We start from the raw sequence: 48,469 nt of genomic DNA, 5'->3' as shown, positions 1-48,469 counted from the left end.
GGTCCCCGAGTCCGTACTGCTCGGTCCCCGGTCCCCGGTGGGTTCGGTCCCCGACTCGGCACCCCTCGGTCCCCGGTGCGGTTGAGGGGCCTGGGCAGGCACTTCAACAGCAGTGTGGCTGGTCCCTGCGAAGTCTTCGAGTCCTCCGTGCAGTCCCGGCTCGGCGGCGTCGGTCCCCGTTTCGGTCCCTACTATGGGGTTACCGGTCCCCGCGTCACGGTCCCCCGTGCTGGGGACCGGTCCCATCTCCTCGTACGGTCCCCGGTCCCCAGTGGACTCGCTGTGAGTGTGGGGACCGTTGCTGGGGACCGCACTGCTCTGGGCCGCGGCGGTGGCTGTGCGGGTGTGGTGCGGGGACCAGGGGGAGGGCAGCCGGACCGTGGCGAGGGCGAGTGCGTGCCGACGGGCAGCGAGCTGGTCGAGCAGCTCGGCACGCTGGGCAGGGTCCGTTCCGACCGAGGCCCGGCCGATCGCTTTCGAGAGCCGCCGCGTGAGGCGCCGGCCGCGTCGGCTCTGCTGTTGCTCGGGGGTGCGCTCGGCGAGGCGGGCGGCAAGAGCGACCGCGCGCGCGGTGGCCCGGTCCCGGGTGATCTGCGCGGCGTCGCGGTCTCGGGCGGCGATGCCGAGGCGGGACAGCAGTCGCTCGCGCAGCTCCCGCCCCAGCACGGCGATCAACCCGTGGGAGGCGGCACCCGGGGTACGCAGACGCACTTCGATTCCCATGGCCTGGTGCCACAACATCGCCGCAAGGACCGGGCCGACGAAGGCGCGGACAGTGCCGCCGACGGGGCCGCTCTCCGCGTAGGCGGGGATTACCTGGACCCCGGTGATCAACCAGACCAGAGTCCCGGGCAGGCCGGGGGCACCCTGGGTGGCCATGTTCTGCCGCGCCATCAGCGCGGTCGCGAACAGCGCCAGCTCGGCAGCGGCGAACATGCCGGCGCGCTCGGCAGTGCCGGCAATGTCGAGGTAGTTGGCCGCGAAACGCCACGAAGTGTCAGCGCTGTAGACGGTGCAGCCGAAGGCCGCGACCGCAGCGGCCTTGACTGCCACGTTGCCGAGACGTTTCTGCGGACGCCTTCGCTGCCGCCGGATCACCCAGCCAGTGAAGGCTAGGACAACGGCGCAGACCGGGCCGCCGATGACGAGCAGAAGGGGCAGGTCCGGGACGGCACCGAGGGACAGAACGGTGAAGTGGGTCATGCTGCCTTTCCGAGAGGGCCCCGCGCGGAGGTCTGCGTCGCCGGACGGGGCATCGGCTGCCGCGTGCTGGACTTCGTGGTCGCGGGTCGGCTGCTTGCCGAGGCCGTCCGCTTCCGCTTCTTCTTCTCGCGCTTCGGCACGCCGTCGTGGCGGTCGCGGTCGAAGACCTTGTTGGCGGCCTGCCGCAGCAGGTCCCGGGCGTGCTTGTGGCTGATCTGCAGGGCGGTGGCGAGCCGGTCGGGCCGCCAGCCTCGGACGTAGGCGTGGTCGATGACGACCGTGCGCTCCGCTTCGGTCAGGTGCACGTCGCGGCCGTTGAAGAAGGCGATTACGCGGCTGTAGTCGAGGCGCTGGGGCAACCCGTCGTGCCAAGGGCGCCGCTCGGCCTCCGTCAGTCCGCCCCAGACACCCTCCTTGAGAACGTTCTCCAAGGCGTAGTTCAGGCAGTCACGGCGGACCGGGCACCAGCCGCACAGCTCCTTCGCTTCGGCGATGGCCTCGTGGTCCCGGGGCAGCGGGAAGAACACGGCGTCGGCGTCCTCGGGGTCCATGCCGTAGCACGCACCGCGGGCGTGCCAGCTGGTGTCACCGATGCTGCGCAGGCCAGTGGCCGGCGCGTTGTAGGTAGTGATGTGGCGCAAGGTCGGTCTCCGATGGGCTGCCGCGTCGGCGGGTACGGGGTCCGGTAGCGGACGGACGCGGCGTCGGGTGCCGCTTGCGGCGCAGGGGCGGGCGCCGCAGGCGGGGGCGGGACGGTGGTGTTGCGGTGATGCACCGGAGTGGGCACGCCGACCGGGCTGGCCGGTCAGGTCATTGCCGGGTGCTGGGCCTGTTCGGTCTCCTGGGACTGCCGGGCGGCGGCGAGTTCGCGGCGGCAGTGGTGAGGATTGGGGAGCAGGGCATTGCCGCGTGCGGCGCCGTCGGGGCCGACGCGTCGACGGCGGCACGGTTCGTCGACCTGAGCTTGACACCAGTCGCAGCGCACCGAGAGAGCGTCCGGCTGCCCTTGGGCGATGGCTGCCTCGCGTGCTGCTCGAGCGGGCCGGTAGGGCGCGAGGGCTGCGCGGGCAGCGGGCGGTATGCAGGAGCCGATCTCCCGCAGCCGGGCCTCCAGCTTCGGGTCGACTCCGTCGCGACCGCTGGTGATCGCCCGGGCCTGTGCGGGCTGGGCGGTGCCTGCTGCGACGGCGCGGCGGGTTTCGGCCAGCTCGGCGGCCCAGGCGGCCTGGTCGTCAGGATCGACGGATGGCGTGGGATCGGAGTGCCGGGCCAGGCGGTCGCGCCGGTAGCTCTCCCAGGGACGGACCAGGTCCGCGGGCAGGATCTGGTACGGCGAGGTGCGGATGTGCTGGCGGGCGGCGACGCGCACGTCCCAGCCGTGCGGGGTGGCCATCGGCACGTCGCCGAGCAGCTCGTGCCACTGGGCGAGCTGGTCGCGCGCTTCGCCTTCGTCGGTGCGGATCGTGCGGGGGTCGAGTCGGCCGATGTAGGCCAGCAGGGCGGCGATTTCGCGGCGGTCCACGGTCAGCCCTCCGTTCCGGTCGGCTCGTCGAGGGCGGCCAGCAGGGCGGCGGTGTGGGCCTCCGTCCGCGTCATCCCTCCTGATGCGGCGGTGTTCCTGCCGGGCACCGCGCGGGGGTTCGGGCGGCTGGGGGCGTGCTCCCGAGCGACCCAGGAGCGCCAGTCGGCAGCCCAGGCTTCCGCCGGCCTCGGCGTGTGGCCCGCCCGGTGGGCACGCCACTTGGCGTCGGCGGCTCGCAGGCCCTGCTCGCCTAGGCGGTCGAGGTGTCCCTGCTGGCGGGCCCAGGTGTGGGTGGCTGGGTCGGGCTCCCACTCGCTGGCCGGGATGACGGCGGCACCACTACTGCTGTACCTCCGGTTCAAATCAGGTTCACTACGGTTCTGTGTGCCGGTGGCCGGTACATCGCTGTGCCGGTGGCCGGTACGGCGTTGTGCCGGTTTCCGTCTCGACCTGCCGGTTCCCGGTACTGCCGGTTTCCGGACCCTCGCGGGGGATTCCGGCACCTCACGCGGGCGGATTCCGTACCGCCGCAGAGCCGAGAGCCGGAGCGTCGAGCAGGCTTCGAGCTCGTCCGACCTCTGCTCCCTCGCGGCTTGAGCCACGGCTTTCGCGGCCAGGGGCAGGCGGTAGACCGTGCTCCGCTGAGGACCGACCAGATCATCGAGCTGCTCCAGCTCACCGTCGCCGAGCAACCGGTCGAGGGCGTCGCGCACCGTGCTCTTGGACGCATTCGCTCGGTCCGCCAGGCTGGCGAGGGAGGCCCAGGCGATGCACTGCTCATCGGCCACCCGGTCGGCGATGGACAGCAGGACGAGGCGGGCGGCTCCCCGGCTGGAACTGTGCCTCCACACCCACTCGCGGGCGTCAATACTCATCGGCTGCTCCCGCCGTCCGGACGGGAGCGGGGCCTCACCCAGGCGGAGATGATCTCCGCGCAGGCAAGGCAATTGAGCCCTTGGCGCAAGGCAACAGGCATGCGACAATCCCCTTTGCAGTGTTGCCACGCTGCGGCACCTGGTGGAAGGGAGCAGCGTGGTGATGGTGGGCAATCTCCGCCCTTGCCGGGGCGGGTTTCGCCGTTGAGCGTTCGGCGTCCGGGAGTTCGCACCTCTCGGGCGCCGTCGCTGTGCGTGGACCTGTGCTGGTCGGTTGGCTGGTGCCGGATGTACTCCTCACGTTCGTGATGCGGGGCCGGCGCCCGCGGGGACAAAACATACGCACGGGGGTTCGTCAAGATCCAGAGTTGGTTCTTAACCCCTGCACTGGTTGCAGATTGTTGCCAGCAAGTCACGCCCCGCTACGGTGTTCACATCTGTGGACGCGACAGTGGGATCGTATGAGGAGACCTCCGGTGGCTGTCAACTATTGCGGACAGCCACCCAGGATTCCGTCGTGTATCGTTCACAGCAGTTGACGAGCGAGGTGCACTGCAGGCGAAGGGAGGCCAGCTGATGACCGACGAGGCGCAGGATCAGCGCGGACCCCTCGCCGAGAGAGTCGATCGCTTGTTCAGGGTCGTCCACCCCGAAGGGCGTGGCCCGTACTCCCTGCGCGAGGTAGCGCGAGGCATCGCCGACATGGGAGGCCCGCCAGTATCCCCGAGCTTCCTCCAGCAGCTACGCGTGGGGCAGCGCGATAATCCGGGATTCAAGTACCTCAAGGCCATCGCCGATTTCTTCGGCGTCCCCGCTTCCTATTTCTTCGGCGACGAGGACGAGGTGCGCCGCGTTGACGCGGAGCTGTCCCTGCTGGAGAAGATGAAGGACAACCAGGTGCGCTCGGTAGCCCTGCGGGCCAGCGGCCTCTCCCCGGAGACGCTGCGGACAGTCGAAGCCTTCATCGAGCGGGCCCGGGAGCTCGAAGGGCTGAACAAGGGCGACGAGGCCCAGTAGGGCGCGTGACGCGAGTCACGAGATTCCCGCCACCCCTTCACTAATCGGGACACTCGGCGCGCAACCGGCGCTCGATGCGGCAATAGCGTCAGCATTCTGCTTTTCTGTCGCAACCGAGAGTGGCGATCATGGCCGGTAGCGCCGGGCCTGTAAATTGATCAAGGAGCACGGTCACCTATTGTTCTCTGCGCGGTGCACGTAACAGCGCACCCGACGAACAACAGGTGATGCATGACCCGGGAGGGAATCAGTGCGTCTGCGCCGACGGCTTCCGAGTCCCCTTTCCCGGCGCTGGCGTCAGGGCGATGCCCCTGATCCGCTGGCCGGAATCGAGGTACCGTCCCCTTTCGACGTGAAGGTATTCTGCGCCGCTGTCGCAGAGAGCCGTGGGCGCCCACTCCTTGTGGAAGCGGTCGAGGGGGTGAACGGGGCGGATGAGGAGCTATGCGGCCTGTGGGTCGCACTCGACCACGCAGATTGCATCTTCTACGAGGCTTCGACATCGCCCTTGCATCGAGATCACATCGTCCTGCATGAGATCAGCCACATGCTGCTCGGGCACACGAGTTCAGGTGGTGCCGAACCGGGAGTCAACCTCGGAGGGCTGTTCACCAGCATCGACCCGCGAACCGTGCGCAGTGTTCTGGGGCGCGCAAATTTCAGCACTCCTCAGGAGCGGGAAGCAGAGGAACTCGCCAATCGGATTGCAGGCTTGGCCAAGCTGAAGCCGAGCACTACGAACCGTTCACCCGAACTCACCTACCTCGACGCGGCCCTGCGCGGTGAGGGAGCCTGATATGGCCGTGGAAGCGACAGCGGCAGGTTTGCTTTGGGCCACAACCCTTTGGCGTGCCAGGAGTGTTTGGGTGAAGGGAGCCAACCGGAGTTTGTGGTGGGCCTTCTTCGGGTTGACCGTGACGATGACACTTCGGCTGCCTGCCGGACGAGCACTCGATCATCTGACCGGAATCACTGATCTTTCATACCTGTTGAAGCATCTCTTCGGAGGGGTGCTGTCCTCAGCCGCCCTGCTGTCATTTCTGCGGAAGGCGGCTGGAGGACACGCTGCGAGCTGTCGGCCTCGGTGGCAGCGCCTAGCCGTTCCCACCCTCACGGCCGCCATCATGACCTCGCTGTTTTTCGCCGAGCTTCAACCATACGAGACCCGAGCGATTTTCCAGGACCCAGGGGCGCGAGCAGCCCTCCTCGCCTACACGATTGTGTTCCTGGGCTACCTCAGTGCTTCACTCGTCGTCGGCGTACGAGTGTGCTGGCGCTGGGGAAGAGACTCCGACGACCGACCTCTCGTCTGGGGACTCCGCATCATCGGCATCGGCCTGAGCATCGGCGTCGCCTACGCCCTGACTCGAATCACCACACTCATCGCACACATGACGGGCGATGGGATATTCCCCGGTGACCTCGACGACTACCTGAGCACATACCTACTCATGGCCGCGCTTCTCCTCAACGTCATCGGCAGCAGCGTGCCAGCCCTCAGCAAGGTACGCATTTGGCGAGCCCAACGCCGAGCGCTTCTTCGCCTCCATGACTTGTGGCGCGACCTCACCGAGGCCACCCCTTCAGTCCGTCTCCATCCCTTGCGCAGTCTGTTCGCAGAGCGGATCGATCCACGCGACGTGCGTGGCCGCCTATACCGCCGAACTATTGAAATCCGCGACGCAACCCTCGCTTTGTGCGACTACGCACCACTGAGCGTTCGAGAGCAGGCAAGGCACCACGTCGAAGCGAAGGGACTCTTCGGCGCCCAGGCCGCTGTCGCCACCGAAGCGTGCTGGCTAACTGCCGCCCGGCGCTCCAAGCTGCGCGGTGATCCGCCCTGCGCAAACACCGATACCCGACTTGCAGGCGGCGGGAGGGATCTGCGCAGCGAAATCTCAGCACTGACGCAGCTCTCTGACGCCTACCGGTCAGAACTTGCACGATCGTTCGCGGCTGTCCGCGACCTGACAGAAACACGGACATGAGCACTCACACCCCGCCCCCGACTCCCAGCTACGCCGAGGCATCCCCCCGCGTGAAGGCGGCCAAGGCGATCACCGACGTACTTTCTCCGGCATACCTCGTCATAGGGCTACTTCTCCTGATCGGCTGGCACAGCACCCACAGCATCGCCGGACTCGGCTGGGGCCTATTCGCTGCGACCTTCTGCGGCATCATTCCGTTGGCGATCGTGCATCTCGGGGTACGCAGAGGAAAGCTCACGGACAAGCACGTCCGCGTGCGGAAGCAGCGGATCGCCCCGCTGGCCTTCACCCTCGTCCTGGTGCTCACCGGCATCGCGCTCCTTCACGTGCTCGGAGCTCCACAGGACGTCTTCGCTTTGGTCATTGCCATGCTCGCCGGCCTGGCGAGCAGCCTGCTAGTGACGGTGTGGTGGCAGATCTCCGTTCACAATGCCGTTGTCGGAGGCACCGTGATGATCCTGCTTCTGGTCTACGGTCCCATTGCCCTTTCGACAGCAGCTCTCGTCGTGGCAGTCGGCTGGTCCCGCCGAGTCCTGAAGGCGCACACGATGGCCCAGCTCGTCTGTGGGACAGCGCTCGGAGCTATCTCCGCCCTCACATTCGTGGCCCTGAGATGACAGAGCGCCCCCGTGAGTACGCGTCTTCGGCGGGCAGGAGGGCAGGGTGGCGTCGTGCTCCGGCTGGCCCCATGCCTGGTCACCAAGCGCCGAGATTCGGCGGCCGGGCCGATGGCCCTCGGCAAGGGTCTCGACATCTGTCTGGCCGGAGCGAGAAGCGAGGCGAGGTTGCCGACGCGGTGGCAGATGGAGTCAACGACGCGGGCAGAGGTGGCCAAGGGGTGATCACGTGGGGTTCGCGGCCGAGGGGTGCTTCTCGGGCAGCAGCTTGGCGCTGACTGGCGGGACGCCGTGTGCGGCTCCTCGGGAGGCGACCGTAAAGGCGCTGCCGACGAGCGTAGGTGGCAGCCGCAATCGCACCGTTGCCGAAAGTCGTGAACGAAGCCAGGTGAGACTATGCGCTGGCCTGGCTGGTGGGTGGGGCTGTGCGGCGCAAGGTGTCAGCGAGAGCGGCAATGCGTCGTAGGGACGTGAGGTCGGGGGCGGGTGGTGTGGTGTAGGCGAGCTGGTCGATGGCGTGGCGGATGGAGGTCTCCAGCGGGGAGTCGTGGAGGACTTCGTCGTGGAGGGACTGGCCGTCGCGTACGGCAGTGAGGCGGTGGTCGTTGCGGTCCAGTTGCCAGCCGTCGGGGGCGGTGACGGGGTCGAGGTGCAGGGCGAAGTGGGTAGTGCCGGCGTGGACGGCGATGTACCGGTGGCGGTCATCGGCGGGCCGGATGTTGTGGCGCCAGGGGGGTCGGGGTTCGGGTACGCGGCCGAGGAGGATGCTGGGGCCGAGGATGGAGGAGGCCAGTTCCAGGTGGAGCGGTGCGCCGGGGTGCTGGTGGAGGGTGGTGCGTTCGGTGAGCGCTGCGACGAACAGCCTCGGGTCGTAGGTGGCCCACAGCTGGCTGGTGGCGGGGTCGCCGGCGAGGTAGGTGTCGATCACGGGGGCAGGGAGGATGCCAGCGAGGACGGCGAGCATGTGCAGCCACTCGTAGCCCAGGACGCCGTAGTCGCGGTCGATGAACCTGCCGGTGTCGATGTCGCCGCGGCGGTCCTTGGTGAAGGTGATGGTGATCTGGCTGATCGGGGCGTCGGGCTCGATGCGGCCGATGAGGTCGGTGAACGCGGGCAGGGCGCGGGAGTGCCGGTACTGGTCGTTGACGATGACCCGGGCCTGGGGGTGCTGGGCGAGAAGGTCGGTGAAGGCGTCGATCTCGTGGCCGCGGCAGGCGGGCTTTTCCAGCAGGATGCGGGCCGCGGGCTGGTGGGCCAGAATCGCGCGCAGTACGGGGAGATGGTCGGCGGTCGGCGTGCAGACGGACCACAGATCGACCTTGTCGGCCACGTCCCTGGGGAGCTCGCTGACCTGCGAGGTGAAGGTGCGGTGGGCGGAGGAGAGGTCCTGGTGCTTGGGGTCGATGATCGTCAGGTCGGCGCCGAGAGCTTCGAGGATCGTGGTGTGGAGGCGGCCGGCGACGCCGTAACCGACGACGCAGGCGTGGGCCACGGGCCGCCCGCGCACTGCGGCTGCGGCCGGTGGGCCGAGTCGGTGGCGGGCGCTGTGCGGGGCAAGGTGGAGGTCGTAGTACGCCTCGAACAGGCCGGCCGCGTCGATGGCCTGGTCGGCCGGGGCGGTGTGCAGGCCGGGCGGGATGCTGTCGTGGTGCGCGCACAGGTGTCCGGCGGCGATGAGGGTGCCGGCACGGTAGGCGTCGTAGCCCTGGTTCGGTATTGAGTCGGCCTCGAACAGGTTCAGGCTCCGGCCGTCGCCGAGCAGGGTGACGTGGCGGTTGTCGTCGAGGCGGAGGCGAAGGCCAATGCCGGGGATCTCTTCGCGGGTCTCGGCGTGTTCGGCCAAGAGGGAGAAGTCGCGGGTGGCGAACGGTGCCAGCAGGGTGCCGTCGGCCAGGTGTGCGAAGTCGTCCTCGGTCAGCGCGGTCTCGCCGGTGGTGCCGATCACCAGGAACGGGTCGGTGGCGCGCAGGGCCTCGCCTGCGGTCGGGTAGGTGGTGTGGCCGGCTTCGGCGGCGTCTATCAGGGTGAGCAGGTTCGTGTCGACCACGCTCAGGCGGCAGCCAAGGGTGCGCAGGGCGGGGGCAAGCCGTGAGCCGAGGGTGCCGTAGCCGAGGAGGAGTACCGGGCGGCCGATGATCTTGCGGTCGGGCAGGATGGTGCGCAGGCGGCGCAGGCAGGAGTCGGCGATCTCGCGGTAGCCGAGCCGGGCTTTGACCTGGGAGCGGGCCATGTTCAGCACGGGGATGCTTAAGGGCCCGGCGGCGGCGATGCGTTTGATGCCGGAGACGGTCAGCTCCAGCGCGGCATCGGCCCGCCGCTGCGCTTTGGCGTGGCCGTAGCCGCGGGCGATCAGGCCACCGTCGTCGACTATGAGGACGCGGCGGCCGCCGGTGTAGGCGGCGTCGAGGAACGCCTCGATGGCCGTCTCGGCGTCGGCTAAGGCAGCGGTGTGAGAGCCGGGGGCATTGATCGCGGTGTTGTCCAGCACTCCGATGCGGTAGCCGCGGGCGGCGAAGGTGGCGCGTACCCGGTCACGGTTGTAGGTGCGGTCGCCCTTGTCAAGGGTGTAGATCCACTCGGGGGGAATCCCTGCGCGTTCCATGGCGAGGACGAAGCCGACGCTGTGTTCGAGGAAGTGGTCCCGGAAGATCAGCGCCCACCCGTCGAAGGCGGTGGTGGGGGTGCTGTAGCGGTGCAGGAGGGGCATGGAGTCGCGGATGGCATCGAGTTCGCCACGGGTGTACGGGAGGGCTGCGGCGGCCAGGCGCTCGTGCAGCTCCCCCGCGATCTGGGCGATGGGGCCGGTGCCGGGGCCGATGAGGATCTCCACGGTCGGCGGTGGCTGGTCGAGGAAGCCCAGGGAGCGGGGCGGCTGGGGCGGCAGCGGCTTCCACCGCACCGTCACCGCAGCGCTGTCACGGGCGGGATCCGTCAGCCGGATCGCACGGTCTCCGGGGTGGTCGGCGGTCAGCTGGTGCGCTGTGGCCAGGCCGTGGGTGATGGTGTGGATCTGGTGATCGGTGAGCGGTCCGCGCAGGACCGTCCAGGGTGCGTGGCCGGGCTCGGAGGATGGGCTGGTCATACGTCGCCTCCCTGCGGGCGGACAACCAGCCCCGCGTGGCGGGGCTGGAGGACGGGTTACCGGCTGGGCGGGTTGCTGGTGTGGGCGGCCTGGGCCAGCGCGGCCTCGGCCTCGGCCAGGCGGTCAAAAAGCGCGGTGGCCGCGTGGTGGCGCAGCAGCCAGAACTGGTCGAGGTCGTCCTGGTCGAGGCCGGGCTCCAGATAGTGCTCCTTGACTCCGTAGAGGCTGGCGGTGAGCTGGATGAGCGCGACGCGGGCGCAGGCGGTGATGTCGGCGGCGGGCAGGTGCTCGTTGGCTTCGCGGTAGGCGGTCACGAGGGTGAGGCCGGAGGCGATCCAGTCCGGACCGTGGACGATGGAGCGGGGGTCGAAGGCGATACGGCCCAGCTCCCAGACGGCCAGGTAGGGCTCGGCGGGGCCGAAGTCGACCACCGCGGTGATGTCGTCGCCGTCGAAGAGGATGTTCTTCGGGGAGTAGTCGCCGTGGAGGACCTGGGTGTGCAGGGGTGGGAGCCCGGCGAGCAGGCCGGGCAGGCGCCCAAGCTGGGTGCGGCGCTCGGCGAGGGTGGCGGCGGCCTGCCGGTCGAAGGCGTTATGCTCCGCGCGCCCGTTGATGATGTCCAGCAGCTGTCCGATCGTGGCCTCGCGCTTGGCCAGGTCCGGGTTGAGCCACTTGCTGGCTTTGGGTGAGGGGTGGGAACTGGCCCGATGGTCGGCGAACGCGGCGTGGATGCGGCCGAGCATGCGGCCGGCGGCGGCCTGCTGAGCGGGTGTGAGCCCGCTGTCAATGGTGTGGCCGGGCATCCACCGCCACACCGACAGCGCAGTGCCGGCGTGGCGTGTGATGGTCTCGCCGTCGCTGTTGGTGATCACAGCGGCGACGGGCACGCCGTGCTGGCCGGCCAGCTTCGTCTGGGCGATCACGTCGTCCTCGGCGGCCAGGTCTGCAGTGGGCTGGTAGTGCTTGACGAACACGACCCGGCCGTCCGTGGATTCGGCGCGGTAGTTGATGGCGACCTGGCCGTCGAGCCGGGTCAGCCGGGCCCCGGGGAGGCCGTAGGCGTCGGCGAGGATTTCGGTGATCTGCGCGGTGGCCGGGGGCTCGGTGGTGCTTGTGGCGGTCGTCGGCATGGCCCGCTGCTCCTTCTCGGTCATCACGGCTGGTGAGCGGCCCACTACCCTAGCGGGGTGTGGAGTGGTGTGGGCCCGGCGACCTCTGGTGGAGGATGCGGTCCCACCAGGCGCGAGCCGCCCGGTACCGGTGCAGGCAGGCGGCCGGGGAGCGGTCGGTGCCGGTCCACTCCACGGCGACCTCGATCCGCTTCCCGGCGGCGATCCGTGCCGCTACTTGGGCGGTGACACGGTGGTGCTTGTTCAGGCCGGTGCCGTCGTCCGACAGGTGCAGCACCTCCGCCTCGTCCAGCAGCGGTGCGAGCACCCCGTCACCGCCGTGCCGGGCGGAGGCGGTGGTGAGCTGGGCGGTGTCGGCCAGCAGCCGCAGCCGGGGAGTTCCGGCCAGCAGCGCGGCGAGCGCGGTATGGGCGGCGGGCTGGAGCCAGGCGGGGTGGTGCGGCTCAACCAGCAGGCCCACCGGCGGGTCGGGCAGGGGCTGGTCGTGCAGCGCGTGGAGGTAGGTGCCGGCCGGCTCGGTGCGGGCCAGCAACCGCACCCAGCTTGCTCCGAGCACGGTGGCGGCCTCGGCGAGCCGGTCAAGCTCGGCGCGAGCCGCAACGCGCGCCCTCGGCGGTCCGGCGAGAAGGTCGGCGAGGTCAATGTCGGCGGTGACTCCGGTGATGGGCACGCCGACGTCGTCGGCCTGCCGCCGCAAGCCGGTCAGCAGGGCTGGGGCGCGGCGGGCGAGATCGAAGCCGCGCGGGCCGCCGCGCAGATGGAGCAGCGGGATCTGCTCGCGGGCGGCCCACGCCAGCAGGCCGGGAACGTCCAGGCCCCGCACGGAGATGCTGTACAGGCCCACCGTGGTCATGGTGCCTGCCAGTCGAAAAGGATGACCGGCTCGGCCGGCCGGGCGGGCGTGCCCAGGAACCGGTAGGCGCGCGGGGCGAGACGACCGGGCACGGTGCGGCACCAGGACTCCACCAGCTGGGAGTCGAGGTGGTCGGCCAGCCACGCAGCTGCGGTGGTGTAGGCAGCCTGGTACGCGCCCGCCTCGGCCGGGGCGAGCTCGTGCATCCCCGTCACCGTCCAGCCGCCCCGGTGCGCGGCCAGCGCCGCAACACCGGACGTCAGCGGCGGAGTGCCCAGCAGGCCCAGGACCCCGCCGGGAGCGAGCAGACAAGCGGCACGCTCCGGTGTGCCAGCCGCGTCGATGACCAGCCCGGCGTCACCCGCCACACCAGCGTCTGGGGGCAGGAAGGTGGCTCCGGGCACGGCCAGGATCGGCGGACGCGGACGGGAGGTGGCCACCCGGATCGTGGTGGCGCCGCGCCGCGCCAGTTCAAGCGCCACGCCCAGTGCGACCGGCCCGGAGCCGACCACCACCGCACGGTCAAGCTCGGCCCCGGCCCCGAGCCGGTCCAGGCCCAAGAGGGCGATCTGCTGGAACCGGGCCACCGCCGCCGTCGCCACCGGGACGCCGGGCGGCGCGGTGACCGCGCCGGTGATGCCGGGAGGGAAGGCGGCGCCGTGCGGCACCGGCGCCAGCACCCAACCCGCCCGATCGTGCTGCCGGCCGAGGGTCATGTACCCGGCCTCGCGCGGTGCCCCAGTCCGGCTGGCGGCCAGGTGTCGCCTCTCCGTCCCCGGGGACAGCACGCTCCAGCGCCCCGCGACCCAGCCATCTGATGCCGGGCCCGGCGCGGGGGGCAGGAGCCACGCCTGGCCGCCTTCCAGCCTGATCCGCGCGCCCGCGTGCGGACGGCGCACCCCGGTGTCTGACTGATGGGACATCAGCACTCCCCCTGTGCGGGCTGGTGGCCGGCTGCCAGGCGTGCAGCCCCGGCCGCGATGCGCTCCGGGCTCCCCCACGCGGCGTACAGCGGCAGGAGGCCGGCCAGCGTGCGGACGAAGGCGAGGCGACGGAGATAGCCCGCGTGGTCCTCGACCTCGCGCAGCGCCTGGCCGCCTGGCGTCTCCAGCATCCGGTCCAGCAGATGGCCGCTGGCCCGCAGCCAGGTGTTGGCGGCCGTGTGCCGGTCGACCGGCTCCAGGGCGGTTTCTGCAGCGAACCGGCCGCCATCGATGTCGACGACCAGCCCGGCCGCCACCGAGGCTGGCTGGCCCGGGGCGACGACGGACAGGCCCGGCCGGTTGCCCACCTCCACGGTGACAGAGCCCTCCAGAGGCAGGCCGAGCTCGGGGAACCACCGTGCTGTCGCGCGGCGGCGGACCACCATCGCGCTGGTGCCGCCCAGCACCGCCGCCCGGCCGGGGCCGGAGCAGTCCAGCAGGGCGACATCGCCCGCCAGCACCCGCCAGCCACGCCCGGCCAAGGCGAGCGCGACCAGCGTCTTGCCCGCGCCGTGCCCACCCAGGAGCACCACCGCCCCGCCCCCGCCCGGCGGCTGAGCGCAGACCGCGTGCGCGCACAGCGTGCCGTGCGCCAGGTGCAGCCGGTGCAGGTACGCACCCAGCCACCGCCGCGCATCCGCCATCCCCGCCCCGCCGGGCACCGCCACCGGCCGCACTTCCGCCCGGGCCGCCACCGGAACACCGCCGGGGGCGACACCGGGAAGGTACGGCGCGACCCTCGGCCACCACGCCCCCACCAGGGCCGCCGGGCCATCCACCACCAACCCCCGCCCCGCGCTGTGCAGCTCCACCACACACCGTTCCTCACCGCCCATCAGCCGCGCTCCACCACCGCGGCCGGCCCCGGAGCCGGGACGAGGCGGGTGAGGAACGCGGCGTTTGCGCCCGGGGCGTGCCCGAGGACAACCGGGTAACCCGGCACCGCGGCGAGCCGGGCAGCCACCTCGGCACGGGCTTGCGCCGAGCCCGCCCCGCGCCCGCCGGTCAGACCGAAGATGTCGGGGTAGGAGTCCTCCGTGGCGCCCATCATGAAGTCCGCCTCCGACACCCCCACCGCGGCCACGTCGCGCGTGCCGTCAAGGCCGGGCCGTGCCCCGGGGCGGATGGCGGGGAAGACCATCACCGTCACTCGCCCGCAGGCGGCGCCGGACAGGCCGAACCAGCCGGTGAATTCTTCCGGGCGGATGTGCGCCTTCACCTCCCGCCCCTCGTCGAACAGGGCCGTGGTGTGGCCGGCCAGGATCGCGGCGGTCACCCGCGCGTCCTGCGACGGGTGCGCAGCCGCCCCGCCCGCCAGGTGCTCGCGCGCCACCTCGGTCCAGCCCAGCGCGCCCAGCAGGCCCAGTCCTATCGCGGCGCCCGAGGGCCACGGCGCCAGCTCCACCCCGCCCTCGCGCGCGGGCCGGGCGAACACCCGGTCGTTGCCCAATAACCCAGCCCCTGCGGCGGCGAGGGTGAAGGCGAGGGTGGACTTGCCCGCTCCCCGCCCGCCCAGCGCCAGCACCGCCCCTCCGCCCGGCCAGACCGCGGCCGAGGCATGCAGCAGCACCCACCCATCGGCCACGAGCTGCGCACGAACCAGCTCCCGCGCCACCCGGACCGCAGAGCGAGCGAGCACATGCGGCCGCTCGCCATGGACGTCCATCCGGTCGGTGGGGGCGGTGTAGCGGTAGCCGACCCTGTCGGCAGGCGTCACCGCGATCACCGTGCCCTCCCGGCCCGCGGCGTAGCGCGTCGCAGCCCGGGGATAGCCGACCTCCTGCCACCGGGCGGCTTCCACCTCGGCGGCCAGCTCGTCGAATCCGGACGCCATCGCGGTCACCACCGGACCACCCATCAAATCGTCGGCGCGGCTCGTCTGCCACCACGGCCCGACGTAGCGGGCGATCCAGTCGATCACGCCGCGGTGCGGTGACCTGACGGTCACCCCCACCGCGCCAGCAGCCGTCTGGAGCTTCAGCACGTACACGATGCGCGTCCCCCTTCCCTGCGTGTGGTTCCGTGGCTCGTCGCACGCCCGGCCACAGGCGCTTGTGCTGGAGTTCTCCTCCAAACGGCCTCGCGGCGGAAAGATTTCACTGCCCTTCCTGACGGTTCTTCCTCGGGCCCGCCGCCAGCCACCACCGCGCTGGTCGGCGCCGCACGAGCCTGGTCGTGGACGGCTGAGCCGAGCAATCCGATCTCGACGAGGTGCCCGGCTCCACAGACCCGTGCAGCCACCGCGCCGACCCGGTCCCGGCCACCGGACGCGTGACGCCCGCTCACCGGCACGCACCCGGCCCGGCGGCTCGGGCGTAGCGCTGGAGAATGTCCGCGCTTCTCGCCAGCAGGGTGAGCATCGCCCTCGGATCGCCGCCCGGCGTGGTGGCCAGCTGCCTGGCGTGCCGCACGGTGCTCGCCGCGGTGGTGCGCTGGAGCCCGTCCTCGAGCCTGTCGGCGTAGCGCTGGGCGTCGTCGGTGAAGGCGCGGATGTAGCCGACCAGACGGCAGCGCAGCTCGGCGGCAGCCGGAGCCTGGGCCTGGTGCGGGCTGCGTGCCCAGGCGAGGGCGAGTTCGACGTCGCGAGCGACGCTGGCGTGTGTGGGGGTTGCGTTAGTGGCCGTCATGGCGGTCCCTCATGAGTGGTGGCCGCAGGTCCTCGGCGGGTGTAGGGGAGGTGAACAGCCGGGGCTCGCGGCGTCTTCGCGGGGTGGAGCCGAAGGGCTCTCTCACGGTGGCGTGTGGCAGAGTGCATCGGCAAGTGCATCGGCAGAAATTCAGCGCTTGCACCGGAATTGGCACATGCCGCATCATGCATTCGCGTTGCCGCTGTGGGCAGTTGAGCCGCCAGTGCCGCGCACATCGCCGCGAGCGCCGATCAGAAACACCGAGGAGGCCAGCACATGGCCAGATCCAGGCCGACAGCGCGCCGCATCGAGCTGGGCGCGCATCTGCGGCATCTGCGCACCGAATCTGGGCTCACGATCGAGGACGCCGCCCGAGGCATGCCGTTCTCCGAGACCAAGCTCCAGCGAGTGGAGAAGGGCCTGATGTCCTTCCGCCAGGCCGGCGAACTGCGCAAGCTGCTGGCCCGCTACGGCGTCACCGACGACGAAGCCGTGGAATCCCTGCTGGAGATCCAGCGGGAGGCCGCAAGCCAGGACTGGTGGACCGAGTACAAGGACGTCATGCCCTCGGGCATGCAGCGCTTCGTCGGCATCGAGTCCACCGCCACCTCCATCCGCGCCTGGCACCCCTCCCTCATACTCGGCCTGCTGCAGACCGAGGCGTACGCCCGCGCCGTCCACGAGGTCGCCAAGCCCGTGGAAGAGACCACCAGCGAGTTCGTTGACAAGCACGTCGCCCTGCGCATGAAGCGCAAAGATGCGCTGCTGAGCGGCGACGGGGTGCCGCGGCTGTGGGCGATCCTCGGCGAGGGCGCGCTGCGCTGGGTCCTGGGCGGCCCGGAGGTGATGCGCGACCAGTACGACGAGGTGATGAAGCTGGCCGCGCTGGACCACGTTACGGTGCAGATCCTGCCGCACCGCTCCACGGGCTTCCGCGCCTCCCACGACTTCATGCTCCTGGACCTGGGGGAGGGACTGCCGCCGACGGTCCAGACAGACACCGCGTGGGGCGCCGTCTCGGTCACGGACAAGCCGCGCGAGGTCGGGCGGTTCACCCGGTCCTTCGATGCCCTGCGTGCCTCGGCACTGCCGCCGGAGGACACGCGGGGGTTCCTGCACCAACTATCGCGAGAGATCATGACATGACCGCTCATGCCCACTACCTCACCGCGTCCGACCTTGCCCCCGCCCACGCCTGGTTCAAGGCAAAGGCCAGCGGCAGCGGCAACGCCTGCATCATGGTCGCCGACCTGACCCGCACCGCACACCACGGCATCGGCCTGCACGACTCGAAGAACCCGGCCGGCCCCGCCATGATCGTCCCAGCCGACGCGTTCGCCCACTTCATCGACGGCGTCCGCGACGGACATCTCGGCGGCTGACCCTCCTCGGTGGAACTATCGAGCCCGCCCTCCGGCCACGAGGGCGGGCTCTTCCAGGCTTTCCCGCTCGCTAGGCGCTGGAGCCGTCCGGGTAGACGTTGAGGAACGGCGGCCAGGGCAACCCCGGTTCCTCGGTGCTGAGCTGATAGCCGTAGGCGGTCAGGATGCCCGCCACCGCATAGGTGAGCACCGTCGAAGCCCGCAACAGCTGGGCGGCCTCAGGGGTGTCGTCCGAGCCCGACGGCTCACGGGGAAGATTCCACCCCAACTGAAGATGCGCCCCGTCCGCTCGCGAGGACGAGATCAGGGCCAACGTGACACCGTAAGGACGCGGCGGGTCGTCGTCGGTGAGCAGATACACGGGGATGCCGGTACCGGTCAGCGTCCGCCAGACCCGCGCGGCAAAGGCGGCGAGCGGATCGCCGTCAAGGTGCCGCAACTGGGGCGGCATCAGCAAGACCGGGGCATCGTCACTGGAGCCTGGAGAACCATCGCGCTGAGTCATGTGCCCTTACCTCCCCGGCCCCCGCTCCACTCAAGCGGGACGGACAGCTCCTTGTGGCACACCTATGCTGCCGCCCCTCCGCCCTTCTGTTCTACGTCCGCCTCCACCTCGCCCGGCTGTTCCCCGCGGCGACCGTGCGCGACTTCCACCCCGGCGAGTACTACAACGCCGAACCCGACAGCCTCATCGTCCTCAGCATCCCCGACCGCAACACCGCCTACGCCGCGTTCGACCCCCACCTGCCCTACCGCTTCACCCCGCCCCGGAACCGGCCACCACCTCCCCCGGCCCCGGAAAGGCCCGCCTGGCCCGCTGTGGTCCCCGGAGGGCGAACTGCTAACCGACACTCCCGACCTGACCGCCGCCGAACCCTGCTCCTGCTCACCCGCGACTGGCGCGGGCGACTTCACCACCCGGCTGGACAACTCCGCCCGCTACGCGGACACGTAACCGGGCCTCATACGCTCCGGGCGCCGGGCGGAGAGTGTGACGTCCCCGACCGACGCTGGGGAATGGCAGGCTGGATGCAGGTGCACACAATCGACAGGGCAAACGTTGAGCCCGTCATCGGCGCGCTGCGCGACGGCGCGAGAGACTCCAAGCCTGATGCTGCAGCCCTTACGCGGGAAAGGCGAACACACAGCCATGACTGATCTGCGCATGCTCACCGGCGACCGGCCGACCGGGAAGCTGCACCTGGGCCACTACGTCGGGAGCATCGCCAACCGAGTCAAGCTCCAGCACCAGTACGAGACCTTCCTGATCATCGCCGATCTCCACATGCTGACGACGAAGAACTCCCGCGAGGACATCGCGAAGGTCTCGGCGAACGCCCGCGACATGGTGCTGGACTCCCTGGCCGCCGGCATCGACCCCAGCCGTGCGACCTTCTACCTCCAATCCGCGATCCCCGAGGTCGGCGACCTCAACACGCTCTTCCAGAACCTCGTCACCGTGCCGCGCCTGGAGCGCATCCCCAGCCTGAAAGACATGGCGCGGGACGCCAAGAAGGAGGAGATGCCCTACGGCCTCCTCGGCTACCCCGTTCTCCAGGCCGCCGATATCCTGTGCGTGAAGGCGCACGTCGTACCGGTCGGGAAGGACAACCACGCCCACGTGGAAATCACCCGCGAGATCGCCCGCCGCTTCAACTACCTCTACGGCGAGGTCTTCCCCGTCCCGGAGCTCGTCGAGAGCGACGTCCCAACGCTGGTCGGCACCGATGGCCAGGGCAAGATGAGCAAGTCGGTCGGCAACGTCATCTACCTCTCCGACAGCGCCGAAGAGGTCCGCAAGAAGGTGGCTGGCATGTACACCGACCCCAAGCGCGTCCGCGCCGATGTCCCCGGCACGGTAGAGGGCAACCCCGTCTTCGCCTACCACGACGCATTCAACGACAACCCCGCCGAGATCGCCGACCTCAAGGAGCGGTACCGCGCGGGGAAGGTCGGAGACGTCGAGGTCAAAACCAAGCTCGCCGACGCCATCAACCGCTTCATGGACCCGATGCGGGAACGCCGCGCCATGTTCGAGGAACAGAGCGGCCTCGTCGACGAGATCATCGTCGACGGCACCGAACGCACCCGCCGGGAAGTCCAGCAGGTGGTCTTCGAAGTCCGCAAGGCCATGGGCCTGACCGCCTCCTACAACCAACTGCGCCGCAAGGCTGAACGAGCCCGCAAGGCCCGGGAGATTGCCCAGTCCTGACCCGCCACCTAGGGAGCGGCCCCGGGGATCTCCGCCGCGGTGCAGCGGGTGGAGACAGCGCTGGCCACTGCCACCGCTCAGCCGAGGTAGGGGTAGGTCCCGGTGAGATAGTCACCAATCTGCTGGCGCATGCTGGGGTGGATGTCGTACTGGTCGAGGTCGGCAGGGCGGACGTAGCGGACCCCGTCGGCTTCGTCATTGATGGCGGGTTGGCCGCCGATGGGGCGGCCGATGTAAGTGTTCTCGTACTGCTGGCGGATCTCGCCGTCGCTGTAGGCGACGATGTGGTTCGGGTTGGTGTACACGCCGAGGAAGCCGGTGATCTCGGCGAGGACGCCGGTCTCCTCCTGGCATTCGCGGATGGCGCACTGAGCGGCGGTCTCGCCGATGTCCTGGGCTCCGCCGGGCAGGGCCCACTGGCCGGTGTCGCGGCGACGCTGGAGGAGGATGGCGCCGGACTCATCCACGACGAGAAGATTGCTGGCAGGGATGAGGGTGTTGGCCTTGGGAGCGTCGGGGTCGTTGTAGTACTCAGTGCGGCCCATGTGCGGCGGTCCCCTCCTGGTCCGGCGTCCAGGGTCGCGCGGTGCCCCAGACAGATTCGAAGCTTTGAGCGTAGGTGGCGAACCACCCACTGTCGCCTGCCCGTTTGAGCTCGAACAGAGGGTTGGCACTGGCTGGCTGACCCCAGACAGGTGGGTTGACCAGCATGATGTCGTCGTAGCGGAAGAGCGAGCTGTAGAGGGTCCTGTCGTGCAGCCTCACTTCGCAGCCGGGCTCGGCATTGCTGCCCTGTGGACGGGCGGCACGCGGTTCGACGTTACCGAGGGGGAGACAGGTCACAGAGCTGTGCCTTTCAGAACGGTGGGGCGGATGAGGGTACGGCGGCTGCCGCCGAGGAGGGCCCGGTGTCCCGGACGGCAGATCGGGTTGTTCGCCGAGCGGAGGTGGAGCAGGCAGCGGCCTCAGCCCTCCGTGGGCAGGGCGGCGCCGGGAACGATCGGCCAGTCGACAGTGATACGCGTGTGCTTGTTGTCGAACACGTGCGGATCGTCGGTCGCAGGCATCGGGTCACCGTTGACCAGGGGATGGATGGTGATCCGCGGGCAGAGAGCGGCGCGGTGGTTGCGCTGCCAGTGCTGGACCTGGTCGGCCATCTCCTTCGCGGCCACTTGGCCGCGGGGCCCGTATCCGTGGACGACGAACTCGTACAGGCCGTTGCCGTCGTCTCCGTCGCTGATGCGCTCGGTGGCTAGCCGGGCGAGGGAGGTGCCGCGGACGATCGCGGCGCCGGGCCAGTGCTTGGGCGGCGGGTTCAGGACCCCGTTGTTGCCGTCGGGGTCGACTGAGAGGCGGCAGAAACCGGGCAGGGCGCCGGCCAGGTAGAGGGTGAGGGCGTCGAAGGGTTCCTGGCCACCGATCGTGATGTGGGTGTGCGCCACGGTCGGCTCGCGCGTGAGGGCGGGGGCGAGTTGATCGACCGGCAGCGGGTTGCCGTCTTCCCAGGACAGGTGGACGCCGGTGCCGGGGACGGTGCGACGGTTCGTGTGCCAGGCGCCGTCGCCCTGCATTGCGACGAAGCCGCAGACGATGAGCGGCTCGTCGCTGTGCAGTGCCCCGTCGCGCTTGGTGAAGCCGATGGCCCAGTGGTACCCATGCAGGCGCAGCGGTGCGACGAGACGGCCGCCCTCGGCCAGGGCGTGGATCCAGGGCAGGTCCCAGGTGTCGACGGTGACCACGATGGCGTTGAATCCGCCGTCCGGGACCACATCGATGGGCAGGTGTTCGGCGTCCGCGGTCGTGACGCGGACGTGGTCGTATCCGGTCTGGGTCAGGAAGCGGGTGGCCCGGTCGGTGACGGCCGGGTCGATGTCGAGGGTGGTGACGTGGCCGGTGGGGTCGGCGAGTTCTGCGATGAGGGCGGCGTTGTAGCCGCCGGATCCGATCTCCAGCACCTGGTGGCCGGGCTGGATGCGGGCGGCTTCCAGCATCTCAGCCTGCAGCCATGGCGCGGAGATGGAGCTGGTGACGGTGCCGTCGTCGCTGTAGCGGGTGATGACGATGTCGTTGGCGTACGCAGCTTGGAGAGGTACTTCGGGGGCGAAGGCGTGCCGGGGCACGGTGCGCAGGGCGTGGTCGATCGCAGGGGTGCGGATGTGTCCCCTGGCGGCGAGGTGGTCGGCCAACTGCTGGCGCAGCGCGGTGGCCACGTCGAGGTCCGTGGTGGGGGGCGTGGTCACAGCGGGCCTTTCGGTCGAGTGGGTCATACCTGGTCCGAGACGGTCGGCGTTGCAGGGTTCGGGATGGTCCCGGTCGGGGCGTACTGGGCGGCTTGAGCGTCGAACATTGCCGCGTACCGGCCGCGTGCGGCAATGAGTTCGTCGTGCGTGCCTTCCTCGGCGAGGCGCCCGTTGTTGAGGACGTAGATGTGGTCGGCGTGGCGGACGCCGGACATGCGGTGGGTGACCAGGACGACTGCCCGGTTCGGAGAGGCGAGGCGGCGGATGCGGTCGAAAGCTTCGATCTCGGCCTCGGGATCGAGCGCGGAGGTGGGCTCGTCAACGATGAGGACACTGTCTGCCTGCGCGGTTGCGCTTCGCCAGTGGGTGCGGGCCAGGCCCACCTTCTGCCATTCGCCGCCGGAGAGCTCAATTGCGCCGCGGAACATGCGGGCCAGCAGGCTGCGCAGGCCGGCGGGGAGCTTGGCGATGACAGGGGCGGCGCCTGCGTAGTCGACCGACGGTTGCAGGTCTCGTGGTGTGGCGGCATGGGCGGGGCGGCCGAGGCGGATGTTCATCGCGGCCGTCACGGGCCAGCGTTGAAAATCCTGGGTGAGCAGGGAGACGCGCTCGAAGACCTGCGAGCGGTCGAGGTTGGTGATGTCCGCCTGGCCCCAGCGCAGGGTGCCGGCTTGGGGCAGCAGCAGGCCCGAGAGGATCTTCATCAGCGTGCTCTTGCCAGAACCGTTCTCACCGACCACGGCGGTGACCGACCCCATCGGCAAGGTAAGCGACACCTGCTCCAGGGCAGCCGCGTCACGGTCGGGGTATCGGTAGGTGACGCCATCGAGGGCGATCTCCTTGATTCGCTCAGGCACCGGGGCGCCGCCTGCGGGGATGGTCCGCTGGGCGGCCTGGGCCAGGCACCGGCCGTGGTCGCGGACGTAGAGGGACTCCTCGTGCAACTGGTTGATGTTCATCACCAGCGCGCCCAGGCTCGCTGATCCTGTGCGCACCGCGATCACGGCGGTGCCGGCGATGGCGAGGTTCATCTGCCCGGTCGTGATCAGCCAGAACATGGCCCCGTACGTCGCGGCCATTGCCAAGCCGGACAGCGCAGAGGCGACCCACTCGGTCAACGCCTTGCTGGAGGCGAGGCGCTCCTGTTCGGCCTCGGCGCTCTCGGCCATGCGCTGGTAGCGGCTGAGGAGGAAGGTGCCGACGGCGTGGAGCCGGACCTCCTGGGCGGCGGTGCGCTCGGTGAGCAGATTGCCGATGAGGCGGCTGGCCCGCACGTGCTCGATCCAGCTCATCACCGATACGTACCGTTCCTGGGCCACACGCATGGCGCCCCAACCGCGCGGGGCGGCGATGAGAATCAGCATGGGCAGCAGGATGGGGTGCAACACGGCGAGGACGCCGGCGGTGGCGATCAGGGAGATGAGGCCGTTGAGGGCGGCGACGCAGGCGCCGATCATGCGGCGGGCTGAGCCGGGTCCGTGCTGGGCGACGTCGACGAGCCGTCGAAAGTCGGGGTCGTCGATGGCTTCCAGCTCGACGCTGGCGGCGGCGGCCAGGTACTGGGTGGTGGCGATCCGTTCGACCTTCGGTTCCAGGCGTCCCGCGCGGGAGGTGGACCAGGCAGAGAGGGCGGAGTTGGCGACGCCGATGGCGGCGACGGCTAGCAGGCCGGGTAACAGAGCGTGCAGTCGCTCGGCGGCACTTCCTGTTCCGGCGAGCAGGGCGTGCATGACGGCGTTGATGGCGAGCAGGCCGATGGCCGCGGCGATGCCCTGGCCGATCTCGCTGACTGCCACGGCGAGCAGCGCGCGCCGGTCGGCCTGCCACGCCATGCGCAGCGTGGTGCCGACGAGCGCGGGCATGGAGCGCAGCGCCGACATCATGGTCAGGTCCAGGCCCGCGTGCTCGTGGTGGGAGAAACCCAGGTCGTAGCGCAGCGGTCCGCCGAACAGCTCTTGTTCGGCGTCGGAGACTCGAGGCTCGGCCATCTTCACCGGTCCGAGGAACCTCTTCACCGGGCGCCTCCCGAGGTGGGCGAGTTCAGTGTGCGCTCCGCCCTGGAGGAGAGAGGGAAATGGGGGCGGATGGAGTCCGTCATGCCAGTGACCTCGCATCCGGTCGTGCCCCGTCGGTCACGTGCGCGGCGCGGTCGGCAGCGGTGAGGAGCGAGGTGTCCGAGGAGGCGGCGGTGTTTTCGAACGCAGGATGAACGAGCGCAGGGCGGCGTACGGGATGCACGATGGCTCCTCGGGCGGTATGCGGACTGGTGATCGGGTAACGGGGGGCGTCTTGTCGCCGTCACGGGTGTGCGCGGGCGAAATTTAGAACTCGATAGCGAATATCGGGCTTTCTCCTTGTGTGGCCGGGTGCGGAGTGCTGTGACGCTGCGTTCGATCACTCATGTGGGTTGCGGTACCTCCTTCGGGGGATTGCCGGGCACCGAGTTGGCGTCCTGCAGCAGTTTCCTCAGCTCGGTCTCGGCGAGGGCGACGGCCTCGGACAGCGGCCCCAGGTGGTCGGCGGGCAGGACGTCGGCGCCGAGTCCCGCTGCCGTGATTACCGCGTTCAGGGCGTCTTCATGGTCGGCGCTCAGGGCGGCGCGCGTGGCGGGATGGAGCAGGGCCTCACGCGCGGCGTAGGCATCAAGCCGGGCCACGTCGGCGACGGCGTCCACCAGCGGCCCCGCGTCCGGTCCCGTGGGGTCCAGCTCCAAGGCGGCAAGGCCAGTCCGGGTCTGGAACACGGCGGTCGACGGCTCGGGATGGGCTAGCAGCTCGGTGGCCTCGTTCAGGGTGCGGTCGAGGTCAGGCCGCGGGACGGGTGTGTCTGCGGGATGGCAGTGAGCGCGCAGGAGCAGGCCGACGGCGGTCTCCCAGGGCTCGGTTGGCTGGGTGGCGTGGATCACGTCGCGGGCCTGCTCGTCGAGCCCTTGTTCCATCAGGGACATGATCTTGATCTGGCGGCCGTCGAGGAGCCGGTTGCCGATGCCGCGGTGCTTCGCCATGGCCTCGGCTGCGTCGGTCCACCGGCCGACCCGTGCGAGGGCGCGGGCACCGTCCACGAGAAGGGCCACCCACAGCTCCTGGCACACCTGGCGGTGATCGTCATCGGTGCCGGTGAGGGCGGACAGGTCCACGGTGCGGCCGTCGATCTCGGCCTTGCCCCGCTGCCGGGCGGCGTGGTGGAGGCGGGTGAGAACGTCGTAGGCGGCCTCGCCCTGGCCGTCGCGGGTCAGCAGCCGGGAGAGGTTGACCAGCGGCATCAGCGACATGACGGCGATCGTCGCGTTCAGGCGTCCTGCTTCGGCGAAGACCTGATGCTGGCGCCAGCACAGGTCGGCTGCCAGGTCGGGCAGCCCGACGTCGGAGGCGATCAGTGCTGCGTAGTTGAGGACACCGCTGGCGCGGGCCACCAGGTCGTGGCGGCTCGCACCAGCGGGCGCGACGGTCAGCCCGGTGAGGTGGGTGATGCGCTCGTCCAGCGGTAACGCAGGCGCCTTGGGGCGGCGGACCAGCGGGATACGGCTGGCTATCGCGGGGATCATCGGGTCAGCCCTTGCGCGGCCAGTCGACGACGAGACGGCTGTAGGTCTTGTCGATGACGAAGCGCGGCTCGGCGGTTGTCAGCTTGTCACGAGCGTCGCCGACGGCCATGCGGAAGGTGGGCTCCGGTGCGGTGTTGCCCCAGCCTTCGTCCCAGGAGCGGATCTCTGTGGCAACCTGGTCGGCGAGTTCGGCGGCGCGGGAGCCGTGGCCGATGACGCCGATCTCCCAGTACCGGCCCTTGTCGTCCTCGCCTTCGCGGATGGTCAGGTAGGCCAGGCTGTCGCTGTCGAGGGCGGCCATGGAGCCCCATCCGAAGTGCGGGGTGAAGCCGGGGCGCTGGCCGGGCAGGCGCGACAGGCCGTTGGGCAGCACCGACGCGAGGTACAGGTACAGCCACTCCCAGGGGTCGCCCTGGCGGAACTTTACGCCGGTGTAGACCTTGGCCTGCTTCTGGTCCAGGACGGTGCGGATCGCGTCGCGGTCGACCTCCTGCTCGCTGAAGGTCTCCAGGCGGACGTTGCCCTCACCGTCCATGGGCACCAGGGTGTAGATGTCGTCGCAGACGCCCTTGCGCAGTGGCACGAACGTCGCCATCTCGCAGGAGACGGTCTTCCAGGTGGCGCCGTCGCGCTCGAACGCGAAGCTGCGTGAGATGCTCCCGCGAATCCGCATCGGAAGGACCAGTCGGCCGTCGGGGGCGAGTTGGTCGAGGAGCTTGACCGGGACGTCGCCCGCGCCGACGGTGAACTGGATGCGGTCGTACGGAGCGTGCTCGGGAAGGCCGGCGGCGCCGTCGCCCAGCACGACGGTCACGTTGGCAGCCCCGTCCTGGTCGAGGTTCGTCTGGGCTCCGGCGACGAGATCGTGGTCGACGTCCAGGGTCCACACGTGTCCGTTGGGGCCGACGACCTTGCCCACCAGCCGGGCGTTGTAGCCGGTGGCGGCCCCGGCCTCCAGAACCTTGTGGCCGGGCTGCGCGCCGAGCTGTTCGAGCTGGGTGGCGACGATGGAGGGCGCGGAGATGCAGGAGATCATCTCGCCGTGCTCGTCGTGCTTGATGGGCACCGCGTCCTCCTTATACGCCAACTCGATGGCGACGCCGGGCAGGAACTGGTGGCGGTCGGTGGTCCGGAAGGCATCGATGGCGGCGGGGGTGTGCAGGTGGCCGCTGTCCACGAGGCGGTCGGCCAGGGCCTCACGCATGTCGGCGGGGTCGGTGACGGGTGTCACGGTGGTCTCCATTCGAGCGAGGTTAGGGTTCACAGAAGTGGACCGGCGGGTAGACACGTGGGCGTCTTCCCATGTGGCAAAGGCGACTTGACGGGCAAGCCATCCGGTGGCTGCCTGCTCGGTGACAGGCACCCCGGCGCGGTTGAACGCGAAGATCGCATGATGGGCGAGGACGGCGCGCAAGCCGCGTATCAGTCGCCCATCAGCGGCAAGCCGGCGCAGGCGACGGCCGGCGTCCTCGAAGACGGCGACGCGCTCGGCCCAGCCGGGTTCCGCGTCCGGCCGTCGGGCTGCGTCCGCGTTCATCAGACGCCGCATCGCCGAGACCGAGCGGTCGAGCGCGGGCCCGGTGGGCGGAGCAACGGGGGGCCGCAGGGCGGCAAACTGGGACCAGACGTCTCCGGCCTCGAACGGATCTAGGCCCGCTTTGCGAATCATGGCGGACAGCAGCATCACGGCGCGCTCGCGGGTCCCAGGAGCTCCGGTCTCGGGCAGGGCGCTGCGACTGTCGGCGCAGAACACCTCGTGGGCCACGTCCATGCCCTCGGGCCCGCCGAAGGCTTCCGTCTCCGGCTCGTAGGCGCCACCGACCCAGCCGGTGGCCTGCTGCTCGGCGACGAGGCGGTCCAGCAAGGCAGCCGACGGACGCTCGGTGCGCAGGCGCAGCCCCGAGTCCTTGCGCAGGAAGTGGAAACGCTGGTCGTGCAGCGCGGCCGACAGGCACCGGGCAGCCTCGGGGCTCATCGTGCCGCCAGCGAAGGCCACGCTGGCGTGCCACCAGGTCGTGTCGCGCGTGATCAGAAGGTTCTCGTCGTCGAAGGGCATACGCGGTCGTACTCCATCTCGGTGGTAATTAGGGCGGTCAGGTGGTCAACAGCACGCTGGTCCAGTCCGTGGCGTTCGTGCCATCGAGGGCAAGCTGAGCACCGCTGCAGCCCTCCATGAAGCCGGGCTTGGACAGCTGGTCCAGGTCGGTGGCCAGGCACTGGTGGAGATGGCCGATCACGGGGGCGAAGCGCTCCGGGGTGGGGCTGTCGGCGGCGACAGCGCGGGCGAGGGTCACCAGGCCGGCCCAGCCGTGGCACAGCGTGGCGTCGGTGATCCGGGCGCGGTGAGCGGGGTCGGTCAGCGTGCGTACCACGGTGTCCTCTGCCGCTTGGCGCCGGGCGGGGTCCTCCAGGGCGAGCGCGGCGAGCTGCTGGGCGCGGGCGATGCCGGGCCGGCCGTAGCACCACGACTGGCGGGCAGGCTCCGGCACGGGCGGCTCGCCGGCGTCCAGATGGGCGCGGCGGGTCCAGTAGTGGCCGCCGTACCGGTCCAGCCAGCGTGCGAAGACCTCGATCGCTTCGCGCTGCCCCGCTACCTGGACGTCGTGCCGGACAGCGAGGGACAGCACTGCCAGGGGGCCGGCGATACCGTGTGCGACACCGTTGTTGCCGTGGCCGCCGTCCATCTCTTCATCGCCGGGCCCAGTCTCCGACCACCAACCCGGCAGCTCCCGACCCTCGATCCGGACCGGCCGCGCCAGAGAGACCAGATAGGCCAGCACCTCCTCCAACAGCAGCGAGGCCGTGCCGCGGGTCAGCAGCAGCGCGCCCAGCCCCGTCAGACCCCGAATGAGGTCGAACTCCGCGAGATGCGGTAGCGCTCCAGCCGCCTGCCGCCGCCGTGCGGCGGCGAGGCGAGCTTCGACGACTCGGTCGACAGTCTCGCGGACTTCGCGGCTGACGCGTCCGGCACGGCTGAGGACGAATTCAAGGGCCGGGGCACCGTGAAACAGGGAGGCGTTGCCTCCGGAGCTGACACCGCCGGCTACCGCCTGTTCCAGCCTGCTGCGCGCGGAGACGAAGTCACCGCGCTCGATGTGCAGCAGAGCCATCCCCAGCGCGCCTTCGGATAGGTCTTGCGTTCGGGGCAGGGCCGTCGTCTCGGTCATGAGCGCGCCTTCAGCGGGAGAACGAGGCTGTGAGCCCGTCCGCCGATCCAGCCGTCGGCGTCCGGCGGCGGTGCATCCTGCAGGGTCGCGACGCCGGTCGGGCTGGCGGCAAGGTGGGAGCGCAACAGGTCCAGATACATGTCCTGGTGCAGATCAAGAGGGAGCTGCTGATCGTCCTCTGTCAGGAGCACGCGGTTGGGCACACGGAACCTGCCCATCCAGGCGTGCAACTGCCCGGTCCACTCATCCAGCGTCGCGGTGCGGCCGGGAAGGTCCTGGGCCCGCACCTTCCATCGCGCGGGCACCAGGATCGAACGCCGGTAGTGCAGCGCCGGCGTGAACGGCAATGTCCAGGCTGCGCCCCAGTCGAACCAGGTCACCTGCGGCGCTCCAGCACGGCTGATCTCGGCCAGGAACCGGGCCATGGGAGGGGTGTAGTTGTTCCACAGGAAATTGAGCGCGGTCGGCGCCAGCAATTCCACGTGCGTGCCGGTGGCGGCCTCGGTGAGATAGAGGCGGCCATCGCGGATGCCCACGGCCAGATCGGACGGGAACAGCACCCCCTCCTTGCGGTGCCGGAACTCGCCGACGCTGACGACCCGGGGCAATACCTGAGGGGCACGGGTGAGCAGGTTGGCGGAGATGCGGCCGGCGTGGAAGGACAACTGAGCAAGCTCCGCGTCGGGATCGACAGTAGGCAGACCGGAGTATGGCGGGCCGGCGCTCGCGAACAGGTGCCAGAACCGGCCGGTCATCGAGCCGGCCGAACGGGAGACGGTGGACACCTGAAGCCGGAAGTTGCCGAGATCCAGGGCGCGCGTCGAACCGGCCTGGACATGCACGCCCAGTTCGAGGTGGGGCGCGGCCAGCTCGGACTTGCCGACGGCGGCCTCCAACTGCTCGACCATCGCGCCGGTCAGGGCCACAGATCTGCTGCCCTCAACGCCTGCGGTCCCGGCCAGCTCCAGAAGCAGTCGGTCGCGGCGGCTCATCGGGCGGGGAGGCTCGGACACCGTGCCGAACCCCTCGGGAAAACCCAGGCCCCGCTCGGAGTCCGTCACCAGCTCCAGCGGCACCTCGACCCCCTCACCGTACCGGTCGGCGAACTGCTCGGCGTAGCGGCGCCAGGCCGGGATTCCCCTCGGGTGGGTGGCGAGCCGAGCGAGGACCGTCGCAGCCGTTTCCGCCTCCGTCAGGACCGCCTTGGGCAGCCGCACCGTGGCGTCCAGTCGCAGATCCAACGCCGTCGAGTTATTCCGAGTTTCTCCCTGAAGAGCAGGCGGTAGGGACTCGGCTGGATCGACGACGGTGGCGGGAGCGAGGAGCGACGACCGCAGCAGCCGCACCTTCAAGAGCTGCGCGAGAAGTCGGATGCGGTGGTGTTCAGCCGTGGTCGGGAACTCGGCGGCGAGCTTGTCCGCCAGGTCCGAGTACCGGATCGGCGCCCGTGCCGCATCGAGTACCAGCGCGACCGCAGGTGTCAGCGCGAGCGAGAACTCCGACGCGCCCTCGGACGGAACGTACACGCGCCCGCTTCTCTGCTGAGCAAGGTTGTTGACGCATACGTCGAGGTTCGTCATCCGCTCGGCGTCTGCTTCCCAGACGCTGATCGCGGCGTCCAGCGCCGCCGGGTCCGGCCGGGCAACAGTCTGGTGCCGGCCCCCGAACCACGCCTCGGCCGTCTCACCGAACTCGATCAGTGTGACACCCGCGAACAGGCCGTATGGGGTGGAGCGGCGCGCGTACCTGATGGCGTACCGGGCGGTGGCCAGCGCCGCCCGTCGTACTCGGCGCACCTTGGGCGAGCGCCCGTCGAGGATCGACTGGACCTGCCGTTCCAGATCTGGGCTGGCGCTGGACACAGCCTGGCGAAAGGCGTCATCGGCCCACACCGTGGCCAACCAGGAGCGCCAGTGATCGAGCGGAGCAGTAGGCCCCGGCCAGGGCGGCATCTCCGGCTCGGTGAGGTTGGCCGCAGCGCGAAGCATCCCTTCGGCGGCGCTCTCGTACAGGCTGTGTCGTAAACGCGTCATCACCCACTCCGTTCTTGGCAGGAAGGGTGCGGGCTGGACGGAGTCGTCCGTCCAGCCCGCGCCTCCGGACTGACCTCGTTACGAGGTGGTGCAGGCGCTCGGACAGGAGCTGCCGCAGTTGTCGCCGGTGCTGCACATCAGCACCGTCTCCGTCGCCGGCGTGTTCTCGATGAAGGTGATGTCGAGCTCGAACGGATCGTCGGAGGAGTCAGCGGTCGGCTGCGGGCTCGCAACCGGCTGCTCCAGGTGGACGGCGGTCATTCATGCCTCCTTGGGGCATTCGACGGGTGGTGCAAGGTCCCGGAGTCCTCCTGGGCCCCGGAGTCGTAGAGCCAGGACACCGTGATGCCGTGGCGTCGCAGCAGGGCCATGCGTGGGCGATCGCGGGCTCGCATGTGCTGCTCGATGGGCGAGGAAGTTCGGCCGGTCGACGCTGACCCGTTCCTCGAACGCCGCGAGGTCGAGAGCAAGGAGGCGGGTCATCGGCGTGGTGCCCGGCCGCCCGAGGAGCACCAGCACGAGGCGAGTGGCGATCATGTGGCTGCCTTCCTCGGCCAGTGCCCCGCGGCGCGCTTGATCAGGTCGTAGGAGTCCTGGGGACCGGGGGCGTGGTCGATGGCGCTGAGCAGGCTGTCGTGCACGACCTCACTTGCAGCACCGGAGACAGCAACGTGCCGCTTCACACCCTCGTCGGCCACATCAGCCCTGCGGTCCCAGCGCCCGCGGTGTGCAAGGACGCCGAAGTCGTTGATGCCCACCGTGCGCTGGCTTCGCTGGGGCGGCAGATTGCGCAGGAGGTACCGGGTTTCCTGAGTGTCCACGCCGTAGAACCGGCACAGCGGTTCCAGCGCGTGCGACGCCAGAGGGCTCTCGACGCGCTCCCAGCGGCTGATCGCTGAAATGCTGACCCCGGCCGTGCGGGCGGCGTCGCCCAGCGTGTGGCCCAGTGCTCTGCGCTGGGGCACGCAGGTAGGCGCCCAGAACGATCTCGATCGGCGCCGAGCTCGCCGCGACGGGGGTTGCGTCGGTCGCCGTGGGATGGAGATCGACGAGGTTGTCGGCAGGGCCGGGGACGTGGGCCGCGTCATGCTGCGCCTGCCAGTGAGGTGAGTACGACGGTGTCACCGATGCCGGAGCGGATGGGAGTGGTACTGAGTCGTGTGCGCAGGGCCGCCAGCGCGGTAGCGGCGGGAGGGAGGCCGACTCGGACTCGGCGAGTATCCAGTCCGGCAGGCTCGCGCACGGGGTGAGTTTCGATGCCGTCCGCGGTCGCTCGGTACTGGGTGCCGAAGACCTGAGTGTGGCCACTGTTGATGAGGGCGCGGTCGTGGAGGTGCGCCCAGTGCTGGACGGAAGCGTCGCCGGCCTGGGCAGCGCGGTGCAGGAGGCGTGCCGCCACGCGCTGGAAGTCGGGGTCATGGTCGGCGTGCAAGGCGAGCTGCCAGGCGGCACGGGCGCCGTCAGGGCCGACGAGGCGCTGGCCGGGCCAATCGTGGTCGGCCAGGATGCGTCGCAGGATCTTGGCGCCGGCGTGGTCAGCGTCCCGGCTCCCGAGCTGGAGGGCATCGCGCTGGTCACGGACGAACCGCACCCAGCCTGTGGCGGCCTGGTCGGCGCGGTCGAGCAATTCGCGGGCCAGATCGGGACGGAGGGGTGCGGTCGTCATGGTGCGCTCCGGTCGGTTCGGGATTCGACCTGGGGCGTGAGGGGGACCGTGCAGCGGATGAACGGGGTGAGGCGCGGATAGACCTTGGAACGCAGTTCTAGCCGGGCGACCCGCTCCCCGTTGGTTCCAGGGCCTGATCCCCGGGCCTCCCATCCCATGTGCTGCAGCCGGTTTAGGAACCGCGCGATGGGGTCCACGTCGAGAGCATGCCGGGCGGGGGTTTCGGATCGCACGTGCGGCAGGTCGAGGCGGGCGGCGTAGTCGGAGGCCCACAGGGTGACGAGCCAGACGACGTTGTCCGAGCGCCCGGGGAGGGTGTGAGTATGGGACAGGAGCAGGCTGCGGCCGATGCCTTCGGTGCCCCAGTGCCCGAGGTCGGGGTGCCGGTCGAGGAGCAGGCAGCTGAGCAGGACACCGTCCTCGAACAGGCCCACTGACTCGGCCTGATCGTCCCGGTACAGGGCGGGGACGTCACCGCGGCAGGGCACGGGCAGGCCGCGGTGGGCGAGCCAGCCGAGGCGGTCCTCCACGAGGGCAGCGGCCTCCGCCCGTTCTGCGTCGGTGGCCAACGGCCGCATTTCGTAGGCGGATCCGCCCCGGGAGTTGTTTCGAGACAGTCCGTCGGCGCTCTGCTGCAGCTCAGGGGCGCGGGTTGTGCTCATCCGCCGACTCCCGCCGATGCCGATGGCTGTTGGTCCGCGCCCAGCAACCCCCAGCTGTGGGCGAGGACGACGAGCTGAGTGGTGTCGGCGGCGCCCGTCTCGGCGAGCAGTGTGTCGACTTCGGCACGGACGTCGGCCGGGGCCAGGAGGGCGTCTCGGGCGACATCGTAGGCGTCGGTGTGTTCGGCGACTGCTCTCAGCAGCGCCCGCCGCCCGGGGACGAGGCCGGGTGCCGGTTCAGCCGCGGCGGGCGGGGTGACCTGTCCCGAGCTGAGCAGGCGGTGCACCAAGACGTGCAGCGCGCTGCGGGGCTCGCAGTGCAGCTTTCCGCGCATGACACGGATGTAGCTGGAGACGGTGTTGGCCGACAGCCGGGCCTCGGCCGCGATGGCGCGGGGCTCAAGTCCCCGGACGAGGTGCTCGGCGACACGCCGCTCAGCCGGGGTGAGCGGGGTGATCGGGGCGTTGAACATGGCGGTCTTCCTGGTTGATTCGGGCTCAGTAAGAGGCCGGTCGCAGGTGCACGGGCAGGGTCTGATGTCCGTTGCTGATCAGGGAGGGCAGCGGCTTCAGCTCGCTCGCCGGTACGGCGAGTTCGATCTCGGGGAAGCGGTCGAACAGCAGGCGCAGCGCAGTGGCGACTTCGAGGCGGGCGAGTGGTGCTCCAAGGCAGAAGTGCACGCCATGCCCGAAGGCGAGGTGGTCTTTCGTCGTGCGGGTGACGTCGAAGCGGTCCGCGGTCGGTCCGTGCCAGTCGGGGTGGCGGTTGGCGGCGGCGTAGGAGGCGAGGACCGCATCGCCCTTGTGGATCATCCGCCCGTCGGGCAGGGCGATATCGGTGAGGGCGTAGCGCAGGGGAAGGTGTTTGACCGCAGGCTCGTGCCGCAGTGTTTCCTCCACGACGTCGCCCCAGCCGGAGCGGTCGGCGCGGACGTGGGCGAGCTGTGCGGGGTTGGTGAGCAGGGCGGTGATGGCCTGGTCGATGACGTTGACGGTGGTCTCGTATCCGGCGGAGATCATCAGCAGGAGCGTGTCGCGGAGTTCGTCCTCCGTGAGGGCGCTGCCGTCACCCTCGTCGTCGCGGGCGGCGATGAGGAGGGACGCCATGTCGTCGCCGGGTTCCGCCCGCTTCGCTGTGATCAGCCGATCTACGAGCTGATAGAGAGCGGTCGCGTTCGCAGTGGCCTGCTCGGCGGTGGCGGTGGTGCTGAAGACCCCGTCAACCACAGAGCGGAAGCTGGTGCGTTGGTCGTCGGGAACGCCCATGAGCTGGCCAATGACCGCGATCGGCAGCGGGTAGGCGAGCTGTTCGCGCAGGTCAACGCTCTCGTTGGCGGGCCGGGAGCCGAGATCGTCGAGTATGCCGGTCACGATCGTCTCGACGGCCGGTTCGAGAGCGGCGATGCGGCGGGCGCTGAAGGCGGGGGCGATCATGCGGCGCAGGCGACGGTGGTCGCCTCCGTGCGCGGTGAACATGTTGGTGACCGCGATCCACAGGCTGAGGGGCCAGGAGGGTACGGTCTCGGCGAAGGCGGGCCAGTGGGCGCGGCCGTCCTTGGAGACTTGCGGGCCGGTGAGGAGCTGCTTGAGGAGCTGGGGGTCAGTGACGGACCAGGCGGTCACGCCGAGGATGTCCACCTGAGTGGCCGGACCGCGCGTGCGCAGGGCCTGGTGCTCGCCGTGGTGGTCGCGAGCCTCGGGGTCAAGGACAATTATCGGCTGCTCGGTCACAAGAGCTCCTTCAGCGAGTGGTGGGGAAGACGATGGGCAGAGATTCCAGGGCGCGGTGAAAGGGGCCTGGGCGCCAGCGCAGGTCGGCGACCGGGACGGCGAGGTCCATCTCCGGGAAGGCGTCAGTCAGGTAGCTGATGGCGGTCTCGGCGATGAGGTAGGCGTGCGAGCGGGCCGGGCAGCTGTGGGGGCCGGCGCTCCAGGACAAGTGGGCGCGGTTTCCGGCAAGGGCGTCTGCAGGCAGCCCGGAGGTGAGGTCCGGGTCGTTGTTGCAGGCGGCCATGGAGATCACGACGGGCTGGTGCGCCGGGAGCAAGGTGCCGTCGATGTCCGCGGGGTGGAGCGGGTAGGTGATGCAGAAGTTCGCCAGCGGTGGGTCCGTGTAGAGGACGGTGTCGAGGGCGTCGCGGATGGTGGACTGGCCGGCGTGCAGGAAGGTGGAGAACTCCTCGTCGGTGAGGAGCTTGCGGCAGGTGTTGACTATGAGGTTGGTCAGCGGCTCAATGCCGGCTCCATAGAGCGTGATGAGCTGGTGACCCATCTCCCGGTCGTCCAGGTGAGCGGGGTGGGCGATCAGGCGGGTGGTGATGTCATCAGCGGGCTGGCGTCGACGCAGGGTGACGAGGTCGGCGACGGCCTGGTCGAGGATCTGATTGCCGCGGGCGGCGTCGGTGGTGTTGAAGATGCGCGCCATGCCGTCGGCGATCCGAGCGCCGATCTCGTCGGGGCAGCCCAGCAGCGTGCTGAGGACCCGAAAGGCGATGGGGAAGGCGTACTGGCTGACGATGTCCGCGCGGCCGGTTGTACGGAAGCCGGTGATGGCGGCGTCGGCGACCTTCTCCACGAGTGCGCGCAGCCCGTGCTGGTCGACGGCGGCGAGACTGGCGGTGTTGGCCGAACGGTAGCGGGCGTGCTCGGCGCCGCCGCTGCGCAAGGCGTTGGGCCGCCACTCCATGATTGGCCGCACGGGGCAGGAGGCCGGCACCTGCTGCTGCCAGACGCGGGGGTCCGCAGGGAAGCGAAGCGGGTCGTTGAGGATGCGCCGGGCCTGGGCATAGCCGATGACCAGGGTTGCAGGGATGCCCGGGGACAGCTCGACGGGCACCAGCGCGCCGTGGATCTTGCGCATGCCTTCGTATGCGGCGTGCGGGTCGTCGGCGAACTCCGGTGAGTACAGGGGGATTCTGTCCCGCCTGGTGCGGGGTCCAGGGGTGGTGGTCATGGCCGGGGCTCCAGGGATGCGGCTGCGCGGGGAGCGGTGAGGTGCTCGGTGAGGGCGATGAGCGCGTACAGTGAGGAGGCGCGGTCGCGGGCGTCACAGGTGGTCAGCGGGGTCCGCGCGTCGAGTGCCAGGGCCTGACGCAGTTCGCCCTCCTCGTAGGCTGGCGCGCCGGGGAAGGTGTTGATCGCAACGGCGTACGGAGTCTGCTGGGATTCCAGCAGGTCCAAGGCTCCGTGGCAGGCATCCAGGTCCCTGGTGTCCGCCAGGACCAGGCACCCCAGCGCTCCCTCGGCCAGGTCCTCCCACAGCGGCCGGAACCGCAGCTGTCCCGGCAGCCCGAAGAGGTAGAGGACGAGGCGCCCACCGGCCAGGTGGAGGCGACCGAAGTCCATGCCCACCGTGGTCGTGGTCTTCTCCGGCGTCCCGCGCAGGTCGTCCACGCCCACGCTGTCGATAGTGATGGGTTCTTCCATCCGGAGCGGGGTCACTTCGGACACGCTGCCGATCAGGGTTGTCTTGCCCACTCCGAAGCCGCCGGCGACCACGATCTTGGCGGATTCGGTCACCGTGGCAGGGACGAAGGTGATAGGCGGATCAGACCAGTTCGCGGAGACCATCGAGAACCCTTTGCATGAGAGTGGTGTCGGGCCCGTCTTGGGCGGGAGCGGGGCTGGTCAGGTGCCCGGCGTCAATCAGGACGGAGACGAGGATCCGTACGGTGGAGGGCGGCATCTGCAGGGCGGCGGCGATGTCAGCCACGGCGAGTCCACCGCGCCCGGCGGCGAACAGGCACATCACCTGTTGCGCGTCGGGCCCCAGCTCGGTAAAGGGGGCGCTCGCGGCGATGACCACGCTCTCCAGGCGCACGTCCCGGCGAGGGCGGACCCGCCCGCCCGTGCGGACGTAGGGCCTGACGATGTCCGGGTCACGCCGCGGCCCGGTCATGCCGCCGTGCCCCCGCCCGACACCTGCGGGGTGCGCTCCTTGGTACTGAGCTGCTCCCCCACCCGCACCGCGAGCTGCGCCATGTGGCGGCTGATCAGGCCGACGTCCGGGTGGGGCCCGGTGGTGCACACCGCCAGCATCGTGTTCTGCCCGGCCGCGGTCATCAGGCCGATGTTCGCGACACACTCGATCATCTGCTGGCGTACGCCGCCGCCACCGGTGAATTCGTCCCACGCCCTGGCCGACGCACGCATGGCGGCGGTGAGCGCGGCGAACTTCTCCCCGCCTTCCTGGTCGATGGTCTTCGTGCGCGCTCTCAGCAGCCCGTCGCTGCTCATCAGCACGGCGTACCGGACGCCTTCCACGGTGCCGAGCTGCTCGTCCAGCAGCCAGCCGAGGGGGTTGTCGTGCGTGTCCATGGCTAGTGCCCTTCTGTCTCAGAGGGAGTGGTCGGCTGTTCGCGGCCGAGGCGGGTGCCTTCCATCCAGGCGGTGGCCACTTCAGGCCGTCCCGGCTCCACCGGTTGCGCAGCGGATGCCGGGCGCGCGGGCGGAGCCGGGTGCGTGGCCCGGCGGCGCACCGTGAGCCCGCTGGCCGTGGTCGGCCCGTTGGCGGCCGGCTCGGCCGGCGTCAGCTCCCGCGACGGCGCCGACGGCCGTGGGGGCGTGGCGGATGCCACCGGAGGTGGGTGCACGGTCAGGAGGCTCCGGGGCAGCACGATGAAGGCGCGGGTGCCGCCGTAGACGTTGGGGGCGGTCACCTCAACGCGGTATCCGTAGTCGGCAGCGAGGACGGCTGCCACCCGTAGTCCGGTCTGCGGGTAGGCGCCCAGTTTGGTGATGTCGTCGCGCTCCGCGCTGGACATCACGCGGCGTGCCCAGTTCAGCCGCTCGTCCTCCATCCGCAGCCCGGCATCGTCCACGATCAGGAAGATGGCGTCATTGCCGTGTTCCACGGAGACATGCACCCGGGCGTTCGGGGGTGAGTAGCGCAGTCCGTTGTCCAGCAGGAGGGCCAGGGTATGGACGACCGGCTCCACGGCTCGGCTCTCCACCGCGAAGGTGTCAAGGCCGGAGTGCTGCACGCGCTGGTATCCCTCGACGCGGCCCATGGCCGCGCGGACGACCTCCGAGAGGGAGGTGGCGGGGTGCCGCCGAGAGAGCTTGTCGCCGGCCAGCACCGCGTATCCACTCGCGGTCAGCAGCATCTGCTGGGCCAGGTGGTCGATCTCGACCAGCGTCTCGTACGCATCGTCAGAGACGTGTCGACGCACACCGGTACTGATTGTGGTGCTGAGCTTCGAGGCCCGCTGCACCGTGCTGGAGGCGAAGGCGCGCACCGCTGCGCGGGCGACGTCGACCGCCTCCTTCCGCGCCCGGACGACCTGTTCGTCGGCCTCCCGCCGCGCTTGAGCCAGCCGTTCTTCGGCCGCAGCATGGGCCCGCTGCCCAGTCAGGGCGATGGCCGCGGAAACCTGGTTGACCAGCTCGTCGAGAGCGTCGGCCATCGCAGTGCCCACCAGTTGGGTCGGGACCGCCAGGTTGGCCTCGTGGGTTCGCCCAGCCTGCGCCGCCGCAGCGGCGGCTGGGATCACCGAGTTAGCCAGGTGGCCGACGAACTGCCCAGCCACGTGTAGCTGGTGGGTGACCGCTTCACTGTGTGCGTGCTCCCGGTGGGCCCGGCGTTTTGCTCGACGCGCTCGGCGGTCATAACGCGCGGCCAGCGCGGTGCTGCCGACGAAGATCAGCACGGCGAGAGCAAGTATCAGTGCAGTCATCAGGCCCTCGCGAGGATCATGGAGGTGCTCTGGGCAGGGGACCCCTCGCTGGGCGGCTGCGGAAGCGTTCTGCACGGCCGCGGTGCAGCAAGCCGCTCCAGGAGCAGGGCGGTCTCGACCAGACCCATGTGGCTGAACGCTTGGGGGTAGTTGCCGAGCTGACGGCCGGACGCGGGGTCGTACTCTTCGGCGAGGAGCCCAAGGTCGTTGCGCAGGGCGAGGAGACGGTCGAAGAGGCTGCGCGCATCGTCGAGACGGCCGGTCAGCGCGAGGGCGTCGACCATCCAGAACGAGCAGAGCAGGAACACGCCCTCGTCGCCGGCGAGGCCGTCGACACCTGCTTCCTGCCCCCCGGTGGGGTACCGGTGGACGAATCCTTCCGGGGTGGACAGCTCATTGCGGATCGCTTCGACGGTGCCGATCACCCGGGGATCGTCGGCCGGAAGGAAGCCGACCCGGGGAATCAGCAGCAACGCGGCATCCAGCTCCCTGGAGCCGTAGAACTGAGTGAAGGCGTTGCGCGCCGGGTCGAATCCTTGCGTGCAGACCTCGTGGTGAATGGCCGCACGCAGCTCCATCAGAGCGACCAGGTCCACGTCGAGGGCGCCTGCCTCGGCCAGGCGGATCGTCCGGTCCACCGCGACCCACGCCATCACCTTGGAGTGCACGAAGTGCTGACGCGGTCCGCGGATCTCCCAGATACCTTCGTCCGGCTCCTTCCAGCGTTCCGCCAGGTGCTCGACGAGGCTGCGATGCAAGGCTGCGGTGTCGCCGCAGTGTGCGACCCCGTTCCGGTCGGCGAGGTAGAGGGTCTCGATCACCTCGCCGTACACGTCAAGTTGCAGCTGGCCCGCAGCCCCGTTTCCGATCCGCACCGGAGTAGATCCCTCGTACCCGGGCAGCCATGGCAGCTGTCGCTCAACCAGGTCGCGCTCCCCGGTGATCCCGTACATGATCTGCAGGTTCTCCGGATCGCCGGCCACCGCCCGCAACAGCCAGCGGCGCCACGCCTCGGCCTCTTGGCGGTACCCGGTCGCCAGCAGCGAGTTCAGGGTCGTGGAGGCGTCGCGCAACCACGTGTACCGGTAGTCCCAGTTCCGGCCGCCGCCGATCTCCTCGGGCAACGAAGTTGTCGGTGCCGCGACGATCCCCCCGCTGGGGGCATAGGTCATGGCCTTCAGCGTGACCAGGGACCGGACGACAGCCTCGCGATAGGGCCCGGCATAGGTGCACTGCCGAGACCAGTCCTGCCAGAACGTGAGCGTCGTCGCGAGTGCGGCATCAGGGTCAGGAATCTCTGGCGGGGCGCCGTGGGAGGAGCCCCAGCTCAGGACGAACGCCACGCTGTCTCCGGCGCTGACGGCGAAGGAGCTGACGACCGCGCCGTCCTTCTCCACATGTTGGGCGGAGGTGTCGAGCCACAGGGCATCCGCGCCGGCTTCGGCGACTATGCGTCCGCCTACCTCGTGGATCCACGGACTGATGCGACCGTAGCCGGGTCGTGGACGGAAGGTGGATGCCATCGGCACCTCACCGGACACGCCCTCAACGACGCGGATCACCTGGGGCGCTCCCTCGCGAGGTGGCATGAAGTCGGTGACTCGGACCGTGCCCCTGGACGTGCGCCACACCGATTCCAGGACGAGCGAATCACCCCGATAACGCCGCTCGGCTCCCGCCACGGGGCCGGGTTCGGCGGCGTCTGGAGTGGGAGCGATTCGCCAAGCGCCGTGCTGTCGCGTGCCGAGCATGGCCGCGAATACGGCGGCCGAATCGAAACGGGGCAGGCACAGCCAGTCCAGCGATCCGTCTTCGCTGACATGCGCACTGGTCTGCATGTCGCCGATCAGGCCGTACTGCTCGATGTGATTCATCGCGTCTGTACTCCGTATGCCCGGGGCTTCCGGGTGTCGGGGGCCGCGTCGCGGCCGACGGGTGCAATTGGGGTTTTCAGCGGACCGGGCTACGAGTCCGCGGGGTACGAGACCGGTGGTCCTCCGTCTTCGACGGTCGATGCCAGCGGCTCCGGGTTCCGGCACGTTCCGAAGACCACGAGCCATGCCATTGCATCGACGATCACCGTGGTCAGCACGGCGCCTGCGACAGTCAGCGAAGGCCGAACCAGCTCGCGATCAACTTCCCGCGCTTGCGAGGCGTCGACAGCCGAGACCTCCTGATCACGAACCTTGACGCCGTCGATGGAACGCCTGTGATCGACGTGGCGCCGTACTTCGAGCAGTTGGAACCTCGCGGCGCAGTACGCCAGCCGCCTTGGCCCGGCGACATGCTTGACCCGTGTTGCCGGGCGGATGCGAGCGAGCGACCTACGGGAGGAGAAGCGCCGTAGTGATGCCTGAACTGTGCCGACGGCCTTCCGCATCACGACTCCACGAGCGGAAGACTCTGCGGCTGGAGCCGTTCGGGATCAGCGACGAACACCCATACGTCCTTGCCGGCCCCGGTGATCGAAACGGACATGTCGTCCGTGAGGGCGCGCACCAGCACCAGGCCGCGGCCGTCCTCGGCGAGTGGATCTGTGGGAACGAGAACCGGCGGGCAGCGGTCTTGGTCGTGCACGATGGCAGTCACACCATCGGCGACCCGCTGGACCAGGAGGTTGGCCTTCCTACGGCCTTCCTGATCCGGCGTCGTGTGCTGCAACACGTTGGTCAGCAGTTCGGTGACAACCGTGAGGATGCGGTCGGTGACAGAGTCCTCCACCCGCCACAAGCGGGCGTGAGCATGCATGATGGCTCGCACAGCCCCGAGGTCCTGTGGATGGACATCGAGCGTCATGTCGAGCTGGCCGCCCACCATTCGGGGCATGGCCGGAACGGATGACAGGGTGCGGGTTTCGAAGGCTGTCCCCACGGTTGCTCCCTCCGTTCTGCCGCAACCCCTGTCGGGGTGCTCGGTTGCGGTGTGTACTGGGGTTGAATCGATCAGCAACCATTCAGGCAGAGCACACCGCGAGAGTGCAGGGCCTGATGCCGACACCTGGAAAGTTCGGCATCACGACGTCAGAGGCAGGACATGCCACAGCCAATGAAGAAGCTCAACCCAGAGGCGTCCCCGCAGGAGTGGTTCGGCAACGAGCTGCGCCGAATGCGCAAGGCAGAAGGGCTGTCCGCCGCTGCGCTGGGACGGTTAGTGCAGGTCAGCGATGACATGATCTTGGCGATCGAGAAGGGCCGATACCCCAGCTTGAGGAGGGATGTAGCGCAGAGACTCGACGCCTTCTTCGACACAGGGGGACTCTTCGACCGTGCCTGGCCCATGGCCTTCGGGAAGCGTGATGCCGATAAAAAGCGGCCCGATGCCGATATCCGTGTCCCAGAAGGGGCGGAGCGCGACGTTCAGAAGAGGGAAGGCCGCATCCTGGACGGAGGCCAACCGTTTAATCGCACTGGGAGCCCTGAGCCCGTGGACCGACGCTCGTTCCTTCAAGCAGGCAGCCTGGCGGCCCTTGCCCCGCTGAGCCTCGCACCCGTCTTCACGGCAGAGCTCCCACTCCCCCACAGCATCAGTTCGAAAGAGATCTCTCAGGTCCTAACCGCGGCCACCTCCATCAGCAACATGGACAACGCCTTGGGCGGCGGAGGAATGGTTCGCGGCATGGCCGCGCGAGCGATGGAATGGTCCGCCGGCCTCCTCCAGCTCCAATGCCCGGAGCACCTGCGCGCGGACCTGTTCGCGTCAGTCTCCCGGCTAGGGATGGTCGTCGGTGCCTCGGCCTTCGACGCCTACCACCACGATGAAGCAACGCGCACGTTCCACTTTGCGGCGGAGTGCGCCGAAGAAGCCGGCAACTGGCACCTCCGGGCCAAGAGCTATAGCTTCCTCGCCCGACAAGCTGTGTGGGTCGACGCGCCTGACGACGGTCTCACGTATGCGGAGAAGGGGCTCGTACGCTCCGACCGGCTCACGGCCACCGAGCAGGCGATGTTGCATAGCGCCCGCGCCCGCGCGTTCGGGAAGTTGGGCAACGTGCGCGAGACGATGGCGGCCGTCGGTGACGCCGACAGCGCGTTCAGCCGCGCTTGCCCGTCCGAAGACCCCCCGTGGATGGCCTACTACGACGAGGCACAGCACAACGGCGACACCGCACACGCGTTGTGGGATCTGGCTGTTCTCGTCGGCCAGGATCCTGGTCGAGCAGCTCGCCGATTCGATGCCGCGGTCAAGGGACACACAGACAGCTTCAAACGATCCCGGGCGATCTCCCGGACTAAGCTCGCCGCACTGGTCATGGCCAAGGGGGACCCCCGTCAGGCCGCAGCCATCGGACACGACGCTCTGGATGAGGTCGGCAAACTCACATCTCGGCGCGCCGCCGACGACCTCCGGCAGCTCGGCCACTTCGCGGCCAAACACCCAGGGATTCGGGAGGCATCAGACCTCCGGGAGCGCATCGCGGCTACAGTCGCCGTATGACTGCGTCGGTGCCAGAGTCGGAGCGCCAGCTCCTCGAACAGGTCTGTGCCGCAGCTGGGCTCGATTCCCATGGGGCGGAAGCCGTACGCCTGGCGGAGAACCAGATATGGCGTCTACCCGGCCGGGTCATCGTCCGCATCGCCCAGGCCGGTCAGGAGGCTGCGTCGGCGCGGGAGGTCCAGGTTGCCCGGTGGCTCGCGGAATCGGGTGTACCTGCTGTCCGCCTGGCGGACGTTGCCCAGCCGGTTCTCACGGAAGGACGCCCCGCAACCTTCTGGGAGGAACTCCCGCTCCAGGGTCACGGCTCGGTCCGTGACGTCGCCGCCCTGCTACGTCAGCTGCACGCCCTGCCCACACCAGATTTCGACCTCGCTTACCTCAACCCTTTCGTGCGTGTGAGCGCCCGGCTGGAAGCAGCCGTAACCCTCTCAGAGGCGGATCGAAAATGGCTGCACGGGCTCCTGGGCGACCTCACAGCCGCGTGGGCCGACCGCCCTTCCGGCCGCCCAGACTGCGCGGTACACGGCGACGCCTGGCCGGGAAACCTCGTCCGAGCCCGGACCGGACCCGTGATCATGGACCTGGAGCGCTTCTCGGTTGGGCCGCCGGAATGGGACCTTGTCTCCACCGCAGTTCGAGCAAGGACAACCGGAGCCGTCAGCTCAAGGGGATACAACGACTTCTGCGACGAGTACGGAACTGACGTCACTCAATGGGACGGATACCCGATTCTCGCTGGCGCACGAGAGCTGCGCATGGTCAGCTACGCCGCGCAGCATGCGGCCAGCAATCCCGAATGGCGCGATCAAGCACAACACCGGGTCGACTGCCTTCGCGGCAAGGCAGGTCCGCGGCCCTGGTCTTGGAAAGGGATCCTCTGAGAATCCCTTGTACGTGACAGCCCTACTCCGGGCTCATCGGGCGATTGCCCGAGCCAGCACCTGCCACGGCTCCGGCCCGGTGGGCAGCGACCGTGTGTGGATCTCGACGTCCGTCGAAGACGACCGGTAGCACCTACCTGAGCTCTTTCAGGTCTTCGACGACCTTGGTTGTGCGTAGGCGTGCCGGGCGGTGACGTACGCGCAGAAGCCCAGGACGCGGAGGAGCTAGCGGTCCACGCGTCGAGGAGCAGGCCGCGCGGTGCGCGCATGGCGCCTGGACTTGCTGCCAACGTCGGCCAGTGCGTCCGAGGGGGCGAGGGCTCCGCCCCCGGGGATGAAGATGCGGCTCCTTGAGGTGGCGCGTCATCTCACCCAGCCGTAAGAGGTTCGACGCCTTCCGAGTTCGACTCAGGGCAGCACGACCGTGGAGGAACAACCCCGTGCACTTCCCGTTCCTTCCCTGGATTCGGCATTCGCCCACGGCAGACGAGAAAGATCCTGAAAAGACTGGAACCCCTTCCGAGGCTATGTCAACGTACAACACCCCGGAAGCACAGAGGTCTATAACCGACCCGCCGGTGACCTGATGAGGAGTCTTTTCTGTCTATGCATGCACTCCGAACCGTCCTGTTTAACCACGCCTGCCCGAATCACCCGGGCGCGCTCAACGCGGCAGGTGCGAAGCCGATCCAGCGATCTCCCGGGCAGGCAACTGGAGGCTGACCACCGTCGGGCGCGAGCGGAACATAGCCGACGATCGCCGGTTAGCCAAACCGGCGATCGTTCGGAGTATTGATGACGTTCGCGCCGACACTTGGCGGTGGCTTCCGGGCGGGCAGGTTCTATGTTCGTCACCCCCTTCGGCACATGCTCGCAGGGCCTTGGGCGCATGTACCTAGCCCACTCTTGGCGTGAACGGTAAGCGCCAGCCCGGCTCTGCCGCGTGGCGACGCTCACTCTGCAAGGAGCCGTGCATGCATTACAGGGGACACATCAGCCGCGAGCAGCGGACCAGTCTTGGCTTTACTGGTCCGCGTTCCAGTGGATCGTGGACGCTCACCTCCTCTTGCGGTGCGTAGCTCATGACCAGGTTGAGTAGGAACGACGAACTTATGACGGTGTCGGAAGTGCTCGCGGAGTTGAATGGTATTTCCCGCCGGACCTTCTATCGATGGCGGGAGATGGGCACCGGGCCGACTGTGCTTAAGCTTCCGAACGGCGAATTGCGCGTCAGGCGCAGCGCCTTTCACGAGTGGCTGAATGAGAGAGAGGAAGTCGCGGCTTGAAAACCACAGACGTCCGAATATGGGGCGTCAGGGCGAAGAAGACCCGCCAGGGTAAGGACACGTACGAGGTTCGTTGGACCGTGGCAGGTCGGGAAATCTCCCGGTCCCGTCGGACGAAGGGCCTTGCGGACAAGCTGCGCGCTCAGCTCCTTATGGCACAGGAAAACGGGGAGCGGTTCGATACAGTCACCGGCCTGCCTGCCTCCATGGAGGAACAGGGGCCGCTTCTTACCTGGTATGCGTTTGCCCAGAAATACTTGGGGATAAAGTGGCCCCACGCCGCGCCCAACTACCGGGATGAGATCAATGAAGCGCTGACGGGGGTTACCAAGGCCCTTGCGCCTGCACGCTCTGGGCGGCCGACGGATGACGCCATGCAGCGAGCACTACGCGACTGGGCGTTCGTCCTTCCCGGCCCGGATGAACGTGACGTACCCCCGGAGGCCAGGGCCGTTATTGACTGGCTCGCAAAGAACTCCCCGCCACTCGCCGATCTGAGGAAACCCGCGGTGATGCGCGGTGTTCTTGAGGCCCTGAAACTCAAACTCAACGGCGAAGCAGCGAGCAGCGAGACCTTCAAGCGGAAGCGTAAGGTGCTCGTCAATGCTCTCAACTACGCCAAAGAACTGGGGGAATTCGACGAGAATCCGGTTTACGGCGTCTCCTTCAGGAAGCCGCCAAGAATCGTTCCTGTCGATCCCCGCGTCGTAGCGAACCCGCTGCAGGCGGCGAATCTGCTCGGCGCTGTGTCGTACGTGGGCGGCTACGGACGCGCCAGGGGCCGACGCCTGGTCGGGATGTTCGCTGGCATGTACTACGCCGGAATGAGGCCGGCGGAAGCCGTCGGTGTCGCCGTGCAGGATTGCCACTTGCCGAAGGAAGGCTGGGGGCTGGCCAACCTACATCGGACGCGGCCGACGGCAGGCAAGAAGTGGACCAAGACGGGAGCGGTTCACGACGACCGTGGGTTGAAGAACCGAGACCCGGAAGAGGTGCGCCCTACTCCGCTTCCCCCGGTCCTGGTGGCCATGTGGCGCGAGAGTATCGACACGTTCGGTACCGCCGATGACGGCCGGTTGTTCTTCAACGAGCGGGGTGGCCTCGTAGGCTCATCCACCTACTCGCGGGCCTGGGGCGAGGCTCGTGAGTTCGCGCTTCCCCCGGCTCTCGCTGCAAGCCCCCTGGCCGATTGCCCTTACGATCTACGCCACTCGGCTCTGTCGACGTGGCTGAACGCTGGGGTGGACCCGACGGAAGTCGCCGAGCGGGCCGGGAACACGGTGGAGGTTCTGCTCGCCCGCTACGCGAAATGCCTCCACGGGAGGCACGTCGTCGCGAACCAGCGGATCGAGAAGCTGCTACTCGAATACGCGTGACAATCATCACACTAAGCACCCCGAGGTGACCACCTCGGGGTGCTTCTTATGTACCGACTCGCCACAATGGTCGGCCAATGTCCGATCCCGCGTATATCCCGCAGCGGCTGTCCTGGGGCTGCATTTGCCTGCTCACAGCTGCAGATAACTGCAAGCCCTCTGATCACGCAGATTGCCTGATCAGAGGGCTATTTAGGTACCTGACCTGCAGTACCCCCGGCAGGATTCGAACCTGCGCACACGGCTCCGGAGGCCGTTGCTCTATCCCCTGAGCTACGGGGGCTTGCCGCGTGTTGCGGCGACGGGTGAAACCTTACCAGCTCGGCGGGAGTGGTCAGGAACCCGTTTCGGCTGGCGGGGTCAGGTGCCGGGGTGGGTGGTGTGGAGGAGGGTGCTGAGCTGGGTGCGGGAGCGGATGCCGAGCTTGCGGTAGATGCGGGTCAGGGATGCCTCGATCGTCTTGACGCTGAGGAACATGCGGGCGGCGACCTCCTGGTTGGTGGCGCCCCCGACGACGAGGGCGGCGATGCGTTCCTCGCTGACGGTGAGGACGGTGCCGTCGTCGGGGTGGGTGAGGTGGCGGTCGGCCTGGGCGCGCCAGGGGCGGGCGGCGTGGCGGGTGAAGAGGGCGAGGGCCTCGGCGGTGGCGGCGCGGGCGGCGGCGTGGCGTCGGCGGCGGCGTTCGACGCGGGCGCGCTCGAGGAGGCAGTGGCCGTGTTCGAGCGGTTGGCCGAGGGCGGCGAAGCGGGCGGTGGCGGCGTCGAGGAGGGCCAGGGCGGTGTCGGGCTCGCCCTGGGCGGCGTGGAGGGCGGCCTCGGCGCGGTCGAGGCGGGCCTCGACGCCGCCGGGGTTGCCGTGGGCGGTGAGGGTGGCGCGGGTGGCGTGGATGAGCTCGGTGGCGGCGGTGAGGTCACCGAGGGCGACGAGGCCGGAGGCGAGGTCGGCGTGCCAGCGCAGGGTGTGGGGGGAGTCGATGCCCCGGGCCTGGTGGAGGTCCTTCAGGCGGTGGAGGGCGGCGACGCCGCCGCGGAGGTTCCCGGTGCGCAGGCGTGCCTGGCCGAGGGCGTGCAGGTGGCGGGCGAGGTGGGGGATGTCGCGTTCCTGCTCGGAGGCGAGGACGCCGCGGTCGGCGTAGGCCGCGGCACGGGTGAGGTCGCCGCCGGCGAGTTCGGCGACGGCGGCGCCGTACCAGGCCGGGCCGGGGCTGTACCCGGCTTCGCGGGTGAGGTGGACGGCACGGTCGGCGTAGTCGAGGGCTTCGCGGCAGTGGCCGAGGGCGGCGCAGGTCTCGGCGAGGGCGGACAGGACGGCGACGGTCTCCTCGCCGGTGCCGTGGCCGACCTCGGCGAGCATCCGGAGCAGGGCTTCGCGGGCCTCGTGGAGGCGGTCGTCGGCGGCGGCGAAGCGGGCGGCGAGGAAGCGCGGCGTCCTGTGCAGCCAGCCGTCGGGGGCGCGGTGGGGCAGGCGCAGGGCGTGGTCGAGGTGGGCCTGGTGGTCGCTGCGTCCGGTGGCTCGGGCGACGGTGGCCTTGACGGCGAGGGCCATGGCCTCGATGGCGGGGTCGGCGGCGGCGCGGGCGTGGCGGACGGTGCGGTCGGCCTCGGTCTCGGCGCGCAGGGGCTTGCCGTCCAGGAGGGCGGACCAGGCCAGGCGCAGGCGGACGCGGGCCAGGTGGGCGGGGTGGTCCGCCGCGTCGAGGAGGGCGGCGGCGAAGGTCTCGTCCATGTCGCCGAATCCCTGGCCGGCGAGGTCGAGGAGGGCGAGCCGGACGGCGACGCGGGCGGCGGGTGGGGCGTCGGTGCGCAGGACGGCGTCGGCGGCACGGTGGACGACGGCGCCGTGGGCGGCGGTGGCGCCGGAGCGGGCTGCGGCGAGGAGGCGGTCGAGGCGGTCGGCTTCGCGGGCCAACGGGGCTGCGGGGGTGCGTTCGGCGGCGAGGAGGTACAGCTCGGCGGCGGCGCGGTGGTCGCCCTTGCGGCGGGCTGTGCCGGCGGCCCGGGTGAGACGGTGGGCG

General features: G+C 69.6%; 44 protein-coding genes, 1 tRNA gene and 2 pseudogenes (2 of these 47 running past the window's edge). 12 read left to right on the top strand and 35 right to left on the bottom strand.

Annotation, left to right across the window (positions count from 1 at the left end):
- The 4 genes from HPT28_RS09270 to HPT28_RS09255 form a co-directional block, all read right to left on the bottom strand.
- Positions 1-1,203, bottom strand: the 5' portion of a protein-coding gene (locus tag HPT28_RS09270) for a hypothetical protein (RefSeq protein WP_219090485.1). 372 nt of this gene lie to the left of the window's left edge; the window shows 1,203 of its 1,575 coding nt (coding positions 1-1,203); the start codon lies at positions 1,201-1,203; the stop codon falls past the left edge of the window.
- The gene (locus tag HPT28_RS09265; protein WP_219090484.1) at positions 1,200-1,844 is read right to left on the bottom strand and encodes a WhiB family transcriptional regulator; all 645 of its coding nucleotides are present in this window, start codon (positions 1,842-1,844) and stop codon (positions 1,200-1,202) included. The genes HPT28_RS09270 and HPT28_RS09265 overlap by 4 nt, the downstream gene beginning before the upstream one ends.
- Positions 1,845-2,008: 164 nt before the next feature.
- Complete coding sequence (locus HPT28_RS09260) at positions 2,009-2,725, bottom strand: hypothetical protein (protein WP_219090483.1); 717 nt, start codon at positions 2,723-2,725, stop codon at positions 2,009-2,011.
- A gap of 2 nt (positions 2,726-2,727) precedes the next feature.
- Positions 2,728-3,600: a helix-turn-helix domain-containing protein gene (locus HPT28_RS09255; protein WP_219090482.1), complete on the bottom strand. Its 873-nt coding sequence runs from the start codon at positions 3,598-3,600 to the stop codon at positions 2,728-2,730.
- Positions 3,601-4,230: 630 nt separating this feature from the next.
- Between HPT28_RS09255 and HPT28_RS09250 the strand changes: the two genes are divergently transcribed.
- From HPT28_RS09250 to HPT28_RS09235, 4 genes are all read left to right on the top strand, one after another.
- Positions 4,231-4,617, top strand: coding sequence for a helix-turn-helix domain-containing protein (locus HPT28_RS09250; RefSeq protein ID WP_257578300.1), 387 nt, complete (start codon positions 4,231-4,233; stop codon positions 4,615-4,617).
- A gap of 403 nt (positions 4,618-5,020) precedes the next feature.
- The gene (locus HPT28_RS09245) at positions 5,021-5,413 is read left to right on the top strand and encodes a hypothetical protein (protein WP_219090480.1); all 393 of its coding nucleotides are present in this window, start codon (positions 5,021-5,023) and stop codon (positions 5,411-5,413) included.
- A gap of 1 nt (position 5,414) precedes the next feature.
- Positions 5,415-6,605, top strand: a complete 1,191-nt coding sequence (locus HPT28_RS09240; RefSeq protein ID WP_306824596.1) for an MAB_1171c family putative transporter — start codon at positions 5,415-5,417, stop codon at positions 6,603-6,605.
- Positions 6,602-7,222, top strand: a complete 621-nt coding sequence (locus HPT28_RS09235; RefSeq protein WP_219090478.1) for a hypothetical protein — start codon at positions 6,602-6,604, stop codon at positions 7,220-7,222. The genes HPT28_RS09240 and HPT28_RS09235 overlap by 4 nt, the downstream gene beginning before the upstream one ends.
- 394 nt (positions 7,223-7,616) lie before the next feature.
- Here the strand turns inward: HPT28_RS09235 and HPT28_RS09230 are convergent, their stop codons facing one another.
- The 7 genes from HPT28_RS09230 to HPT28_RS09200 all read right to left on the bottom strand — a co-directional run bounded on the left by HPT28_RS09230 (position 7,617) and on the right by HPT28_RS09200 (position 15,897).
- On the bottom strand, positions 7,617-10,304 hold the full coding sequence (locus tag HPT28_RS09230) for a Gfo/Idh/MocA family oxidoreductase (protein WP_219090477.1): 2,688 nt from the start codon (positions 10,302-10,304) through the stop codon (positions 7,617-7,619).
- A 56-nt stretch (positions 10,305-10,360) separates the two neighbouring features.
- A complete protein-coding gene (locus tag HPT28_RS09225) occupies positions 10,361-11,434 on the bottom strand; it encodes a phosphotransferase enzyme family protein (protein ID WP_219090476.1) in 1,074 nt (357 codons plus the stop codon).
- A gap of 49 nt (positions 11,435-11,483) precedes the next feature.
- Positions 11,484-12,287 carry an AP endonuclease gene (locus HPT28_RS09220; RefSeq protein WP_219090475.1) on the bottom strand — a complete coding sequence of 268 codons (804 nt, stop codon included), beginning with the start codon at positions 12,285-12,287 and terminating at the stop codon, positions 11,484-11,486.
- Complete coding sequence (locus tag HPT28_RS09215; protein WP_257578298.1) at positions 12,284-13,210, bottom strand: hypothetical protein; 927 nt, start codon at positions 13,208-13,210, stop codon at positions 12,284-12,286. Before HPT28_RS09215 ends, HPT28_RS09220 begins: the two co-directional genes overlap by 4 nt.
- Entirely contained in the window at positions 13,210-14,106 is an 897-nt protein-coding gene (locus HPT28_RS09210; protein WP_257578297.1) for a hypothetical protein, read from the bottom strand. Before HPT28_RS09210 ends, HPT28_RS09215 begins: the two co-directional genes overlap by 1 nt.
- Complete coding sequence (locus HPT28_RS09205) at positions 14,106-15,344, bottom strand: hypothetical protein (RefSeq protein ID WP_219090474.1); 1,239 nt, start codon at positions 15,342-15,344, stop codon at positions 14,106-14,108. Before HPT28_RS09205 ends, HPT28_RS09210 begins: the two co-directional genes overlap by 1 nt.
- A gap of 208 nt (positions 15,345-15,552) precedes the next feature.
- A complete protein-coding gene (locus HPT28_RS09200) occupies positions 15,553-15,897 on the bottom strand; it encodes a hypothetical protein (RefSeq protein WP_219090473.1) in 345 nt (114 codons plus the stop codon).
- 276 nt (positions 15,898-16,173) lie between these two features.
- On the opposite strand from HPT28_RS09200, the gene HPT28_RS09195 reads away from it, so the two are divergent.
- Entirely contained in the window at positions 16,174-17,043 is an 870-nt protein-coding gene (locus HPT28_RS09195; protein WP_219090472.1) for a helix-turn-helix transcriptional regulator, read from the top strand.
- A complete protein-coding gene (locus tag HPT28_RS09190) occupies positions 17,040-17,279 on the top strand; it encodes a DUF397 domain-containing protein (RefSeq protein WP_219090471.1) in 240 nt (79 codons plus the stop codon). The genes HPT28_RS09195 and HPT28_RS09190 overlap by 4 nt, the downstream gene beginning before the upstream one ends.
- Before the next feature lie 70 nt (positions 17,280-17,349).
- Here HPT28_RS09190 and HPT28_RS09185 read toward each other — a convergent pair whose 3' ends face one another.
- Positions 17,350-17,784: a hypothetical protein gene (locus HPT28_RS09185; RefSeq protein ID WP_219090470.1), complete on the bottom strand. Its 435-nt coding sequence runs from the start codon at positions 17,782-17,784 to the stop codon at positions 17,350-17,352.
- 645 nt (positions 17,785-18,429) lie between these two features.
- Between HPT28_RS09185 and trpS the strand changes: the two genes are divergently transcribed.
- Positions 18,430-19,491, top strand: a complete 1,062-nt coding sequence (gene trpS, locus HPT28_RS09180; RefSeq protein WP_257578296.1) for a tryptophan--tRNA ligase — start codon at positions 18,430-18,432, stop codon at positions 19,489-19,491.
- Between the two features lie 77 nt (positions 19,492-19,568).
- On the opposite strand, the gene HPT28_RS09175 is transcribed toward trpS, so the two are convergent.
- The 20 genes and pseudogenes from HPT28_RS09175 to HPT28_RS09085 form a co-directional block, all read right to left on the bottom strand.
- Positions 19,569-20,036 (bottom strand): NUDIX hydrolase, encoded by a 468-nt coding sequence (locus HPT28_RS09175; RefSeq protein ID WP_219090469.1) that lies wholly within the window; start codon positions 20,034-20,036, stop codon positions 19,569-19,571.
- Positions 20,023-20,271 (bottom strand): annotated as a pseudogene (locus tag HPT28_RS26725) (XRE family transcriptional regulator); the annotation flags it as partial. The pseudogene HPT28_RS26725 and the gene HPT28_RS09175, both read right to left, overlap by 14 nt.
- Positions 20,272-20,456: 185 nt before the next feature.
- On the bottom strand, positions 20,457-21,731 hold the full coding sequence (gene fxlM, locus HPT28_RS09170) for a methyltransferase, FxLD system (protein ID WP_219090468.1): 1,275 nt from the start codon (positions 21,729-21,731) through the stop codon (positions 20,457-20,459).
- A 23-nt stretch (positions 21,732-21,754) separates the two neighbouring features.
- On the bottom strand, positions 21,755-23,719 hold the full coding sequence (locus HPT28_RS09165) for an ABC transporter ATP-binding protein (protein ID WP_219090583.1): 1,965 nt from the start codon (positions 23,717-23,719) through the stop codon (positions 21,755-21,757).
- A 410-nt stretch (positions 23,720-24,129) separates the two neighbouring features.
- On the bottom strand, positions 24,130-25,275 hold the full coding sequence (locus tag HPT28_RS09160) for a hypothetical protein (RefSeq protein WP_219090467.1): 1,146 nt from the start codon (positions 25,273-25,275) through the stop codon (positions 24,130-24,132).
- Between the two features lie 4 nt (positions 25,276-25,279).
- A complete protein-coding gene (fxlM, locus tag HPT28_RS09155) occupies positions 25,280-27,331 on the bottom strand; it encodes a methyltransferase, FxLD system (RefSeq protein WP_219090466.1) in 2,052 nt (683 codons plus the stop codon).
- A gap of 37 nt (positions 27,332-27,368) precedes the next feature.
- Positions 27,369-28,442 carry a lanthionine synthetase C family protein gene (locus HPT28_RS09150; RefSeq protein ID WP_219090465.1) on the bottom strand — a complete coding sequence of 358 codons (1,074 nt, stop codon included), beginning with the start codon at positions 28,440-28,442 and terminating at the stop codon, positions 27,369-27,371.
- Positions 28,439-30,475 (bottom strand): lantibiotic dehydratase family protein, encoded by a 2,037-nt coding sequence (locus HPT28_RS09145; RefSeq protein ID WP_257578293.1) that lies wholly within the window; start codon positions 30,473-30,475, stop codon positions 28,439-28,441. Before HPT28_RS09145 ends, HPT28_RS09150 begins: the two co-directional genes overlap by 4 nt.
- Before the next feature lie 78 nt (positions 30,476-30,553).
- A complete protein-coding gene (locus tag HPT28_RS09140; protein ID WP_219090464.1) occupies positions 30,554-30,736 on the bottom strand; it encodes an FxLD family lanthipeptide in 183 nt (60 codons plus the stop codon).
- A 272-nt stretch (positions 30,737-31,008) separates the two neighbouring features.
- Entirely contained in the window at positions 31,009-31,440 is a 432-nt protein-coding gene (locus tag HPT28_RS09135) for a helix-turn-helix transcriptional regulator (protein WP_219090463.1), read from the bottom strand.
- A 119-nt stretch (positions 31,441-31,559) separates the two neighbouring features.
- Entirely contained in the window at positions 31,560-32,141 is a 582-nt protein-coding gene (locus tag HPT28_RS09130) for a DUF6624 domain-containing protein (RefSeq protein ID WP_219090462.1), read from the bottom strand.
- Positions 32,138-32,803 carry a hypothetical protein gene (locus tag HPT28_RS09125; protein WP_219090461.1) on the bottom strand — a complete coding sequence of 222 codons (666 nt, stop codon included), beginning with the start codon at positions 32,801-32,803 and terminating at the stop codon, positions 32,138-32,140. Before HPT28_RS09125 ends, HPT28_RS09130 begins: the two co-directional genes overlap by 4 nt.
- Entirely contained in the window at positions 32,800-33,276 is a 477-nt protein-coding gene (locus tag HPT28_RS09120; protein WP_219090460.1) for a LuxR C-terminal-related transcriptional regulator, read from the bottom strand. Before HPT28_RS09120 ends, HPT28_RS09125 begins: the two co-directional genes overlap by 4 nt.
- Positions 33,277-33,301: 25 nt before the next feature.
- Positions 33,302-34,534, bottom strand: coding sequence for a cytochrome P450 (locus HPT28_RS09115; protein WP_219090459.1), 1,233 nt, complete (start codon positions 34,532-34,534; stop codon positions 33,302-33,304).
- Between the two features lie 10 nt (positions 34,535-34,544).
- Positions 34,545-35,756 carry a cytochrome P450 gene (locus HPT28_RS09110; RefSeq protein WP_219090458.1) on the bottom strand — a complete coding sequence of 404 codons (1,212 nt, stop codon included), beginning with the start codon at positions 35,754-35,756 and terminating at the stop codon, positions 34,545-34,547.
- Positions 35,753-36,373, bottom strand: coding sequence for an ATP/GTP-binding protein (locus tag HPT28_RS09105; RefSeq protein ID WP_219090457.1), 621 nt, complete (start codon positions 36,371-36,373; stop codon positions 35,753-35,755). The genes HPT28_RS09110 and HPT28_RS09105 overlap by 4 nt, the downstream gene beginning before the upstream one ends.
- Positions 36,351-36,701, bottom strand: coding sequence for a DUF742 domain-containing protein (locus HPT28_RS09100; RefSeq protein ID WP_219090456.1), 351 nt, complete (start codon positions 36,699-36,701; stop codon positions 36,351-36,353). Before HPT28_RS09100 ends, HPT28_RS09105 begins: the two co-directional genes overlap by 23 nt.
- Entirely contained in the window at positions 36,698-37,120 is a 423-nt protein-coding gene (locus HPT28_RS09095; RefSeq protein WP_219090455.1) for a roadblock/LC7 domain-containing protein, read from the bottom strand. Before HPT28_RS09095 ends, HPT28_RS09100 begins: the two co-directional genes overlap by 4 nt.
- 2 nt (positions 37,121-37,122) lie before the next feature.
- The gene (locus HPT28_RS09090) at positions 37,123-38,451 is read right to left on the bottom strand and encodes an ATP-binding protein (protein ID WP_308119140.1); all 1,329 of its coding nucleotides are present in this window, start codon (positions 38,449-38,451) and stop codon (positions 37,123-37,125) included.
- A gap of 26 nt (positions 38,452-38,477) precedes the next feature.
- A complete protein-coding gene (locus HPT28_RS09085) occupies positions 38,478-40,352 on the bottom strand; it encodes a glycoside hydrolase family 15 protein (RefSeq protein WP_219090453.1) in 1,875 nt (624 codons plus the stop codon).
- Positions 40,353-40,524: 172 nt separating this feature from the next.
- Here HPT28_RS09085 and HPT28_RS26720 point away from each other — a divergent pair.
- A pseudogene (locus HPT28_RS26720) lies at positions 40,525-40,825 on the top strand (TrmO family methyltransferase); the annotation flags it as partial.
- Between the two features lie 32 nt (positions 40,826-40,857).
- On the opposite strand, the gene HPT28_RS09075 reads toward HPT28_RS26720, so the two are convergent.
- Positions 40,858-41,349 (bottom strand): ATP-binding protein, encoded by a 492-nt coding sequence (locus tag HPT28_RS09075; RefSeq protein WP_219090452.1) that lies wholly within the window; start codon positions 41,347-41,349, stop codon positions 40,858-40,860.
- 174 nt (positions 41,350-41,523) lie between these two features.
- On the opposite strand from HPT28_RS09075, the gene HPT28_RS09070 reads away from it, so the two are divergent.
- From HPT28_RS09070 to HPT28_RS09055, 4 genes are all read left to right on the top strand, one after another.
- The gene (locus HPT28_RS09070) at positions 41,524-42,912 is read left to right on the top strand and encodes a helix-turn-helix transcriptional regulator (protein WP_257578289.1); all 1,389 of its coding nucleotides are present in this window, start codon (positions 41,524-41,526) and stop codon (positions 42,910-42,912) included.
- Positions 42,909-43,793, top strand: coding sequence for an aminoglycoside phosphotransferase family protein (locus HPT28_RS09065; protein WP_219090450.1), 885 nt, complete (start codon positions 42,909-42,911; stop codon positions 43,791-43,793). Before HPT28_RS09070 ends, HPT28_RS09065 begins: the two co-directional genes overlap by 4 nt.
- A gap of 1,082 nt (positions 43,794-44,875) precedes the next feature.
- Positions 44,876-45,079, top strand: coding sequence for an AlpA family transcriptional regulator (locus HPT28_RS09060; RefSeq protein WP_219090449.1), 204 nt, complete (start codon positions 44,876-44,878; stop codon positions 45,077-45,079).
- On the top strand, positions 45,076-46,455 hold the full coding sequence (locus HPT28_RS09055; RefSeq protein ID WP_219090448.1) for a site-specific integrase: 1,380 nt from the start codon (positions 45,076-45,078) through the stop codon (positions 46,453-46,455). Before HPT28_RS09060 ends, HPT28_RS09055 begins: the two co-directional genes overlap by 4 nt.
- A 211-nt stretch (positions 46,456-46,666) precedes the next feature.
- Here the strand turns inward: HPT28_RS09055 and HPT28_RS09050 are convergent.
- Together HPT28_RS09050 and HPT28_RS27610 are read right to left on the bottom strand one after the other, a co-directional pair.
- A tRNA-Arg gene (locus HPT28_RS09050) sits at positions 46,667-46,738 on the bottom strand.
- A gap of 77 nt (positions 46,739-46,815) precedes the next feature.
- Positions 46,816-48,469, bottom strand: partial view of a LuxR family transcriptional regulator gene (locus HPT28_RS27610; RefSeq protein WP_219090447.1) — the 3' portion only. 1,010 nt of this gene lie beyond the right edge of the window; the window shows 1,654 of its 2,664 coding nt (coding positions 1,011-2,664); its start codon lies beyond the right edge, outside the window — the gene reads right to left on this strand; its stop codon occupies positions 46,816-46,818.

The organism is Streptomyces sp. JJ38 (assembly GCF_019303475.1).
GTDB lineage: Bacteria > Actinomycetota > Actinomycetes > Streptomycetales > Streptomycetaceae > Streptomyces.
Note: the sequence above shows the minus strand (reverse complement) of the source record. Positions and strands in the feature narration are given on the sequence as shown.

Coding starts and splice junctions, on each gene's coding strand:
- HPT28_RS09255 (WP_219090482.1), bottom strand. CDS start 3,600: ATGAGTATTGACGCCCGCGAGTGGGTGTGGAGGCACAGTTCCAGCCGG.
- HPT28_RS09240 (WP_306824596.1), top strand. CDS start 5,415: ATGGCCGTGGAAGCGACAGCGGCAGGTTTGCTTTGGGCCACAACCCTT.
- HPT28_RS09235 (WP_219090478.1), top strand. CDS start 6,602: ATGAGCACTCACACCCCGCCCCCGACTCCCAGCTACGCCGAGGCATCC.
- HPT28_RS09230 (WP_219090477.1), bottom strand. CDS start 10,304: ATGACCAGCCCATCCTCCGAGCCCGGCCACGCACCCTGGACGGTCCTG.
- HPT28_RS09225 (WP_219090476.1), bottom strand. CDS start 11,434: ATGCCGACGACCGCCACAAGCACCACCGAGCCCCCGGCCACCGCGCAG.
- HPT28_RS09220 (WP_219090475.1), bottom strand. CDS start 12,287: ATGACCACGGTGGGCCTGTACAGCATCTCCGTGCGGGGCCTGGACGTT.
- HPT28_RS09215 (WP_257578298.1), bottom strand. CDS start 13,210: ATGTCCCATCAGTCAGACACCGGGGTGCGCCGTCCGCACGCGGGCGCG.
- HPT28_RS09210 (WP_257578297.1), bottom strand. CDS start 14,106: ATGGGCGGTGAGGAACGGTGTGTGGTGGAGCTGCACAGCGCGGGGCGG.
- HPT28_RS09200 (WP_219090473.1), bottom strand. CDS start 15,897: ATGACGGCCACTAACGCAACCCCCACACACGCCAGCGTCGCTCGCGAC.
- HPT28_RS09195 (WP_219090472.1), top strand. CDS start 16,174: ATGGCCAGATCCAGGCCGACAGCGCGCCGCATCGAGCTGGGCGCGCAT.
- HPT28_RS09190 (WP_219090471.1), top strand. CDS start 17,040: ATGACCGCTCATGCCCACTACCTCACCGCGTCCGACCTTGCCCCCGCC.
- HPT28_RS09185 (WP_219090470.1), bottom strand. CDS start 17,784: ATGACTCAGCGCGATGGTTCTCCAGGCTCCAGTGACGATGCCCCGGTC.
- trpS (WP_257578296.1), top strand. CDS start 18,430: ATGACTGATCTGCGCATGCTCACCGGCGACCGGCCGACCGGGAAGCTG.
- HPT28_RS09175 (WP_219090469.1), bottom strand. CDS start 20,036: ATGGGCCGCACTGAGTACTACAACGACCCCGACGCTCCCAAGGCCAAC.
- HPT28_RS09165 (WP_219090583.1), bottom strand. CDS start 23,719: ATGGCCGAGCCTCGAGTCTCCGACGCCGAACAAGAGCTGTTCGGCGGA.
- HPT28_RS09160 (WP_219090467.1), bottom strand. CDS start 25,275: ATGATCCCCGCGATAGCCAGCCGTATCCCGCTGGTCCGCCGCCCCAAG.
- fxlM (WP_219090466.1), bottom strand. CDS start 27,331: ATGCCCTTCGACGACGAGAACCTTCTGATCACGCGCGACACGACCTGG.
- HPT28_RS09150 (WP_219090465.1), bottom strand. CDS start 28,442: ATGACCGAGACGACGGCCCTGCCCCGAACGCAAGACCTATCCGAAGGC.
- HPT28_RS09145 (WP_257578293.1), bottom strand. CDS start 30,475: ATGACGCGTTTACGACACAGCCTGTACGAGAGCGCCGCCGAAGGGATG.
- HPT28_RS09140 (WP_219090464.1), bottom strand. CDS start 30,736: ATGACCGCCGTCCACCTGGAGCAGCCGGTTGCGAGCCCGCAGCCGACC.
- HPT28_RS09130 (WP_219090462.1), bottom strand. CDS start 32,141: ATGACGACCGCACCCCTCCGTCCCGATCTGGCCCGCGAATTGCTCGAC.
- HPT28_RS09125 (WP_219090461.1), bottom strand. CDS start 32,803: ATGAGCACAACCCGCGCCCCTGAGCTGCAGCAGAGCGCCGACGGACTG.
- HPT28_RS09120 (WP_219090460.1), bottom strand. CDS start 33,276: ATGTTCAACGCCCCGATCACCCCGCTCACCCCGGCTGAGCGGCGTGTC.
- HPT28_RS09110 (WP_219090458.1), bottom strand. CDS start 35,756: ATGACCACCACCCCTGGACCCCGCACCAGGCGGGACAGAATCCCCCTG.
- HPT28_RS09105 (WP_219090457.1), bottom strand. CDS start 36,373: ATGGTCTCCGCGAACTGGTCTGATCCGCCTATCACCTTCGTCCCTGCC.
- HPT28_RS09100 (WP_219090456.1), bottom strand. CDS start 36,701: ATGACCGGGCCGCGGCGTGACCCGGACATCGTCAGGCCCTACGTCCGC.
- HPT28_RS09095 (WP_219090455.1), bottom strand. CDS start 37,120: ATGGACACGCACGACAACCCCCTCGGCTGGCTGCTGGACGAGCAGCTC.
- HPT28_RS09085 (WP_219090453.1), bottom strand. CDS start 40,352: ATGAATCACATCGAGCAGTACGGCCTGATCGGCGACATGCAGACCAGT.
- HPT28_RS09070 (WP_257578289.1), top strand. CDS start 41,524: ATGAAGAAGCTCAACCCAGAGGCGTCCCCGCAGGAGTGGTTCGGCAAC.
- HPT28_RS09065 (WP_219090450.1), top strand. CDS start 42,909: ATGACTGCGTCGGTGCCAGAGTCGGAGCGCCAGCTCCTCGAACAGGTC.
- HPT28_RS09060 (WP_219090449.1), top strand. CDS start 44,876: ATGACCAGGTTGAGTAGGAACGACGAACTTATGACGGTGTCGGAAGTG.